The following is a 57,671-nucleotide window of genomic DNA, read 5'->3' on the forward strand; positions in this document are numbered from 1 at the left end:
GGTCCGTTAGGTTGGTAGTGCCGGCTTGAATCTCGGCAACTAAGTCACCTTTTGTGACGTTGTGACAAGAACAGATGATGGCGCTGTCTGGCATCTCTCCATCCAGCATTCCGGTATCAAATAGCAGGTTCGCCGCGTGGTCTGGCAAGACTGTTTTGTTCAAATAACACTGTAAGAGCGCATCGTAATCGCTGTTATCACCGACGAGAATCGCACCAAGTAATTGGGTGCCGCTCGCATCAACCACCAGCTTTTTGTAGATGCCTGCGACCGCATCTTGCAACACCATTTCTTGAGCACCTTCGGTTTGCATTTGTGCATCGCCGATAGACGCCACATCCACCCCAAGTAGCTTGAGCTTGGTGCTCATGTCTGCGCCTTTAAAACCTTCGCTTGGCATACCAGTCAAGACATCGGCAGTGGTTCTCGCCATAGTGTAACCGGGTGCGACCAAACCAAAGATCTTCTGCTCCCAAAGGGCACATTCGCCAATCGCGTAAATGTTCTCATCGCTGGTTTGGCATTGGTTGTTAATCACAATACCGCCTCGCTCGCCTACTTCCAGCTCAGCCATTTTTGCCAGCTCATCTTGAGGGCGAATACCTGCGGAAAAGACAATCACATCCACTTCGAGAGGATCTTTGTCTTTAAACACCATGCGATGCTTAGCCGTTTCACCATCGCAGATTCGTTCCGTACCCGTTGAGGTATGAACGGTTAGCCCTAGTGCTTCAATCTTCTCTTTTAGCACCAAGCCTGCACCATCATCTAATTGCACGGGCATCAGGCGAGGCGCAAACTCAATGACGTGAGTTTCTAACCCCAATAGTTTGAGTGCGTTTGCCGCTTCTAAACCCAACAAGCCGCCGCCAATCACTGCGCCTGTTCTTGCGCCTTCACATGCCTTTTTGATTTGTGAAAGGTCATCAAGCGTGCGGTAGACAAACACGTTGTCTCGGTCTTTACCTTCAATTGGAGGCACAAACGGGTAAGAACCGGTCGCGAGCACGAGTTGGTCGTAACCCAGCACATCTTCACCATCAAGCAGAATACGCTTTTGCTCTCTGTCGATGCCTGTTACTTGGCTGCCAAGTACGAGTTGGATGCCATGCATGTCGTACCATTCTTGGTTACTCAGCATCAAATCATCATGAGATTTACCCGCAAATAAAGAGGACAACTGTACACGGTCATACGCGATAAAACGCTCTGCACCAATCACGGTAATTCGGTGCTCCAAATGCGCGTTTTTCTGCACTAATTGCTCGACGAGGTGTTGCCCGACCATACCGTTGCCAACCACAACGATGTGGCTTAATGCGTTCTTTACTGGAATCGTTAAAGGACTGTTCATCGCTACCTCCTTATGCCGTTTGCGCTGCGGTTTTGGGTTTGTCTTCTTTCGAAGCAGGAATCTCGACTTTGGATTGCTTCTCATAAAGGAACTTCAACACGGCTTGTCGACACTTCTGATACTGCGCATCATCCGCCAGTGCGACACGCTCACGAGGGCGAGGTAGATTCACTTCTAACACTTCACCAATGGTTGCTGCCGGTCCGTTGGTCATCATCACGATTTTGTCGGATAGCAGCACCGCTTCATCCACATCGTGAGTAATCATGATCACGGTGTTGTTTAGCTCGGCTTGAATCTTCATCAGTGCATCCTGCAAATGCGCACGGGTTAACGCATCCAACGCGCCAAATGGTTCATCCATCAGCAAAACCTTCGGTTGAAGTGCCAGTGCTCTCGCAATGCCGACTCGCTGCTTCATACCGCCCGAGATTTCATCCGGCTTTTTGTGCGCGGCATGCTGCATTTGAATCAACTCCAAGTAGTGATTCACTTGTTCCTGAATCCACGCTTTGCCCTTTTTGCCGGCAATTTGTTTTACAGCTAGCTCAACGTTTTGATACACGGTTAACCAAGGCAATAATGAATGGTTTTGGAACACCACTGCGCGGTCAGGTCCCGGTCCAGCTACTTCTCGCCCATCGACTATTACGCCGCCGTCTGTTGACATGTGCAGCCCTGCGACTAAGTTCAATACCGTTGATTTACCACAGCCAGAGTGACCAATTAGGGATACAAACTCGCCTTTATTGATTTGTAAATCGACGTTCTTAAGCGCGATGAACTCGCCATCTGGCGTTGGGAATCGCATCCCTAAACGCGTTAGATCTAATAATGCTTTTTCCATGATCTTTTCCCTTATCTCAACGCTTGTTGTTTATTCCAAGACAGCCACTTTTGAAGTTGCAACATGCCTCTATCGAGCATCAAACCGATAAAACCAATGGTGATGACAGCCACCATGATGCGCCCCAATGACGCTGAACTGCCGTTCTGGAACTCATCCCAAACAAATTTGCCTAACCCTGGGTTCTGCGCAAGCATTTCTGCCGCAATCAATACCATCCAAGCGATACCTAAAGAGAGACGTAAACCTGTGAAGATCATTGGAATGGCAGAAGGTAAAACGATGGTGCGTATATGCTGCCACCACGAAAGTTGGAGCACTTTGCTCACGTTGATTAAGTCTTTATCAACGCTCGTTACACCCACAGCGGTATTAATCAGCGTCGGCCATAAGCTACATAGCGCTACTGTGATCAGAGAGTTAATGAACGACTTAGCAAACATCGGTTCATCACTCACATAAGTGGCACTTACCACCATGGTAACGATAGGCAGCCAAGCTAAAGGTGAAACAGGCTTAAGCAATTGAATGATTGGGTTGAACGCTTGATACAGCCCTTGATTCAGACCAAGCACGATGCCAAGTGGAATCGCAATGACAGTCGCCAACAGAAAGCCGGCAGTTACAGTCACTAAGCTTGTTATGATTTGGTCGAAGTACGTCGGCTTACCTGTGTAGGGACGAATCTTCACTGCCGCGTCTGGATTCTTCGCTAACTTCGCAGCATTGCGCTTTTCCTGACGCTCGATAAACGCTTGTTCCTTTTCTCGCTCTTGCCAATGGTCATCGACAAGATTGCTGAACTGCTGAAAAGTTTGCACAGGTCCCGGTAGCGTACCTAATGAAGTTTGCACTTCTCTCGCTGCTAAGTGCCACATTGCCAAAAAGATCAGCAAGCCAATGACGGGCAAAAGCACCAACCGACTTCGGTTCACTACCTGCTTAGCAGGAAACAGGGAAATGACATTACTAGACATACTCACTCCTAAGAAATTTACATCCTTGTTGCCACAAGCGAATCCCCTCGCCTGTGGCGTTTATCGTTATGGTTAAACCTTGTCTTTTCCTTTAAGCCCGATAGAGAACTTCTCTAGATATTTATTTGGCTCGCGACCGTCATAAACGATGTTGTCGATAAAGTGTGTTTGTGGCGCACGAAAACCATCTTCAGCACTGAAATCTGGGAAGTCTTTTTTGCTCAACACACCATCTTCAATTAGCGCTTGAGCCGCTTGTTGGTAAATGTCCGGACGGTAAACCTCTTTTGCGACATCCATGTACCAATCATCGGACTTCTCGCTTGAGATCTGTCCCCAGCGACGCATTTGAGTCAGGTACCAAATCGCATCGCTGTAATACGGATACGTGGCGTTATGACGGAAGAACACGTTGAAGTCTGGCACGTCTCGTTTATCGCCTTTCTCGTATTCAAATGTGCCGGTCATTGAGTTGGCGATAACTTCGGCATCCGCTCCAACGTACTCGCTTTTTGATAGCATCTTCACTGCTTCTTGGCGGTTGGCATTGTCGTTTTCATCCAACCAATGTGCCGCTCGAATCAAGGCTTTCACTACGCGAATATGCGTGTTTGGATACTTCTCAGCCCAAGCTTTGGAAACACCAAACACTTTCTCTGGGTTGTTCTTCCAGATCTCGTAATCGGTCACGACTGGCGTACCAATACCTTTGAATACGGCTTGTTGGTTCCATGGTTCGCCTACGCAGTACCCTTTGATCGTGCCCGCTTCCATTGTTGCTGGCATTTGTGGTGGCGGTGTAACACTCAAAAGAACGTCAGCATCCAACTGGCCACTGTTATCGCCTGAGTCTGGTGCGTAAAAACCTGGATGAATCCCACCTGCCGCTAACCAGTATCGCAACTCATAGTTGTGCGTCGATACAGGGAACACCATCCCCATGTTGAACGGTTTGCCTTTATCCAGATAGCTGTCGACCACAGGCTTCAGTGCATCCGCTTTGATTGGGTGAACTGGCTTGCCATCTGGTTGCTTTGGAATGTATTGCTTCATCTGCTCCCAAGTATCATTGGAAACCGTGATTGCGTTGCCGTTCAAATCCATACTGAACGCAGTAATCACTTCTGCTTTTGTGCCAACACCAATCGTTGCGCCCAATGGCTGACCAGCAAGCATGTGCGCGCCAGCAAGCTCACCATCGATGACTCGGTCTAAAAGCACCTTCCAGTTTGCTTGCGCTTCTAAAGTGACGTACAAGCCTTCGTCTTCAAAAAAGCCTTTCTCATAAGCAACCGCCAGCGGTGCCATATCGGTTAACTTAATAAAACCAAACTTCAGGTCTTCAATTTCTGGCTCACCCAACTCAGCCTTTACGCTGACCGTGGTGAATACCGATAACGAAATTGCTGACACTTTCAGCATCGAACTCCATTTCATTGGTTTGCTCCCATAAAAAAAGCGCCACTACTCCGAAGAGCAGTAGCGCCGTTGCTAAGTCTACAATTACCGCCGTTGATAATTGAGATAAGCGATTCAACAATAAACCCAATTCTTCTAATCCAATTACTGTGCCAACTTATTTTTCACAGTAAATACAATAGATTAGTATATCTTGCCGTTTGTTATTCCCTGTTATTGCTTGCTGATAGTGCAACACGCACCACGTTAGAAAACGCACTATAACCCCAAAGTAGTAGAACGACTAATCAAGCACCTCCAAAGTAGTTATCAAATTCTTGGCAACTTGTGCGAGCGTTTGGCTCGATTGCATGGCTGAATTTCTTAGCGCTTTATAAGCCTGTCCTTCATCAACGCTGTGCATCTTCATCAGCAGACCTTTCGCTTTTTCCACCAGCTTGCGCTCTTCAATCTTATTGGTCAGTAATTCAATTTCCGATTGCATACTTTCGAATTTCGCTCTCACTAATGTCGCATGTTCAATCCAAGGTTGAAGTGCAAACTCACTATCGTGCGGCATAAGAACATAGTCCATTTTTTCTGATAAACGATTGATATCATTGGATGATAATTGCTTTAAGACGATAAGAAGTGGTGCCGATTTTCTGCGGCAGAAATCGACGATCAAACGCAGTTCCGCGGTTGGTTGCTGCCATCCAACCACAACGCTTGCTGACGGTTCTCGTTGCATTAACGTTTCTAGTTGTGCCAATTGGCAACCCATGATGTTGTCGTAATCTTTGCTCAATAAGCCGGACAATCGAGCCTGCTCTTGGAGGCTATCACAGCATACTATGATGGGTGTTTTTGACGTTGATTGAGTCATGCACATTCCTTGTTTATATCTCACTCACTAAGAGAAACATAACAAGGAATGTGCCAACTAAAGTAGAAGCCTTTTAACTAGAAGCGAGATGTTCTTTGAAGAAGCCGAGTGTGCGTTCCCAAGCGAGCGCCGCTTCTTCCGGTGCGTAGCGTGCTGTTGAGTCGTTATGGAAGCCGTGGTTGACGTTCTCATACATTAACGCCTGATATTGCGCATCGTTCGCGATTAATTGCTGCTCATAGGCAGGCCATGTGTCGTTGACGCGCTTATCGAGCCCTGCGAAGTGAATCATCAACGGCCCTTTGACCTGCTTTTGAATCTCTTGCGCCGCTGGTGTTCCGTAGAAAGGCACACCTGCGTCCAGCTCTTCTGGCATTACCGCTGCAAGCATATTGACGATGTATCCACCGAAGCAGAACCCAACCGCGCCCAATTTACCGTTTCCACCCTCGTATTGTTTTAGGAAGTTAGCGGCTGCAATAAAGTCTTGTTCGATCTTGGCTCTGTCCATCTCTTTCTGCATTGCGCGACCTTCATCGTCGTTCCCCGGATACCCGCCGAGTGGATAAAGCGCGTCTGGAGCGAAAGCAATAAAGCCGTCCTTTGCAAGTCGTCTTGCGACGTCTTTGATATAAGGGTTCAGGCCTCGATTTTCATGAATCACCAACACGGTCGGCGATTTCAAGGTCTTCTTCTGTGGCATCACCAAATAACCACGCCCTTCTCCATGCCCATTTGGAGATGGAAAGGTTTCGTAAGTTGCTTTGATGTCAGGATCGTTAAATGAAACTTGTTCTGCGAGTGCGTAATTCGGGGTTAGCGCGTCGACCAGTGCTGTCATGCTAAAGCCAAGCACCGCAAGGCCACCCAGCCTATTTAGAAACTCACGGCGCGAGATTTTTCCGTGGGCGTATTCGTCGTACCAATCGAAGGCTTCTTGCGGGATCGGATGAGAAGCCTTTTCACTAGGAGTGGTATACTTTAGAACCATTATCCCTGTCCTCTGTGTCTTACCATATGGGATTTTCTCATTCTCAAAAGCGAAGCGAGAAACGAACGCGATTGAGGCTAAAACTGCGGTTTCACCACTCTGATACGGAGCAAGGTGGTGAAACACATCATTGGCGAGCTAAGATCTTTTACCTTCTTCAAACAATAGATAATGGATTCAGATTCAACAACTTTGCGCCGTTGGTTTTACATTAATTGACAATAGTACGTTATTGCTGGCCGCAATAGGCTTGCCAGTAAGAAAAGGCACGTTCGAATGCTTTTTCTCTGTCGTGCATTTGTGCAAACAAGACCACTGTCATGGTAGCAAGAACCGTATTTGCCATTTGGTTCATGTCGTCTTCTGACGTCCCAAATGGGCAGTTCGCAGGCATTGGCACCTCAGACAGCATTTGCTCCGTCCAGTAATGCGATGTCACGCCGCTTGTTTGGCTTAACCATACGGTTTGGCTTACTTTCGGGTTGTATTCGGACTCACCCGATTGTCCTTTGAATGACACAACGGCATGAGCGGTTTTGCCAATCTCGAATTCGACTTCAGCATGAAGTTGTTGAAACCCGGGATGAAAGCTACCACGAATACCAACCGTCGCCTGCCCCGGATTCAATGCTCGAACCACGGTATTAATCGGCGTTCTAAGCCCATAACGATTCTTCCAACCGATCATGGTTTCTGCTTGGGGTGCAAACGAACTCAGCGGCAGATACACAATGTTTTGTGTTTCTAAGACACGTTTTGCGTCTTCGGCTGATTCCGCTTTCTTGATAGCAAACTTGTCGAGGTAATCTTCGGCATGCAAACGACCAGATTGACGGTCATGATAGCCGTGCATCAGCACTTTGTGGCCATTATCGGCGAGGATCTTCGCTGCCAACAGGTGCCAAGGCTGCCCTGCCGCTTCACGTTTGCCTGCATAACATGGCCAGTCAATGTCTGCACCAATAGCAGGCATGCGGGATTGGAATGCTTTCACAAAGCCAGCGATTTCTTGTTGAGTCTCGTTCTGTACGCGGATCAGCATCAATAACATCGCCATCTGATCATCATCGCACTCACCGTTTAGGTATTCATCCATAACTCGAAACGCTTGGTCAAAGTTCAGTGGTTTTCTACCACGTTCGCCACGACCGACTGTTCTAATACATTCCAAAATGCTGCTCATATTCCCTCGTATTCCGTCACTGACTGTACGGTTTCTATTAGTTGTTCGCGCAGTTTGACAACTTCTCCCATCACAATCAATGCTGGGCTCACGCCTTTAAGTGTAATCGATAAATCATTGAGCTGATTGAGTTGTGTAACATGCACTTGTTGTTGAGGGCTGCAACCATGAGTGATGATCGCGACTGGAAAATCTTCTCTCAAACCAGAGCCTATTAAACCCGTTTGTATTTGCGATGACTTTTCTAACCCCATATAGAAGACTAACGTTTGTCCGCTTTGCATCAGTTGGCTCCACGCTTCAAATGCGCCTGTTACCACTTGCCCCGTCACAAAGGTAACGCTACGAGCAACGCCACGATGAGTCAGCGGAATCAAGCTGTTTGCTGAACATCCAATCGCAGCGGTAATGCCGGGAATGACTTCGTACGCGATTGAGTGTTTGACGAGTGCTAACGCCTCTTCGCCTCCACGGCCAAATACGAATGGATCTCCCCCTTTTAAGCGCACAACTCGCTTTCCTTGTTGAGCGAGCGATACCATCAAATCACAAATTTCTTCCTGACCAATGCTAGGTTGTCCGCATCGTTTGCCCACGTAAATCCAATCGGCTTGTGGCGAAGCCAACTCCAAAATATCTTTGTTCACCAAACGGTCGTACAGCAGAACCTCTGCCGACATAATCGCTTTCACAGCCTTTACCGTTAACAATTCAGGATCGTGCGGCCCTGCTCCGACAATCGAGACAAAACCTTTGTGGTTCGCGTCGAGGTCTATTGAATGGTCTTCTAAAAGTTGGTTCAGTTTGCTTGCTTGGTCATGCTTAGAAAAGCGAGACGAGCGTTCTTGTTTCTGACTCGCTTGTCCTTTCTTAAACCAAGACTTTTGATAAGGCGCTTCCATGTGCTTATCCTCTTTGTGACTTACTTTATTTGAATAGCCAGACTTTGCTGGTTCGCTTGCTGTTTGCCCTTTTGATGCTGATGGCTGTCGACCATTTGTTTGATTTGAGAAACGCACGAACCACAGTTAGTGCCGCATTTGAGTTTGTTTTGAAGTTGAGTCAGTGAAGTGCAGTCTTGTTTCTCCATCGCGTCATGTATTTGTTTATCAGTGACACGGAAACAACTACAAACCAGTTTGGCACTGCTTTGCGATTGAGTGATGGTAAGCAGTTGCGATAGCTCCATCGGTTTGCCAATCAAGCCGGTAAAGTTGGTGTAGTCGGTTTGAATCGGTTCACTAGACACCACCAAAACAGAGCGAATGATACGAACGTCTCCAACAAGGTCGTAATCCACTGCTAGCCAACCTTGGGCAATATCTATCGTAATTCTGCGGCTCTTTTCCGTTCGACAAAAACTCTGCTTCTTTGGTCGCTTATCGTGTGCAAAGCGCCAAATACCCAAATTGCTTTCTGCTTGAAATGCGCTGTAAAGAAATTTACCGGAATCAAACTGTGTACCGATGAACATACCGTAGGTTTTTACCGCCGCATCTTGCACTTCAACATAAGATGACTTAAACGCAGGTTGCCCAGAAATAGGGTCTTTTGCGCTGTTTATTATCGCGTTAACACTGCTTTCACCGCCATATCGACCTGCCCAGTGCATTGACATAAACAGCTCCTGAAAACCCAAACCTTCATCAATGGCAACTTTGGCATAAATACTGGTGTTTGAAGTAGGCTGGAACAGCTTGGTGAGCTGTCCTGCTTTTAAGCGATTTTGAGTGGCAGAGAGCGTGTTCATGTACACGGTTGGTTCTAACTCAGAGGCGGCAAGGTGGGCGATATGCCCTGTGCGCGTCATGGTATGCCATTGGTCACGTTGCCTGCCCGTATTGAGCCACCAGCCTTTTGTTCTTTCTAAGCGCGTTGGAGATTCACTGGTCACGACAAAACGCGCTTTTCCATCTGGGTGTGAATAGACGCCATCAGCAAAAGGGCGCTCTCCTCCCCATTGTGTCGGTACCCACTCTTCGTATTCTTGCTCGGTTAAGTTGGCGTATTGAGAAAGATCTAGCTTCAATGGCGAATCTGCATTCATGCCTGTCATCGCGGCATATTCCCTGAATACCGCCCGCTCAGAAGTAAACGCAAAGCCATTTTGTGTCTTTTCCAATGCACACAAAGCTTGTCCAACTTGGCTTATCGCCCACCAATCTGATTTTGCTTCACCCGGAGGCGTTTGAAACTGGCGCTGCCTTGAAAGTCGACGCTCAGAGTTGGTCACCATGCCTTGCTTCTCACCCCAACCAGCGGCGGGCAGCAACAGATCCGCAAAATGCGCTACATCCGAATCCGCTGTGATATCGGAAACAATCACAAACGGACAAATCTCTAGTGCACGTTTTACCAATTGGTTATCTGGTAAAGAGACAACGGGATTGGTTGCCATGATCCACAGAACTTTAATCTCACCACGTTCTACCGCCTCAAACAGCTCAACGGCTTTTAAACCGGGCTGAGTGGCAATTTCTGGCGAATCCCAAAACACCTGCACTTGCTTGATAGACTCTGCGTCAAAAGCACGATGAACCGCTAACTGATTGGCCAATCCACCGACTTCTCGCCCACCCATCGCATTCGGCTGACCTGTAATAGAAAATGGCCCACAACCTGACTTGGCAATTTTACCTGACGCCAAATGCGCATTAATAATGGCATTGCCTTTATCGACACCATTTTCGGCTTGGTTAACCCCTTGGCAAAACAACGTGATTGCGGTTGGGCTTTGTGCAAACCATTGGAAGAATGTCGTGAGTTTTTCTTCTGAAATCCCAATGGAAGACGTTAGATTAGTGACATCGTAACGCAAGTCAGACACTTCTTCTGCAAGCGCATCAAACCCGTCGGTATAGGAGTTTATGTATTCAGAATCAATACATTGCTGCTCGATAAGAAACTTGAGCAGCCCATTAAAAAGTGACACATCCCCATCGTTTTTAATCGGTAGATGCAAATCCGCTTGCTGCGCTGTGACTGTTTCACGCGGGTCAATGACCACCAGCTTGAGGTTAGGATTGTTCTCTCTCGCTTGTTGAATACGTCGAAATAAAACAGGATGCGTCCAAGCGGTATTAGCACCGCAAATTATCAATAGCTCAGTCTTATCAATATCGTCGTAATTGACGGGAACGACATCTTCACCAAATGCTCGTACATGAGCCGCAACCGCCGAAGACATACACAAACGCGAGTTAGTATCGATGTTTGCGCTGCCAACATAGCCTTTCATGAGTTTGTTGGCGACGTAATAGTCTTCCGTCAACAACTGCCCTGACACATACATCGCGACGGAATCCGATCCAAACTCTGCTTTCGCTTGATGAATCTTTTCTGCAATCAGATCCGTGGCTTGTTGCCATTGCACTTCTTGCCCTTGAGGTCGCAGCTTGGTGACAAGCTTTGGATACAGCAAGCGCGAAGGCATATTCAAGCTCTCTGCCAACGCGACGCCCTTTACGCACAGTGATCCCGCATTTGCAGGATGACACGCATCCCCAACGATTCCTTTCGCATTGACCTCGACACCACATCCAACACCACAATAGGGACAAGTGGTTTTTTTGCATCCTTGCGACATAACACCTCCAGTGCGATTCAGCCCAACTTACTAGCAAAAAAAAGCCTCTCCCGAATCGAGAGAGGCAGCAATGCCTTTAACGCTGTTAGTACATTTTCAAAAAGTAATACCCTATACCGCTCTCGCCTGCTATTGAGAGCGGTGCATCGAGTTATCGATGAACGTTTATGTAAAGCAAGTGAGGTGCCAAGATTAAAAACCATTACTATACAAAAGGTTAGCTTAAAACCAATTATAGCAACGTAATGCTACGCACTGATTGTGTGCAAATTTCGGTCATTATCGTGCAGTATTACTTTACTAATTCCATGACTAACCTGGATTCTTCGTCACCAAAATAATGCGCTTCTTCTTCTAACGTTTTAAAGCCAAGGGAGAGGTATAAAGACAATGCAGGTTGGTTCTTAGGATCGACAGTCAATTTCACGCTTGAGCCTAACGTCAACGGCGCAATAACGTTTTCAAGGAGGGAACGCGCAATACCTTTACCTCTATGTTGAATATCGACGGCCAATGACATGATCCAATATTGATGTGCATTTGTGCTAGTCGTTAGCAATATATACCCTGCGACCTGCTCTCCCTCTTTTGCTACCAGTAAGGTCTCTCCCCAACAATCAAAAGCTTGCCGAAAGAAAAATTGAGGATAGGCGTGTTCTCCAAATAAAGTATTTTCGAGCTTATATATGGCAAATAAGTCCTCTTTTTGCGCAGACAAGATGTCCATTCAATGACTCCTTCTTAACATGAATGGCAGCAGTATACCTAAATCTCATCTAAATGACGGGACACAAACATCTCAATTAAGTGCTTAAGAAATGTAATATTCTTCCTGAAAATTAGGCCTAACTCACTTAGAACATACATCCGTGATTAAGTTTTAACCGCAAAATCAAAAACCACACAAGATGAAAATTTCAACACATACAACCATTAAACGCATTAAATTTAAGAACTTTATTCTGGTTTATTGAAAAATTCATAGTTGGATAATTTACAACCACCCCAAATTCACAGCATTATTCACCAAGCTTCGCGTGTGATAATAAACACTAAAACCTTTACCATTTTCAGCATTATTATTTTTATAAAAGCGAGTTTTAAAGTGAAAGAATCTCGAAATGCCTTAAATTCTAGTGAAATAAACACAACCACAGCTTGGTCAAAACATGATACACATTGGGTTCTTAGCCTATTTGGAACAGCCGTTGGCGCAGGCATCCTGTTTCTGCCAATTAACCTTGGGATTGGTGGTTTTTGGCCTTTAGTCGCGATGGCAGTACTTGCTTTTCCAATGACCTATCTTGCGCACCGTGGCTTAGCTCGTTTTGTACTATCTTCTAAGATCAAAAACGCAGACTTCACTGATGTAGTGGAAGAGCACTTCGGCGCAAAAGCAGGCCGTTCTATTTCACTGCTGTATTTTCTTTCGATCTTCCCGATCCTGTTGATATATGGTGTTGGAATAACAAACACAGTAGATAGCTTCATGGTAAATCAGGCTGATATGGCTTCTTTACCTAGACCTTTGCTTTCTGGCGTACTAGTGTTTGCACTAATTGCTATTATGATGGCGGGTGAAAAAGTAATGCTACGGGCCTTTGCCATTATGGTGTTCCCACTTGTTGCCATTCTTGCCTTTCTATCATTTTACTTAATACCGAACTGGACCATGCCTGTCATGGATGTGCCAGAAGCGTCAGCTTTTGCTAGCACTATGTGGTTAGCAGTTCCTGTAGTGATTTTCTCGTTTAGTCACGCAGCTGCAATTTCAAGCTTTGCAAATGTACAACGTCGCCATTACGGTAAGCAGGCAGATGCCAAATCCGAAGTTATTCTTCGCCGCACTAGCATCATGCTGATTGCCTTTGTTCTTATTTTTGTATTTTCCTGTGTGCTAACACTGTCACCTGAACAATTGGCTCAAGCAAAAGAACAAAACGTATCTGTATTGTCTTACTTAGCGAACGCAACCGATAATCCATTTATTGCAACACTTGGTCCTTTAGTAGCGTTTGTTGCTATCACTTCATCTTTCCTTGGGCATTTTTTAGGTGCGCGTGAAAGCTTAAATGGTTTAATTAACAAGCATTTTAACCTATCTGAGAAGCGTGTTGATCGTATCAGCGTGGCAGCACTGTTCTTCTCAATCTGGGCGGCGGCGATCATGAACCCAAGTATTCTTGGTATGATGGAAGCATTGTCAGGGCCTGTTATTGCAATGATCTTATTTATTATGCCAATGTTAGCGGTGTATAAAATCGAGGCGATGAAACAATATCGAGGAAACGTCTCTACTTACTTTGTTCTAGCAGCAGGCATTGTGGCGGTAAGTGCATTGATTTTTAGCTTCTTCAGCTAATAACTAAAGACTATCTTGGATTTTCAGGGGAATACCTTACACAAGGTTAAGGTGATTCCCTGAATTTTCTTACTCTTTAAAAGGTAATCATCGTTACCCTTGACTCTTAAATAAGAGCGAAAACACCCGCAATCATAAGTACTGAAGCGATGCAGGTACGGCCGATAATGCCGAAGTGCGAAGGTTGAATCATTTCATTATGCATAGTTAATCTCCTATTTATTATAAAAGCCATTTTTTATTGGCTTAATAACACTATGTCTAGTATCCAGTTTTTTAACAACCCATACAAACATTAAATATTTATGACAGAAACGTAATTTTTTACACTTCGCCCTGATTTTGAGCGATGAATCCGCGGCTTAAATCATTAGATTGAGTCCGCCGAATATGCTCGCCTACCCGTCATCGTTACCTTGTCTATACCATCGCCTAATCATTGCATAAGTTTTCAATAGATTTTGTTTTATAAATCATAATATTATAGAGATCCTTCTCGTATCTCACTCCTAAAACACTTTGCCACTGGGAATCCATCCGCACTTAACCAACAAGAAATGGTAGACTTAACTGGTATTCGGTTAAGAGATCACATTTTATTAATACGCTCATGCACTTCTCAATTAAAACACTGGCTTGCGCACTTTGTACTGCACTTGGACTTTTCTTGCATCCCACCAACGTACTGGCGAGTACCGAAAAGCAAGCTTATCTGGAAGAACACATTTCAGCAGAAAGCAAGCCCATGTTAAAACTCTACTTTCGCTCGATGGGTAAGCCGCGATCAATTCAAAAAGATGAGTTAAATGCGCCACAGAATGCATCAGCGGAGTCTCTTGCTCTGTATTACTTTGCACGAAAGTACCTTAAGCGTTACGAAGGCGTTCCATTACCGAAAGATATGCCCGATTTAATCGAATTCGGTAAAAAGCACCATTTGGAATGGGTCGTCGCTGAAGCACAGCTCAATAAGGCTGTAACAATGATTGAGCAAGACGATAACTGGAACGCAGAATTGTTACTCCATGACGTTGTTTCTACAGCCCGTGATCTTGGTTATCTAGCATTAGAAGGCCGTGCTTACCGCTGGTTAGGCAATCTAGAAGTATCTCGAAATCAACTACGCAGTGGCCTAAAATATTATCGCAATGCCTATGAGTTATTAGAAAAAACAGTATTTGAAATACAAGTCGCGATGACACTGAACAACATTGGGACGGTCTACATCGATGCATCAGATTGGGCTCGGGCCAACAGTTACCTAACGCAAGCTCTCGACACTTACCTAGAGAGCGAATATCAATACGATAATAGCTTTTTTATGGGGGTTATCTACGCAAACCTTAGCATCGTTCACTCGAGCCTCGGAGATAACAAAAAAGCGGAATATTATTTCAATGAAGCCATTCGACTTTCAATGCAAACGGGGTCGGACACAGTCAAGCACCACTCTTTATCCAGCTTTTCACAAATGTTGAGCTCGGTAGGAAAAATTGATGATGCATTAATGGTCGCACAGCGTTGCGTAGACCTGCCCATTCCAAAAAATCTAGAAATGCTAAAAACGTCTTGTTACGAGGCATTTGCAGAGGCTTACCTCGCAAACAAACAATACGATAAAGCTATTACAACAGCACTTAACGTTCTAGAACAAACCAAATCAACCAGTGAATTAGAGCTGCGTCAGCGTATTGATATGCTTTCGGTACTGGTAAACGCTCATCAAATTCTTAATGACTATGAAGCGGCTTTTCATTATTTAACCCAATTAAGAGAGCTAGAGGCTGAGTTTTCTCATCATATTCATGGTGAAGAGATGATTAACATTAAGTTTGACCTCGAAGCTAAGTTAGCCCAGAAAGAACTCAAATTGCTAGAAACAAAAAATGCGCTACAAGCCTCTGAACTGCGTTCACAGCGCTATCGAGAAATGTTCTACTTTATCGCTATTGCGGCAATTGGAGTCGTTGGTTTTCGTTACGTACTGCGCGTTAGACGTATTAATAAAGCACTCACTCAAGAAAATACTACCGATCCATTAACTCAATTGCATAACCGTCGCTATCTTCACATTTGGTTGGACAAAATGGCTCGTAGAAGCCCAGATAGAACATTTGCCTTAGCCGTTTTAGATGTCGATCATTTCAAAACCTTTAATGATCAATATGGACACGATATTGGCGATAAAATGCTGACTCATATTGCCACGCTATTTAACGAATCCACCCGCTCTGGTGACCTACTCATTCGTTGGGGTGGAGAAGAGTTTGTCCTATTATTCGAAGTACAGCGAGCCGAAGATTGCACTAAGTTTTTGGAGCGATTGAGATATACTGTTGAAAACACGCCATTGGTGGTTGACTCTAAACCATTAAGCGCGACAATTTCCCTTGGAGCAGTGGACAAACTGTCGGCACAAACAATTAAACAAGAATGGGATCAGTGGTTTTTCTTGGCAGACCAAGCTTTGTATGATGCGAAGCAAGCTGGTAGAAACCAGTTCATCATTCATCCTACATCATAAAAAAGCACACATGAAAAAAAATCTAATCATTATTACTTTTGCGCCTCTATTTCTTATGGCGTGTAGTAATCAGCAAGCATCTCAACTGGGAATGCGCAGCAGCAGTGTCAATGTATATGCCCAGCAAATGAGTAACACTCAACTATGTGAAACTCTCTACTACAACCGTGCAACTAACCAAACCAAAGTGGCGATTGGTGCTGAGTTCAATCGACGTGGATTAAACAAAAAGTGGTGTGATAAAGAATTCGATAAGTTGTACATTAAAAAGTGGATTGATAACGTGCTGCCTAAGGAAAAAGCCGAACCCAAGAAACCAATCGCAACTATTCAACCCGCTTCAACTAAATAACCCACCATCTTGAAGCAGACGGTACACTCGTATTTTCTGCTTTTCATTTTTCATTTTTCATTTTTCATGCATGTTCGATGCGACATATAAAAACCTCATGGTTTCAGTAAATTAACAAAGACTTATGTTGTCCATCGAACTTTTAATGTAAACAAGTTGTAAATGGTTTTCGTCCTTATTCTTTGTCGTTAGCTTTGTTTGTTCCTGTTAGCGGAATATGAAACAGGAACTAAAAAATTCCAAACAAAGACATGAGGTCAAAAATGGAAATACGCATTAATCGCCTATTTGCAGCTATGTTGGCAGTAGGCATTGCACCTGCCGTCTCGGCGTTTGATCCACTCTATTCTGAACAATGGCACTTAGACAACACGGGGCAAACTGCGTTTGCGGCTAATCCTGCTGTTGCTGGGAACGACTTAAACACTAAGCTCACTCAGGCAATGGGGATTGCAGGTGTTGGTGTGAAAGTTGCCGTTATTGATTCTGGAGTGCAGATCGATCACCCCGACCTTGCAGGTAATATAGTTACAGGTAGCAGAAACTTCGTCGAAGACTCTTCATTCCCACCAAGTTATCCGGTTGATACTAATGGTCATGGCACTGCTGTAGCCGGTTTGATTAGCGCCGTCGGCAACAACGGTGAAGGCGGACGCGGTGTCGCTTCTCACTCTTCCCTCATCGGTTTTAACTGGTTAGCCAACCAGACATTAGAAGGCTGGTTAATCTCCCATGGCATGGACCCAGCAACACGCGATGTTCGCGTATTTAACCAAAGTTACGGTTTCAGCCCTATAAACCCGATTACTTTTGATGAAAGCGACCCTCAGCTAAAACTTGAAATGGACGTGATGAAAAACGTCAGCAACAGTAACGCCTGGGGTCGAGGTGCTGTATTTGTAAAGTCAGCAGGTAATGGTTACCGCTATTTCAATGCAGGGCGATTCTTCGTATTGCCAAGTAACTTCTTTGCTGGTGGAGACAATCAAGGCTTACCGATGCACAACTCTGCTCAGTCTTATGATAACGCCAATTACTTCAATTTAGTCACTAGTGCACTACGAGCGGATGGTACGCGAGCGAGTTACTCATCGGTGGGTTCGAACGTGTGGGTTGCAGCACCAGCAGGTGAATATGGGCAAGATTTCCCTGCTATGGTCACCACTGATTTAATGGGTTGTGAAGAAGGGCAAAATACCAGTGAAGGCCTTGGCATTAATGGGTTACACGGCGGAACGGAGCTCGATCCGAACTGTAACTATACCAGTACGATGAACGGAACCTCATCGGCTGCGCCAAACACATCGGGTGCCATCGCGGCAATCATGTCAACCAACCACGCACTTTCTGCTCGTGATGTACGTGCTTTACTAGCGGAGACAGCAAAAGTAACGGATAAAGCGCATCCAGGCGTACAGCTTGAATTTACTAACCATAAAGGTGAACAGGTTAGCTACGAGGCCATTGCCCCTTGGCAGAAAAACGCAGCAGGCGTAGATTTCCATACTTTTTATGGCTTCGGTGCTGTAGATTTAGATGAAGCGATGCAACGTGCCCGGATGACGAATCGTGTTTTACCAGCTCAAGTCATTACGCCATGGGTTAATAACGCTACAGAAGTAAGTGTACCCGATGCAAGTCTAGTTGGTGGTTCTTCAAGTATCGCCATTGCCGATGAGCTGACAGTAGAATCCGTTCAAGTGACATTGACATTGGACCACGCTCGTCTGCCCGACTTAGCTATCGAGCTCATTTCGCCATCAGGGACTCGTTCCGTTTTGCAAACACCGCGCAATGGTCTTGTTGGTCAATCTCTTGATCCAACGATTACAGGCTACAAAGATCAATTAATGTTGTCTAACCAATTTTATGGCGAAGATGCAAAAGGCGAATGGACGTTGCGAGCAATAGATACGAACGGCGATGAAGTCTATTCTTACATTGCATATTTCAATTCTTCCACCATCTATGACGTTCCGATGGCAAACAACGCTCAGCCCGGTGTTATTAAGAACTGGTCGATGCGCATATTTGGACACTAAGGAGTCAATAACATGAAATACAAATCATTTTCTATGCTGGCTCTCGTTATCATGACGTCGAGTGTATACGCTGAGCAACAGCTCTCTCAACAACCTGCACCAGAACTGTTTGTGCCATCAGAAGCGGTTGAGATTAATGGCCAAGATTATCGAAAAGTGCAAACTGGCACTGTTAGAACCCTATCTGAAGACGTAAAACTTCAAGCGGGTGATGAGGTGTTTAAGAATGCGTTTAGTAACGTATCCAAAGCCACTGGACTGGTTTATATCACCGTAAACAATCCTAACGAAGCGAAAGCAGTCGCCAAAGAGTTAAAATTAGAAGTTATCTTCGCAGAAGGGGAATCAGCGGTGTTAAAAGCATCTCAAGATCAAGATCTGCTAAGTATTAGCGACTACCTAAACGCAGACAGCCGGGTAAAAGCGTCTAAAATTGAACTAAACAGCGGTAAATACCGTGCACAATAATTCTCTAACAAGAGAAGTTGGCCTGTAAAACCATGCCTCAGCGATTGCTGAGGCATTTTTTTGGGTAGGAACAGATACGCTATTATTCTTTAGTAACATTTCGCATAACTAGTATGATACCTAAACACCCTACTCGCCTGCGCCTGTCATTTCTTAAACAAAATAATTTCCGTTCTTAGCTCTTCTTCCGTGGTTTCCTTCGGACTATTCAGATAGCGTTCGATTCCTAAAGGACTGGTTTTGACTTTCATACCACTCTGACGAACCAAGTTCATCGCTAAAGCCCATGCATTTCCCAAAAACTGATATTCACCTCGGTGTTCAACGACAAATGTTTCACTCTCAGGAATGGTACCGGTAACCGCCCCTTGAGGCGCTGGTACTGAGTTATGAAGAGGAAAGCAAGTGATAAACTCGAATGTACCTTTCTGCATATCCATCGACTGGTAATAACAAAACAATTCACCATTCACGGATAGGGTTTCGTCACTAATTAACTGTTCTAGTTGCTGAACATGCTTCTCAATTACCGAACCTAATTCCTGCAAGCTAGCCACACCCTTGATCCCAATATAATGAATTTGAGGCAACGTTCGGTTCCCAATTTCGACTAAGTCTGAATGCACTCTTCCGGTTTCAAGCTTACTTTTAAGCATGCGTAACCCACGTTGATAATCCATCTCTATCATCGACTTAAACATACTTTTCAGAAAGAACAGATACCAAGGGACGCGAGATTGCATTTGCCATTCGACTAAACAGCCATTTTGTGACGGCGTCACGATTAGAGTCACCTTTCCATGGCTCTTGATTGGACGAAAGAAATGCAGCTCCATATCTAATCGATGCTCTTGAGTACTTTCCAGTACAATCGCGCCAGTCCCAATACGCTGACCATTCCATTGATAACCAGCTCCAACGTGGCCCTGATTATCACTGAATGTCAGCTCGCAGCTTGGTTCAAGAATGATCCATGGTGACCAGCTGGGCCAGTGTTTGAAGTTCTTGAGATAGCCAATAATTTCACTTTGATTCTTATTAATTTCAATACTTCGGCTGACCTGATAAGAGAGCATAACGGTTCCTCGAGTTTCCGCTTCACTAACTTCAGTCTAATTCAAATTCCAGTTTTTTCTTGTTTGACTGCGGGTTAGATGCGTACGACAAGAAAAAGCCAGAGCGTTAAGTCTCACTTGAATCAATACGCACAAAGCTAAGAGCAGAACTCCACTTTTGCACTAAATCGAACACCATCATCGTCCAGTACTAACGCCCACCCCATCCGTTCACATATTCGTTGTACGATAACAAGCCCACAACCATAACCAGCGTTGTACGTCTCGTTGCCATCGTGACGATTTAGGATCTTAAGCGCATGACCTTTCAACTCAATTTCAATATCTCCCACACTATAGCTAAAGGCGTTTTTAATCAGATTGTTGATTACAATGGTCACAAAACTCTCCGGTGCCTTCACTACACCACTATGTTGTTCGTGCAAAGCGTAGTTCGAATCTTGCTTGGCAAATAAAGGAGCCAGCTCTTCCAGTTGTTTTTGTAAACAAGTAAGAAGCTGATGCTCTCCGTAATGCTGAGGCTCTATTTTCTCTTTACCAAGTAAGAGAAACGCTTCTGTCAGTACACGCATCTCGTCACAAGCTGACTGCATCCTCGTGATGGCTTTTTGCGCAACTCGAGGTTGATCAGGAAGACGCGTCAGAATGTCTGTTGAGCCTTTAATCACCATGATTGGCGTTCTCAACTCATGCGATGCAAAACGGCTAAATTCTTGTTCTCGTTTGAAGTAGCCCGCGATATCGTTCTTATTATCCAGCAAAGTCTGCTCTATCTGGCGTGTTTCGCTGAACTTAGTTTCAACTTGGAAAGCGGGTTGATCCGGTGACATTTGGCTAATTTTGTCTTCAATTTGCGCTAATGGCCGAGACAATATTCGCACCATGTAAATGCCATACCCAACCATGACAAATGAAAACAAACCACCGAGCAGCAGCGTAAACTGATGCAGCGAGCTTTCGTATTCGTCCAAGTAATCATCTGAGTCATCTTGAAATACAATGTACATAAGCCCCTTCCCTGAGGGATGGTTCAATACAACAAAGTGTTTATCTTCTTCACCAAGCAGGTATTCGTAAAAACCAGGTGAAGTAAAAGAGAGCAACCAATCCGGTGTCGGAGCTTCACTCCAATATGAGTTGAACTCCAATACGTTTGGCAATGGCGCATCCCAGCCCTGTTTCTCGAAATTCTCACTATAAAGCGCAGCTTCAGTATCGAGCCAGTGATGTAAACTCAGCACTTCCAGTTTGTTTTCTGCCACATAAATCAGCGACCAAAAAAGAGTAAACATCACAAACGTCATGACCCCAAAACCCCAACGGATCTTGCGATAAATGCTTGGATATTCGTTATGCTTTAAGTCGGTAACCTTGTCCATGAATAGTCTCTAATCGTGATTCTTCAAAACCTTTGTCTAGCGCGGTTCTTAAACCGTAAATATGGCTACGAAGTGCATCACTTCCAGGTGGTTCGTCTCCCCACACACTATCGATCACTTCTGCGCGCGAGACCGCTGCTGGAGCACGTTGGAGGAGCAATTTTAAAATTTTAGTTTGAATTCGACTCAGCTTAATTTCTTTGTTTTTTCTCGTTACTTTTCCTGTACGCGCATCTAAACAAATATCTGCAAATTTGAGCGTTCCGATATCTTGTCTTGGACCACGATTAGCCAAAGCATGAACACGCAAACTGAGCTCTTCCATCGCAAATGGCTTCATTAAATAATCATCTCCCCCCGCTTTAAAAGCCGCGATTTTGTCATCTAGCGTATCTTTTGCCGTTAGGAAGAGAATTGGCGTTCCACATAACTTATCTTGTCGAAGCTTCTGTACCGTACTGATGCCATCGAGCTTCGGCATCATGATATCCATGATGATTACATCGTAATGATTTTCCTCGATTAACTTAATCGCAGCCTCTCCATGAAACGCACAATCGATAATCATGCCTTCGAGCTCAAGATAGTCTGCAATCGTCTCCGAGACGTTATGGTTGTCATCTACAATTAAAATTTTCATAAAATCAAATTTCTTCACGATCTCTTCACGATATGCCCAATAAGATACAGGCAATTTCCTAAACTCGCTCGTAAATTGAGGCTAATACAATGAAAAAACTCGCTCTTATTTCTGTAGTAGGTTTGGCATTGTCTGGTTGTGGTGGTTCAGGTGGTGGCACCAATAGCGATAGCACACCAACTCAACCAGCAGTGAAACCAAGTGTAGCGATTGGCTCTGTTGAAGCGGTCAACGCTGAAGAAAGCACGTTAACCGTCAATGGACATACGTATCGTGTGTCTGAGGTGGTTTATGACGACACACAAGTGCAATTGGCCGATGTAAAACCCAAAATGGTGGTTCGCGTGGGTTCAGATATTCGGCAAGCTTCGGGCAATGGCGTCCGAGTCACACTTGAACCAACCATTACTGGACGTGTGACAGCGATTGATCATGTGAAGAAAAAATTCACGGTAAACGGCATAGAGCTGCAGTTTGACGGTTTAAGTGATGATATAGAGATCAACGACTGGGTGATGGTGTCATCCTTACCGACTGCGGATGCGGGTTATCGAGTGTTGTCTGTGGTCGAGCTCGACGTAGATAACGATTACCCAGCACTTGGAAGCTACTACGAACTGGAAGGTCGCATTACTAGTACCGATGAAAATGCTGGAACATTTAAGTTAGGTGGAAAAGTAACGGTGACATATAACAACGTTAACCAGCTTAGCATTGGTCAATGGATTGAAGCCGAAGGTGAAATGCAAAACGGCATCTTCATGGCAAATGAGGTAGAAGTTGAAGACTACGACGATCTAAAAAATGACAGCGATGTGGAAGGTATCGTGACTTGGGTTGCCAAGGATTATAGTGAGTTCTCTCTAAACTACCGAGGAGCCTTCTTCATTGATAACGCAACACGCTTTGAGGATGGTAGCAAAGCTAATCTAGAACAAGGTCAAGAAGTAGAAGTGACCTCTGTGATGAAAAATGGCAAACGCACAGCTACCGTCATCGAATTTGAGCGGTCGGAGTTTGACAATGACAACCAATGGCGGGGTAAAGAGTTTGAATGTGAAGGCTATGTATCAAACTACGATGCTGATTCAAGAGTGTTTGAAATTGAGCATTGTGAGAATGATGCTGATCAAGTACTAAGTAACACCACCGTTGTGATTGATGCACAAACACGCTTCCAAGGCATTGAAGAACTTAACCTAAATGGTGCTCGTGTCGAAGTCGAAGGTGTGATCATTAACGAGCAAAATATTGCCCGTGAAGTGGAGTTAGACGTTTACGACTACTAATCCCTTCTACGCTTAAGAAAAAGTGTCACTTCGGTGGCACTTTTTCTTTTCACCTTACTTTGCTTCCCAAGCTCAAACCAACAAGTTCTCAGCCAAAGCCTTTTCTCTCCGTTACACTTTACCTATGTTTCACAACATTGGTGACGAATATGAAAAAACGCAACCTCATTTTGTTAATCTTGTTTTTTGGTTCAGCCACGAGCTTAGCTAGCGTTATGGATCCTGACTGCGATGCAGAAAAGGCAGCTAAAGCCGCTGCGACAAAAGCCGTGGTTGGTGTTGGGGGTCGCTGTACGCCTAAAGAGGCACTGAAAGATACCGCAGTTGATGCAGGAAAAGACAAATTGCCAGATGAAGGGGTGGCGGGTAAAGCTGTTGATGCAATGACACCGGAAAAAGAGAAGAAAACGGTGAAAGACGTAACCAAAAAGCTCAATAACGATTGATACCTACATCATAGATGTTTGAGCGTAGAAAACATTTTCCTAGAATAAAGTGGCGATTTACCAGTTGTTTGAAGCACACGTCTAATCTTGGTTTTTCATATTCAAAAACCTGCATTTGACCACACACTATTTTTACTACACAAGTTCAAAAATTAGTAATAATTCCTCCTAACTTTGAGACTTTGAGCCTAACGAGAAATGTAACAACTTGCATACAAGTCACTTGGCTATATTGTACACATACTATATATCGAAGAAAGGAGGTTTAACGATGGTTAGAGGTTATAGTGAACAGACTCTAAAAGCCGAACCTGTAGTTCAATTGGCGGTACTGACAGGCTTAGATGCCGATTTGAACTTCATCAGAAACAACAGAGAAAAGGTTTTGCCTATAATCACAGGTGTCATTTTGTATCGACAGCTCAATAGACGCGACCAAAGAAAAGTCCTTGAGCAGGCACAGGCTTTAGGGAATTCGAAATTTTTCGGTAAGATTCAAATGCTGGTAGCGCAAAGTATTGCCAAGCCAATGTGGAACCCTTGGAGCCTATCAGATGGTGAGCTGCGCCAGTATTTTAATACTCATAAAGCAGTTGCAAATTTCCTTTCTACATGGTTTATCACCATCGATATTAAACTTGAGGTCGGCTTTATGGCAGCTGTTATATACGCACTATCAAAAGGTCAAGGGGCTGCATTGATTAAAGAAATGGCTTCAGTGCACATCGCTGAAGAGACTTTCAAAAAACTCAGCCTCTCATCAACTGCACAACAAGCTGGCGCGAGAGCATTTTTTGTAGCTGTTATTCTCGCTAGTGTACTCAAAGGCTTTAACGAGGCAGATGCGCTAGCTGCAAAGAAAGAGTTGTTACGACGTAACATGCTTGGAATAGAGGATTTGTAAGCTATGTTTTGGATACTGGGTCTTTTAGTTTCCTTGTTTATCATGTACTCGGATTACGCGCATTACTTCTATACCAAGCGACATGGAAAGAAATCTAGGGTTTCTCGCTTATTTAGCTTGTTGATCACGGTAACGCTTCCTATGATTGCGACTACCGAGATTTTGAACGATCTTAATGTAGAGAAAACCAGCTACCAAGTGTGTGTAGTTTTAGTCTCAGCTTTAGTTGGCCTTCTGGTCTGCTTGTCGGAACAGTATCGTTTTAAGTCAGAAAGAGATTAGTGGTATCGGGTTGTCCAGCTATCACCAAAGGCATCAAATTGGTGCCTATTTTATTATTGGTTTATTAATAACTGATCTGGCGAGTAAGGCCGGTTCGAATATCTTCTAACGTTCACCCTCGAGCACGAGACCGCTATCATGACTTCTTTAATGAAAAAAAGAGAGCCTTTTGACTCGGGGATTTAGAGCTCTTGGACGTCTGAATGCGCATAGTTCATACCCTCTATTGAGACGTCGGAATTATTCGCTGTACCGTGATAGAAAATTATTTATGTATTGAAACACATATACCTTGCTCGTGAATATCTAGCCGTCTCGGACATCTCAAATCTAACCTCAACTTATATCCAAATGAATTTGTAGTTTGTATCACCAACTGCTCATAGTTTATTTAACAATTAACAACGAGTTCATGGGGAGCTAATACAAAAAAGAGCGCCGATTGACGCTCTTTCCGAACTTTAATAGATAACCAATTATGCGGTCTCTGCTTCACCTATCCAATGATAATGGTGGTTAGCTTTTTTCCCCACTAAACCGAGCTCTGCCAATTCTTCAAATACCTTGTCTACCTCTTCCGCAGACAGCCTAAACTGTTTAGCAACGGCTTTTTTGGTGCACGTAATTTGATGCGTTTTAAGTGCATCGCTAACTTGCTCTAACAAGGTTTTCGGTTCCTTTGGTTCTTCTGGCTCCGGCGCTGCTGGTATTTCTTGCTCTACTTCCTCTTTTATATGAGGAAGATAACCCGCAGGCGCTGGGTCTATATCGCGAACTGTTTTCAATATCATGCCCTCATTTCTGCGATAGAAATATCGGAACCGTTGCTCTTCACCAATCAAGCCAACAAAAAATGCAGCAAAGAAGTCCAAAAGAATCGAAAGAAATACAACCAAGCCAAGCTGAGCTTGCTGAGAGGTGGTACCAAATGCGTTAGCTAGACTATCAATTAAACCAATCACTGAGCCTTGCGTCACCGGCGGTAAACTATCACGCTCCATAGCCAAGCGTTGCTGCTCTTCACGTAAGGTTTTGTTTTGCTCCTGGATGCGAGTTACACCAGTCGCGATACGTTCCATCTCGATGTATTTCTGCGCTGCCATATTGTTGAGCTCAATCTGCTTATCGATTGCCGCAATCTGACGATTAAACGCTTCCACTTTCGCCTGCTCTACCGAAATATGACTTTGTGCACTATTGGTTGCACTATTAATCCCACCAATACTACCGCCAATGGAAATCGCAGCTAAGACTAAATAAAACACGAGAGCGGTTGCTGCTCCTGTGTAGTTGCGATGGGCTCGGCGCTCACCGTATTCATACCAAGCGTAAAATTTACCTGCTTCAAAAACGATCGCTAAACCACCAAATAAGGTTTGCATCATCGGGTTTTCGTCGATAGACAAAAACAGCAATAGAGAAAAAATAGTCGATGCTAAAATCGCAGCACCGGTGAATGCATATACACTCACCATGGCAAATCGACCTTTAGGGTATCGATATCCAATCTGTTGTTCGTATTTCATTTGAGAAATTTCTTAAGATTAATCGCCCCTCCGACTAAGCAGGACGGACGTTTCTGACATGTACAAAGGAGCGCAGAATACCGTATCCTTTATTAAATTACTGTCATAATTCCGTTAATGGAAAACAAGTGAAGATTCGGTGTGCATTTTGAATCGATATCAGCCAAATCTAGCACGTAAAAACACCACCACGACACCCACTAACCGAAGCTTCAGTGACATATAAGAGAGATTAATTCGGTATCTTCAGAAGCGACTAAGCAAGACTGACAAGTTGAATTGGAGGTTGTGAATGTCAGCCGAATCAAGACATTAAAGCGTTAAAAATAGGCAACAAAACAAATAATGCACACTTGCATCACCTTTTAGTAAACTGATAATTACATTGTTTGGTTAATTTGTTAGTATCCCGCGCCGAAGAAGATAAGCACTCAATTGTATGGAAAACACTCTAATACAGCACAAACACCATCGCTTGCACGCTATTGCGGTTATTATCGCGGTGTTGTTTCAGTTGTATTTAGCGTCCACAGCCGCTCTTAATCCTACACAAGTTCACAGCACAACTTGGCTCAACAAAGTCCAAAGTGAAAAGGTTTTACTGTGTACCGCAGATGGTTTCAAATGGGTGGATATCAATACGTTGATTGAGGCTAACGCTCAATCTTCTTCTAAGCTCATCCAAGATCTTAACTTACACGACGGCTTCCAGTTTGAATGCCCGCTTCTTCAAGCTGTTCAATTCTTTCTTTTAGTTGCGATTGGGCTTTACCTGACAACCATCCATTGGCTGCGCCGAGTAAAGTATGCACTGACGACTTATCACTTTTCAAAATGCGATAAGCTCGTTTACAAACACATCGCGCCTAAGCACTCTCCGCCGAGTGTTTTTCCTGCCTAACAGGCATCTAATCATTGACAACTTTATTCAAAAATAACGATGACTCTGTTTGTTGTCCATTCAGAGAAGCTATTAATTCAAAAGGAAAAACACATGCTTAAATCATTAAAAACCGCCGCTATCGCGCTTATTGCTGTCATCGCTAGCCCACTGAGTTTAGCGCACGATTATGAAGCAGGAAAAATTCATATCGACCATCCATGGAGCCGCGAAGCGCCACCAAACGCACCTGTTATCGGTGGTTTTTTTCAATTAACCAACCACGGTGACAGTGAAGATGCATTGATCGCAGCAGAAAGCCCAATCGCAGGGCATGTCGAAATTCACACGCATAAGAAAGAAGATGGTGTGATGAAAATGATTAAGATTGACGAAGTGCGCGTTCCAGCCAATGACTCAGTGTTGTTTAAGCCAGGCAGCTTCCATTTAATGATTTTTAACCCAACACAAACTCTTAAAGAAGGCGACCGCTTCCCTATGACGTTAACATTCAAAAACGCGGGTAAAGTGGAAGTAGAAATGGCGGTTGAAAAACAAGGTCACATGGAAAAACACATGCACCATTAATGACGTAAACAAAAGTGCCCGCTGATTTAGCGGGCATTTTTATCTCAGCTTAGTCAAAATCATTATTCCGGTAGATCCTAACTCGACTCTTCAGAATAATGGTGATGAATAACGCTCGGCGAAACGGGGTCACATATCATAACAGCGTGCTCGGGCAAGAGATTCTAAATCACGCTCGTCCCTCGCTATTCAGAATGACCTTGAAAGACTTAAGATCCTAAAAAGGTTCCCTACCCGCTTAAAACTCAACCTCTCGACAAAGTTCTCCAACCATCACTTGGCAAGCCTAAATGAAATCATAAGTTTGGCAACAAAGACCCACGGTTAATCAGCTTTCTTTCTACTTGAAACAAACCTCAGCCCAACGAGCTAAGCCGGCAGTTACTGAGCCAAAATAGTTTCCACTGACAACCGGAATACTTGGCAGTACGGTTTGCACCGCATCGCGCAAGATTGGCGAGCGTGCCGAACCTCCAGTCATAAAGATAGCATCGGGTTTAACTCCAGCTTGCTCTACCGCTTCTGTCACCAACGCCGTCATTTTATTCTTTGGCGACTGGATCGCTTCGATCATTTCGTCACGTCGTACATCAACTTCAATCGTTTCTGATAGTAAGTTGATGCCAGTTCGGTAAGAAGCTTGTTCTGAAAGTGCCACTTTTGCCTCTTCGGCACGGCGAACAATGTTGTAGCCTAAAGACTCATGATACACCTCTAGCAAACGAGCAAGTTTTTCTGGCTCTTGAGCCTGCTTTTGAAGCAACTTTAACGCTGATAGGTTCTCTCGCGAATAGAAGTCACTCTGCGCTTCTACATTATTGATTGCTATCGGGTTCCAGAATTGGGTAGTCGGCATCACAATGCCTGACTCCATTTTACTTCCCATGCCAAAAGGGAACATGAGCTGCTTAAATGCTAGCGCGATATCAAGATCATTCCCGCCGACACGCTGGCCACTGTGAGCTAACAAGCTTGCGGTCCTATCTGCTTTGCCGCGCCAAGACGGTCCCATTTGGATCAACGAACAGTCCGTTGTACCACCGCCAATATCGACTACTAGAATGATTTTATCTTCGCTGAGTGTCGCTTCATACTCTAGGCCCGCCGCGACAGGCTCAAACTGAAACTCCACATTTTGGAAGCCCGCACGTTTCGCTGCCCGCAACAAAATGCGTTCAGCCTGAATGTTAGCCGTTTCACCGCCACGCCCATGAAAGTTAATTGGTCTGCCGATCACAGCATCGGTAATACTTTGCTGCGCATCGTTTTCGGCTTGAGACTTAATATTGTCCATCATCGCGCAGACAAGGTCTTCGAAGAAAGCCAATTGCACATCACGCAAGCCAGATGCACTAAGAAAAGACTTCGGCGATTTCACATAATAGATATCGCGAGGATCTTCCAAATAGAGATTAAGTGCAGCCTGACCAAACGCGATGTCGTCGGATTCTAAGTCAATACTTTCTTCTCGGTTTAAATTGATTGCCCGGCGTAAAACCTGCTCACCAACTTGATCTAATGGTTTAATATCTCGATGGCGAAATAAATGCTCGGATACCGATTCACGAGTCGGTGCAGCAAGGGTGGAAGGAATAAAAGGGCTGTTTCCTTCTAGATTAAGCAGTACTGGATCACCCGATTCCATTTTAGCCACTGAACAGTTTGCAGTACCATAGTCAAAGCCGATAAACATTGTTTCTCCCACTGTCCCACTGATTAGTGGCCTTTTGACCGTTAAAAAGCTGGCAATGCTAACTTAATGGCATAAGAATTACTATCCCAAAATCAAGTGTAATTTAACGTGGAAAATCTATCTAAGGTACACTACTTTCTCTTTTTGCAGATGGCACAACAACCGCTACCAGTAAAGCTAACAACAGGAACACGGGGCTAAGCATTAATCCATGCCAGATTGAATACCCATCATGGAACAGCCAGAATATACCAAGCGTCAGTAGGTACGAAAAGTAGCTGCAAAACACCAAGCTAATCGCGACAAAGCGCTTTTGATTAATAATAAGAATCCGCACTAGATACTGGCTAAGAATACCAGAGCAGCGCATGGCAAGTTGCCAATTAATGATAAAGAAAGCAAGCGCAATAAACCCAGCTACGACCAGTGCATCATGCGTACTTAAAATGAAGTAGCTACCAAATCGGCTTATGATGACCGGATAATCGCCTTCGTATATCGTTGACCAAGATATTGCGTTCGCTGCTGCTACGTAATTGGCAAAATAAGCAATGGCGTAGAAAGTTGTTTGAGAACTGAACGGCTGAAATACATCCGTACAAAATCCTCGCCACTCTTCTTTGTTGGCGGTAGGCCCAACCCAGTCACGTTTTTTTTGGGCGGTACGCCCGGCAAACTCAGGCCCGTTGCGAAACAACAGCCAAAATATATAGAGTGCAAGTATAACCAAGAGTATTGAAAACATACCCTTCCCCCTCAGAAATTATCGGCGCCACTGCCAATGGCGTTGGGGTCGTAAACTGCACTTCCCTGCTATACCTATTTGATTTATCAAAGACTTATTATTTTATTACCACCAAAATTCATTCAACGGCATACTATACAGCGACATTTTCACGCTTTGTGTGAAGTTCGAAAGCCTACTTTTAGGTTTAGCACAAAAATAGCTACAGCAAAGCGTAAGAGAGGGATTCCGCACCCATCAATGAAGATGAGGCGTTAAGCAGAAGCTGTGACCGCAATGAGAAGAGAAGGATTCAAAGCGGCCATGCATGGGCAAGAGGAGCAACTATTTCTCTAACTTTTCTTCAAATACACCAATCTCTCTGCCCAACCAAATCGCGTGTTCTGTGTGATCGAGCAACTCTTCTTCGCTTACTGGGTGAATAAGCACAGAAAAATCGCCTCGAATCGTATCAAGCCACGCCAAGAACTCTTCACTCAATGATTCTAGGTGAATTTCAAACATCGGCATCTTGTGTGGGCCAACTAACCTTCCAACTAATGGAAACACACGCAGCACATCTTGACGCTCTTGACGGATGATCTCGTTCAAGGCTTGCGCTTTATCTTGTTCTCTTAGGGGAAAATAAACATGAGCGTGGTACATAACTTCTCCATAATCACTTCCACTTGAGCACCACCTACTTTGGATAAGCTCAAGGACTGCCGAGGGTATACATTTGTAATGCCGTCACCCTACCTTGATTCCACTCAGTTGGGAAGAAGTTATGCATTCTCATAAGGTCGAGGCTTCGAGCACAACAAAAATTTGCAATTCATCATATAGCAACTGTTTGAGTTGATTCATTAATAATGACTCACTTTGTCAAATTTTACAGCCAAATTTTGTTGCAAATATGTTTCATTAACCAGTAATTAAATTCGAGTTTAAAAATACCACCAACAAAATAGCAGCATATTACTCTGCAAAATCAGGGTGTAAGCAAAACTTTACTACTGAGCGAAAGTCAAAATGAAGCATAATTTAACAATTTGTTTACACTTATTGTATCTGGCTATACCACGATTTAGTTAGAGGGTTAGATACAGAAAAGCCTTTCTCTGTATCTTGCGGTGAAATATTCGCAGCGATGTTATCGACAAATAGTTTAAGGGACGAACAGATGCCTACCGCTATCGAAAGCACACGCAACCTTAGGTATGGCCTTTGCGCTGATATCAGAGTTTGAGTACCCATACAAACTCTGGTTTTGTATGAACAGCTGCAGTCCAAAAGACCCGCAGCGTCAAAAGGAGCTTGAGATGAACGTTCAGGCATTACCCATGCATCGGTTTATCGACCATCGTGGGGACCTAGTCGGCCAACTACCCAACTGGGCTGACACTGAAACATTGGTCGGGTTTTACCGAGATATGGTATTAACTCGCACTTACGACAACAAAGCAGTTGCCTTGCAACGCACCGGTAAGCTAGGGACCTATCCCTCACACTTAGGCGCGGAAGCCATAGGCATTGCGGTCGGCAGAGCACTTAAAGCCGATGATGTGTTTGTTCCTTACTACCGCGATATGCCTGCGATGTGGTGTCGTGGCATTGGCATGGAAAAGAACCTTCAATACTGGGGTGGCGATGAGCGCGGGAGTGATTTTGCTCCTGAAGGCAGTCCGGTTCCTAGCCGAGACCTTCCCTACTGTGTACCCATAGCGACGCAATGTACGCATGCTGTCGGGGTGGCTTCCGCGCTAAAAATTCAAGGTAACCATGAAGCTGCGCTAGTGATGTGCGGCGATGGTGGTACATCCAAAGGGGACTTTCTTGAGTCAATAAACTGCGCAGGTACTTGGAATATTCCACTTGTTTTCGTCGTAAACAATAACCAGTGGGCAATTTCAGTTCCGCGTAGTCTCCAATGTGCCGCCGATTTCTTATCAGAAAAAGCGCAAGGTGCAGGTATACCGGGTATTACTGTCGATGGTAACGATGTCGTCGCCGTTTATGATGCAACTAAAACCGCCCTTGAGAGAGCAAGAAAAGGGAAAGGTGCAACACTCATCGAAGCGGTGAGTTACCGACTGAGTGACCACACTACGGCCGATGATGCGACTCGTTATCGTAAAGAAGATGATGTTCAAACTGCATGGCAATACGAACCTATCGCACGTCTTAAAACGTACCTCCTTAATCAAGGCGCTTGGAGCGACGAACAAGAACAGCAATGGCTAGATTACTGTAAAGAGCAAGTAGAGTTAGCTGTTGAACGCTATCTGAGCTTACCGCCACAAGCACCAGAAACCGGTTTCGATTATTTGTATGAATCGCTACCTCAAGAGCTTCATGCACAAAGAGATGAACTCATCAACAAGGCAATGAGAATGCAGGGAGGCAGACATGGCTGAGCTAACGTTGGTTGAAGCAGTAAACCTTGCCCTGCACCACGAAATGCAACAAGACCCCAATGTTGTCGTACTAGGTGAAGACGTGGGCGATAATGGTGGTGTATTTCGTGCCACTGTTGGACTCAAGCAAGAGTTTGGTCTTAAACGAGTCATCGATACGCCACTCGCTGAAGCCTTAATCGGCGGGGTTGCGGTCGGTATGGCAACGCAAGGATTACGACCTGTCGCCGAATTTCAGTTTCAAGGTTTCGTTTTTCCTGCGATGGAGCACTTAATGTGCCACGCAGCTCGAATGCGTAACAGAACTCGCGGTCGGCTCACTTGTCCCGCGGTTTTTCGTGCGCCATTTGGCGGCGGTATCCACGCTCCGGAACACCACTCAGAAAGCGTGGAAGCGCTATTTGCTCACACTGCTGGATTTAAAGTGGTGATTCCTTCTTCTCCACAACGCGCATACGGCTTACTTCTCGCTGCAATTAGAAGCAATGATCCCGTCATGTTCTTCGAACCGAAGCGCATATATCGCACCGTTAAATCTGAAGTCGTTGATAACGGCGAAGCACTCCCACTCGACACCTGCTTCACCTTACGTAAGGGGCGAGATATCACGCTCGTTACTTGGGGCGCATGCGTCGTAGAGTCACTTCAGGCCGCGCAAACCTTGTCTAGTCAGGGAATTGAAGTCGAGGTGATTGATTTGGCGAGTATTAAGCCAATTGATACCGCGACGATTTTCAGCTCACTAGAAAAAACTGGGCGTTTACTCGTTGTTCATGAAGCGAGTAAAACTTGTGGTGTGGGCTCTGAGCTATTAGCTCGAACCGCTGAACACGCCATGTGCTTACTTAAAGCCCCACCTAAACGAGTAACTGGAATGGACACCATTATGCCTTATTACCGTAACGAAGATTATTTCATGGTTCAGAAAGAAGACATTGTGACCGCAGCGCGCGAACTCGTGGAGGATTGGAAATGAAGACGTTTAACTTACCCGATCTCGGCGAAGGCCTCGCTGAATCAGAAATTGTAAAATGGCACGTTAATGTCGGTGACATGGTTAAATTAGATCAAGTGATCTTAACCGTAGAGACAGCAAAAGCGACGGTAGACGTCCCTGCCCCCTATTCGGGCCGTGTGGTCAGCCGTCATGGTGAGGAAGGTGAAATCGTCAATATTGGTGCATTACTGCTAGAGATTGATGAAACAGGTGCCGGGAGAGAAGTAACGGCAGAGAAAAAAGCCACTGCTGACGCCGCAACCGTCGTCGGTAGCGTTTCTCACCAAGCGCATCATGTTAACGTTGATGATTTCTGGATTGGTGGCAACCACAACACGACAGAAAGTAACCTCGTTACCGCCCTGCCTTCGGCTCGCTTGTTGGCACAAAAACTTGGGGTAGATCTTAACCTTGTGTCAGGTAGTGGCCCGAACGGACTTATCGTAGATGCCGATATTTACGACGAAGCCGGAAAACAGCGTCCAGGCACCGAAGTTTTGAAAGGCGCTCGACGTACCATGGTATCGTCTATGACCGAATCGCACGAACATGTTGCTGCCGTAACCATTACGGAAGAAGCATTGTTGGAAGATTGGCTGCCAAACGAAGATATCAGTATCCGCCTTGTTCAAGCGATTGTTCATGCGTGTCAAGAAGAGCCCGCTTTAAACGCTTGGTTTGATGCCGAAACCATGACACGCTGTGTACACACAACGGTCAATGTAGGAATTGCAGTAGATAGCCGTCATGGATTGTACGTGCCAGTCTTGCGCCACGCAGATGAATACGAGCCACAAGATGTTCGTCGTTGGCTCGATCAAACCGTTGAAGGGATCAGAGAGAGAAAAATCGGTCGTGAGCAATTGCAGCACGCGACGATTACGCTTTCCAACTTCGGCGCGATTGCCGGTATTTACGCAACACCTGTCGTCACACCGCCACAAGTCGCTATTGTCGGCGCGGGCCGAATACTCGACCGAGTTGTGATAAGAAATGGTCAAGCAATTTCGGTGAAAGCAATGCCGCTATCCGTAACGTTTGATCATCGCGCTTGTACTGGTGGTGAAGCTGCAAGGTTTACGAAAGTACTTGCAGCGCACCTGCAACGTCCGAGCGAAAAGTAACTTATAAAAATCAAATGATAAAGGCTTCCAGTCCGGAAGCCTTTTGTTTTAGGAAGCAAGACTATATCTACAGCTTCTCTAACAGCTCAGGCATTACCACAAACAAATCGTCGACCAATCCATAATCTGCAATGTCAAAAATAGGCGCATCAGGATCGCTATTAATTGCAACAATCACCTTGGAATCTTTCATTCCCGCCAAATGCTGGATCGCGCCAGAAATTCCGACGGCAATGTATAACTCCGGTGCAACAATTTTGCCGGTTTGCCCGACTTGATGGTCATTAGACACATAGCCCGCATCGACCGCCGCTCGTGACGCCCCTACCGCTCCACCTAGCTTGTCAGCCAATTGTTCTACTAAAACAAACTTCTCTTTACTCCCGAATGCACGACCACCCGACACTACTACTCTAGCCGCTGGCAATTCTGGTCGCTCACTTTCTGGCGTTTGTTGCGAAACAAACTCACTAAGTTTATTGATAATCACCGTGTCGACTTGAGTAAGCTTAGGGACAACTGGCGTGTCAGATAGCTCTGCGGCATCAAAAGCCGTACTTCTTATGGTCATCACTTTATAGGGATCATTCGACGTGACTCTCGCCAATGCATTTCCAGCATAAATTGGACGAATCACCGTATCGATAGACTCGATTGTCATCACGTCAGAAAGTTGACCAACATTAAGCAACGCCGCCACACGAGGCATCACATTCTTACCAAATGTACTAGCAGGAGAAAGAATGTGTGAGTAGTTTTTGGCTACTTGTGAGATCAAAGGTGCGATATTTTCCGCTAATCCATGTTCATATCCCTTCGCATCAACCCAGATAATTTCTGCAACACCTTGAACACAATTCAACTCATCCAAAACTGATTGGCACTGATAACCAATAAGCAACACAGAAACAGGAAGCGATTTATCATCACCCTTAATCTCAAATGCCGCTTTAATTGCACACAGCGTCCCTACAGCCAACGATTGGTTGTCATGCTCTGCGAGCACAAGTGTTGCTAATGGTCGGTCTTCCATGGTCATGCCTCATATAACACGTCAGATCCATTACTTGAGCTTAGTCCACTTCACGTTAACGTCAACTGAGCTATAGTTTTCTGTATAGAAACCAAAACCTGTCACGCAGATGACGATAATAGAAAGGAAGCATAAAGATGGAACGAGAATGCATGGAGTTTGATGTCGTGATCGTGGGGGCCGGACCTGCAGGCTTAAGCGCCGCTTGTCGGCTAGCTCAACTCAGCCAAGACAGTGAAGGTGACGCACTTTCAATTTGCGTTGTAGAAAAAGGCTCAGAAGTGGGCGCACATATTTTATCTGGCGCTGTTTTTGAAACTAGTGCCTTAGATGAGCTTTTCCCCAATTGGAAAGAAATGGACGCCCCGCTAGCAGCCTCAGTTCAACGAGATGATTTCCTTTATCTTACTACTGAACAAAACCATATTCGCGTTCCCCACTTCCTTACACCGCGTCCAATGATAAATGGCGAGAATAATTACGTAATTAGCCTTGCCAACCTTTGCCGTTGGCTCGCTAACCAAGCAGAAAATCTTGGGGTGGAAGTTTTTCCGGGCTTTGCCGCTGCAAGCATCAATTATGATCAGACTGGCGCCGTGACAGGCATTAACACGAGCGATATGGGACTAGATAAGAACGGCCAGGCCAAACCTAACTTTGAACCAGGTATCGAGCTAAGGGCAAAATACACCCTTTTTGCTGAAGGTTGTCGCGGACATCTGGGTAAAGAACTTATTCAAAGGTTCGACCTAGACGCAGGAAAGCAACCACAGCACTACGCGCTTGGCCTAAAAGAGATATGGGAGTTACCCACTGACAGTAAGGATGTATCTGGCAGTGTTATCCACTCCGCTGGCTGGCCCTTGAGTGAAACAAATACCACAGGCGGCGGTTTTCTCTATCACATGGAGAACAACCAAATCGCCGTGGGGCTTATTGTCGACTTGAATTACAGCAATCCTTACTTGAGTCCGTTTGACGAATTTCAACGCTTTAAGCACCACCCTGCAATCGAGCAACATTTGAAAGGCGCCCAACGAATCGCTTATGGCGCCAGAGCCATTGCAAAAGGTGGGTTATCTTCTCTGCCGAAACAGCAATTCCCCGGCGGTCTATTGATTGGCTGTGATGCGGGCACCTTAAACGTCGCCAAGATCAAAGGCAGCCATACTGCGATGAAATCCGGTTTATTAGCCGCAGAAGCCATTGCTGAAGCATTCACACAATCCAATTCGGAACCGGATTACCAAACCAAGTTTGAAGATTCATGGCTGTATGAAGAACTTAGTGACACACGTAACTTTGGTGCGAACATTCACAAATTCGGCAGCGTACTCGGCGGCGCACTTTCAACCTTTGAACACAATCTGTGGCAGCCTCTGGTTAAGAAACCAATACCGTGGACAATCACTGATCCTTCGCACGATCATGAACAGCTGAAGCCAATTAACGAGTGCCAACCTATTCAATACTCGAAACCAGATGGTGTAATCAGCTTCGATAAACCCTCATCAGTATTTTTGTCTGGTACACAACACGAAGAAAATCAGCCTTGCCACTTGCAACTTGCCTATCCTCATATTCCGATTCAAGTCCATTTGAAGAAGTTTGATGAGCCGAGCCAACGTTACTGCCCTGCTGGCGTGTATGAAGTGGTAGAAGTAGAAAGCGAGCGAATGTTCCAAATCAATGCCGCAAACTGTGTGCATTGCAAAACCTGTGACATCAAAGATCCTTCGCAAAATATCACATGGAAAGCACCAGAAGGTGGCGGCGGGCCGAGCTATCAAAACATGTAGAAACGTTAGTATGTTTACGATCTAACAAATGGATAAACAAACCGATTGGCAGAGCCTTATTACTCCTGCCAATCGGCAAAATGATCAAGTAAAAAATCGATAGCCAATCGCGCTCTTAGTGGCAGAAAGTGACGATTCTGATAAACAATCCAGCTGCTGTTACCGCTTCCCCAATAGGGCTCTAGGATTGGCACCAAAAGACCGGACGAAATAGCATCGTTAAAGCTGCTCTTCGGTAAGTACGCCACGCCTAACCCTTCCGCACAGGCTTGCAAAACCGTGTGTGCGTTATTGCTCTTCCATCTGCCCTGCACTTTTACGCCATCTAACGGCTTGCCGTCTTTTTCAAACAACCAAACGTCTTTGTTGGCAATAATGCAGCTATGACGCTTGAGTTGCTCAGGGTGCGTTGGTAAACCATGTTCATCGAGATAACGCTGACTGGCTGCCGCTGCCATGGGACGATCCACCAACTTTCTCGCAACCAAGCCTGAATCACTCAACCTGCCGTAACGAATGGCAAAATCGAAACCATCTTCAATAAAGTTGACCATGCTGGTATTGAAGTTGATCTCTACCGTGAGATTAGGATGTTGCTTGGCAAACGCCATCAAGGCAGGCGCTACATGGTTCTCAGAAAACGCACCAGCGGCACTCACGCGTAACGTACCACTCAATTGAGTTTGCTGCGTGGTGAGCTGTTCATTGGCTTGCTGAAGCCCAATCACCAACTCTTTACACTGCTGATAATACGCTTGCCCTGCTTCCGTTAGACTCACCATTCTTGTCGAACGTGCTAACAAAGCGACACCTAATCGTTCTTCTAATCTTGTGACTTGGCGACTGACGTGACTGGTACTGCAACCTAACTGTTTTGCCGCTGCAGAAAACCCTAAGCTCTCAGCAACCGTAACAAACTCATTGATGCCTTCAAAACTGTCCATACTTACCTTTGCTATATGGCAATAATGTTTTGCCAATTAATCGTATTATCACTTATTTGTTTAGCAATTAGTATGAAGGTGTTCAACAAATACACGTAAGCCAAAAAGGAAACCATCATGAAGAAAGTACTCATCATTGTGACGAACCATGCGACCCTAGGTGAAACTGACCAAGCAAACGGAACTTACGCGCCAGAGCTCACTCATGCCCTTAGCGAACTGCTGGGTGCAGGCTTCGATTACGACATTGCCTCTATCAAAGGCGGGCAAGCACCACTGTACGGAACCGACATCGAAAGCGATGCAGTGAACGAGAAAATCTTGGCGGATGATGATTTCCAGAACCGCATCAACAACACGATTCCAGTGTCACAAATCAACGGTGACAACTATGATGCGATCTTCTATCCGGGTGGCTTTGGTCTTCTTTCAGACCTAGCGAGCAACGAAGATTTTGCCAAGATTTCTGCAACACACTATGAAGATGGCGGTATTGTGGCAGCAGTTTGTCATGGTCCAGGCGCTCTTCTCCCTATCACGCTTAGCAATGGCGAAAAGCTGCTTGCGTCTAAATCAGTAACAGGCTTCACTCGTGAAGAAGAGATCGACTTCGGCACCATCAACGACATCCCATTCCTATTGGAAGAGTCTCTTGCTCGTGGCGCAGCGCGCTACTCTAAAGTGCAACCATGGCAAGAGTTTGTAATTGTGGATGATCGTGTCATCACAGGTCAAAACCCAACGAGCGCACACGGCGTAGGCAGAGCGATTGTTGAACACCTAGCTTAAACGCGCCGGAAAGTACAACCATCCTAGAAGAGGAAAGCGTGCTTTGTCATGCTTTCCCTTGCTACAGGCGATCGCAAGATGCGCTTATACTTCTACTCCTGCTTCATCTTCTTCTACGATATCCGTTTCTTGGTTCGCCTCTTCCAACCATTGCTGTAAAGATTCACTTGCTAGCACCTTTTGTTGGTAAGCTTTGGCACCTTCCGATAACTCGATGCCGTAAGTTTGGAAACGCAATGCCACAGGTGCATACATAGCATCCGCTATCGACCATTCTCCAAATAGCCAACCGTTTGGATGCAGTTCTGCTTGCTCTGCCCAAATGGCGTCAATACGAGCAATATCTTTAAGCGCACCCTTCGTTAAGTCGACTTTTCTGTGTGCGCGGATGTTCATTGGGAGTTCGTTTCTTAAATCAAAGAAACCCGAATGCATTTCTGATGCGATGGCGCGTGCTTTAGCCCGTTCTGCGGAGTTGCTTGGCCAAGCTTTACTTTGTAAATATTGCTCGTTAACGTATTCCAAAATCGCTAATGAATCCCACACGGTTGCGTCACCATCCACTAAGGTAGGGACTTTCGCGGTTGGTGTAATATCTTCCAAGGTCTTATAAAAATCTTCTGTGAATAATTTGAGCTTGGTGACTTTCACATCCAGTTTGAATTGAGAAAAGATCAGCCATGCGCGAAGTGACCAGCTTGAGTAGTTTTGATTAGCAATAAACAGTTTCATGACGCCTCCATGCGGTTCGTGTTTTGAGTACCCATTCACAATATCTGATTGTATTTAAGGGGACTAACGGATAGTTTTGATGGAACACTTCAACAAAAACGATGGATGAGTTTTAGATATGGATATCGATGCGTTACGCAGCTTTCTGGCTTTTGTAGAAACGGGCAGTTTCACTCGTGCAGCCAAGCAGATTAATCGCACCCAATCAGCGTTCAGTGCACAAATGCGTAAGCTAGAAGACGAACTCAGCGTCAGCTTGTTTGAAAAAGAAGGCCGTAACCTCGTATTGAGTGAAGCGGGACTGGCACTGCGCTCTCACGCCGAGCAATTGGTCAGCTTGCACAATCAAGCACTGAAACAAGTGAGGCGCTATGAAAACAAGCGCCCTCTTCGCTTAGGTTGCCCAGAGGATTACAACGACAATATCTTGCCTAAAGTCATCCGCGTATTACAGCAATCTGAGCCCACGTGTTCGATTCAAGTCTTTAGTGAGCCAAGCATCACCTTGAGAGAAAAACTCGATGAAGGAAAGCTAGACGCCGCTATTGTGACAAGAGCACCGGACAGTGAGGAAGGTTACTGGCTAGCAAGCGACAAAGGCGTGTGGATTGCTCATCCTGATTTTGACATTGAGAACGCCCAACCTCTCCCTCTCGCCCTATTCCAAACCGACTGTAAATACCATGCGGCAGCAGTAGACGGATTAACCAAACGTGGCACTCCTTATCAACTACTGGCATGTTGCAATACGGCTTCTGCACAACGAGCAATTGTACGTTCAGGCATGGCTATCGGTGCGATGGGCAGTATTAGCGTTAGCGAGGATCTTAAGATCTTAGACGATATGCCATCGCTACCTTCCGTGGATATCGTTTTGGTCACGGGCGTCGAGCCTCATCCGATACTGGATAAAGAATGCTTGGCGCAATTGGTTGAGTTAATGGCTTAACCGGATTAGCTAGCCAATCACAAAGTTAAATTGGCCAGTTAATCGCCCGTCGGTTCGTATGGTTTCAAACTGTAGATAATCTCGGGCTTTGCCACCCCACCATTCATCACCAGTATTGCCTTTTAAGTACAACTGAGTGGTCAGAAGCTCTTGGTTATCCCGCCACAACTTAACGTGAATGTGCGGTGGACGAGAAGCATAAGGTACAGGGTACAAGGTCTGAAACAAGTAGTGACCATCCGATTGAGTTAAAACTGCACCAAAGCCAGCAAAGTGCGCATCAAACTTATCGTTATTTGGTTGCTTAGGATGATCGTAAATCCCCCGCCCATCGCATTGCCAGATTTCTACTTTGATGCCTGAAACTGGGTTTCCCGATGTATCTACTACTCTGCCTTGCAACACGATAGGTTCACCGACCAAGCCTTCTGATTGCAGAATCAAGTTTTGACGAAGAGGAATATCCACTACTGGATAAAATGGCCCTTCTGTTTGTGCTGGCGTCGGCCGCATTGGTGTCGTCGCTTTTAAAGAGGGTGCGAACAACAATGTCCACAGCGCTAAAAAGTGTCTTCTTTCCATGGTGCCACCAATACAATTGCATTGAATTAAGTTTGGTGGAACTTGAGGGATTTGCCATAACGAATATGAAAAATGTCCCTGCAAGAGAGTCATTTGCAAAGGCACTGTGGAACGAGATGATGAGTGTTGATTGAAGGATTATGCGGCTTCGAACGCCAATGCTTTCTTCTCTACCTGACGGAAAATAAGAGTTAGCACACCATTTACCGTTAAATAAAATGCGCCTGCAATACCAAATACCGTCAACGTGTCGTAGGTTTGTGCGTTAATGCGTTGCGCGTAGCCCATCAGATCCATGATCGTAATCGTGCTTGCTAGTGACGTGCCTTTGAAGACCAAAATCACTTCGTTCGAGTAAGCAGGAACAGCACGACGAATAGCGTATGGTAGCAGCACTTTCAGCGTTGCGGTTTTGTTCATACCCAGAGCACGACACGCTTGCCATTGACCGGAAGGAATCGCGTTAAACGCCCCTTTGAACAACTGAGTACTGTACGCCGCGGTATTCAACGCTAACGCCAACATCGCACAGAACCAAGGTTGGCTTAACCATGTCCAGAATACGCTTTCTCTCACAGCATCAAACTGACCCGGACCGTAGTACACCAAGAAGATCTGTACCAACAAAGGCGTACCAGTGAACAAGGTGATGATGCCACGACTTACCCAATGCAAACCCGGAGTACGCAGGATCAGAGTCAGCGTCATCATCAGAGCTAAAAGACAGCCCACAACCAAGGAAGCGGCAGTCAATTGGAGGCTAGTGCCTAAGCCATCCAGCATTTGCCAAACGTGTTGTTCGTTCATGCGGTAGCCTCCTGTCCCATACTCATACCTTGAATTGAGAACTTCTTATCAATCAGTTTTACGGCACGTTGCGTAATCAAAGTAATGCCTAAGTAAATCGCCGCAGCGGTTGCGTACCATGTAAACGCTTCATGCGTCGCTGCAGATGTTAGCTGCGCTTGTTTCAACAAATCCGTCACGCCAATCAGTGATACAAGCGCGGTGTCTTTCAGCAGAACCAACCATTGGTTAGTTAAACCTGGTAGTGCGTGTCTTACTGCTTGTGGCAAAACAATGCGAACAAAAGCGTGTGCTTGACTGATACCAAGTGCACTTGCTGCTTCTCTCTGCCCTCTTCCAACCGCTTTTAATGCGCCACGTAGAGTTTGAGAAGCGTAAGAAGCGAAGATCAATGACAACGCCACCACGCCAGACAAGAACGGGCTAACTTCAATAAAGTCGCCGGTGATTAAAAACAGAACCTGCGTCGAACCAAAATAGATGAACAACACGACAAGGATTTCTGGCAAGCCACGTACAATCGTCACAAACGCCGTCATTGGCCATTTAACGAAAACGCGGCGAGACATTTCACCACTGGCGAATACCACTGCCAGAATCAAACCGACTAAAAGGCTTGTGAAGGCTAGCTGGACAGTCATCCAACTAGCTTGAACAAGCGATAAAGAGTAACCCGTTAGTGCCATATTACTTACCGAAGTACTTGTTGTAGATTACGTCGTATTCGCCGTTCGCTTTCACTGTTTTCAGTGCCGTGTTCAGCTTGTTCACTAGCTCGTCGTTACCTTTGTTTACTGCGATACCGAAACCGTTACCGAAGTATTTAGGGTTAGTGACGTGCTCGCCCACGTACGCTAGGTTATCTTCTTTCTTGAACCATTCTGCTACGACAGCTGTGTCACCGAATACAGAATCAATACGGCCATTTTTCATATCGATGAATGCGTCTTGGTAGCTTGAGTAAGGAACCGCCGTTACACCTGGCATTTGTTCAATTAGGTAGCTTTGGTGTGTTGAACCGTTTTGAACACCAACACGCTTACCTTCTAGTGCTTTTTGATCAGCCACTTTTTCTTTGATAGAAACAAACGCTGCTGAGTTGTCATAGTATGCATTCGTGAAATTCACTTGCTCCAAACGCGCCTCAGTAATGTCCATTGCAGAGATTGCCGCATCGTAGCGCTTGAATTTTAATGCAGGGATCAGGCTGTCAAAAGATTGGTTGTGGAAGGTGCATTTTGCTTCCATTTCTTTACATAGTGCGTTCGCCAGATCCACATCAAAACCTTGGATTTGGTTGTTTTCATCCATGTATTCGAATGGGGCGTACGTCGCTTCCATCGCAAATTTGATCTCTTCTTGTGCTGCTGCGTTTGCTGCCATAGTTGCAGAAGAAAGGCCGATTAGTGAAGCTAGTAGAATCTTTTTCATTGCAATACTCCGTGTGTACTTAGTGGGCTGACACTCGCAATGACAGCCGAGCTTATCTGTTAAATAGACTGAACTTTAAAAACGTGATTTAGTGATTTAAGTAGTCAGCAAACTGGGCGGTTTGCGGGTTAGAAAACGAATCATTTGTGCCGTGCTCAACGATGTGTCCTTTTTCTAAATACAGTACGTGACTAGCGATTTTCTTGGCGAAATCCACTTCGTGCGTCACAACTACTTGTGTAATTCCGGTTTCGCTTAAATTTTTAATAATCTTAACGACTTGGTTAGTAATTTCCGGATCAAGCGCAGCGGTCGGTTCATCAAAAAGCAAGACTTCCGGTTTCATCATCAATGCACGAGCAATCGCCACACGTTGTTGCTGACCACCAGAAAGTTGCATCGGCCATGCATCCGCTTTGTCTGCCAAATGCAGCGTCGCAAGAATTTGCATTGCCAGCTTCTTCGCTTCTTCTTTATCCATGCCAGCGACTTTTACCGGAGCCTCAATCAGGTTCTCCATCACTGTCATGTGTGGCCATAGGTTGTACTGTTGGAACACCATGCCCACTTTACGACGAAGCGCTAAACCTTGCTTCTCTTTGATTTCAGTTGAAAAGTCGAATGCGTCATTAGCGATGTTTAACTGGCCGTTATCCGCCCCTTCAAGAAGGTTAAGAACACGCAGTAGAGAGCTCTTCCCTGCACCACTTGGACCAAGTAACACCAGTGTTTCGCCGCTTTCACACTTAAAGCTGACATCGTGAAGCACTTGTGTCTCACCGTATGATTTATTGATTCCGCTTACCTGAATAGTCATGCTGACATACCGCATTAATTGTCACTTGGCATTTATATTACTCAAAAGGATTTTTTATGCAATAAAAATGTATAAAAATTAATTTTGTTAAATTTTTGTATGATAAGCAATCAATACAACAGAGAATATGACTGGTTTAATCAGTTGGTTTTAACTGAAATTGTTGATGAAAATCCAACAATATGATGGCAATCGAAACAAGGTTAAAATTCTGGTTACTTTTGTGCTTGTGTAGACGGAATTTTGAGTCTTTGAACGTACTACACCCGACGCAGACCTTCTCATTTTTGCCGGGCTTCCCCCCTCGATTTCCGGTAAAGCCTTCTATCGGCGGGTTCCTGATTAGGACTTTGTGAATAGACTATAATTTCTCTTTGTATTCTGGCCCTTAATTCGAGTCATCTAAGTATGAGTGAGATAACCCCATGTTGAAGTCGCATTGTTTTTCTCTCATGGCACTTGCTTCTCTGAGCTTACTTTCTATACCCAGCGTTTGGAGTAGAACAGCAATCGTGTTACCTGGATTGCATGAACAGGGTATTAATCTTCAAGATAAGCCTATCTCTGCTGCGGCTACACGTGAATGGGAACTGGATTATGCTGATATCTTATTCGGTGCTTACGAAAGTAAAAGTCATAATGAGCGTGTACAAGCACTTGGTTACATGTACAACCAAAAGCTGGAACTTAACTCAGGTTGGCTGGAAAACGATATACGTAACCAAGCAGAACTGAATGGAATTGACTACGAAGATTTCTTTCTCCACTTTTCTGAAGACACTATCCTAGCTGAAGTCGACTCAAGCCATGGCGAGAATACTCTGCTCAATCGAAAACCGATGATTGTTGGTTATACGGCTAGTGCTGACCACGCCGGTTTTTGGCTATATCAACCACCGCCATGGGATGCTGATGTATTCGGTCAGGCGAATAATGGTGGTGCCCTCTATGTTTATCACTCAGAGAAGTTCGACCGCTTAACCCTTACGTTTTCCCAGTTTGCTCAAGGTGGCAACTTCATAATTGAATACCCTTCTGCTATCGACTCGTTTGGTCAGGTATCGGAGTGGAAGCCCTTTGATATTAAGAAAGATAGAACACAGGGCATGACCAAAGACCAAACAGTAAACTGGTCTGTTCCTTCGGATTGGGTTCGCGCTACAACGCATGATGGTAGCGGAAAAACTTATGGTGGCGGTCAGTACTTTGGCTCCACCTTTTTACGCGACGGCGGCCGCCTTTACTTTGCGAAAATTACTTGGCATGACGACAACATAGAAAACCGCCCACGTCTCGAAAACATTCGACTCAAAAATAGCTTCCCTGCCGTCAACATCTCAGGAGCACCAACGGAGACACCTGAAGGTCAAACCATTCAACGCTGGCGTAAAATTCGTGGCTTCGACAAATCTGCAGATCGAAACCAAGACAATTATCTTTCTTGGAATGAATACAAAAACCGTTCGAATAAGAATGCAACGGCACGATTTCGTTGGGAGTCACGGGTTATTCCATTTGGTCGTATGTGGAATCAAACCTCTTCTTGGGCATTGACCAATCTCGGCAATCCCGTTTTTACCAATACAATGCGCCACTATTACCAAGCTGAATGGGCGAAACAAGGTTTAAATGGTGCGTACAACGACGACACGAATAAGTTACTCGGTGCAAATCAGTTCTACATATATTCCGGAGGCACAGTGGGTGAGCTTGGTTTGGTGGCGGGTAGCCAAGCTGCTGACGATGCGTACAAAGCGCAATTCTCGGCGTTCTTGAATAAACTGGCAACGCAGGATGAAGATGCGTTAATTGGCCTCAACATAGGTACGGCAAACTTATTCGGTCGTAATGGGCAAAACCACTTGGTTGACGCTGGCTCCTTGTACTTGCGCGAGCACTACCTTTTCCCTTCTACCGGCTTTAGTGGCTATGCTGGGTTAGCTAAGTTTTGGGATAACTCTGCACTCGCCAAAGCTGGCCAGAAAGTGATTTATCAAGCGACAACGCGTTATGGTCGCGTTCAATACTTTGGGAACACAGAAGACAATTGGAAACAGGACCAATACTCTGCACTAGCAGTGTTCTACTTAAACTATCACCCTGAGCGCAGTTACTTTAATCAGTGGAACAATGGCTACTTATATGGAAGTAATAACACAACAAGTGACAACTTCTGGAAGGCAGGCGTACCAAAGAATATTGCTTATCAACCTAGCACCTTGCTTGCCGTTGATTTGGGAGAGCCTGCCAATCAAATACCAGAGGGGTATCAGGCGACTCCGGTAATGATGTCCACCAGCACGCCCTATCCTGCCGATTACACGGTGATTGGAGATGCTTCTATGAGCAAAGTGGCTCATCCTGACTTGCCCAATGGCGCTATCGATTTGTTACCAACCCATACGTACTTTGCGTATCACTCAGACGATACGGTGGTGGTGCATGGTCCTACGGAGATGGTGTTATCCCGCGAATTCACTAAAGGCCGAGTGCTGTATCGGACTGATTTTTTTGGCAAAAATATCGATTACTTCTCCTCACCGAGGATAACTATCGCACTTCCAGAGCCTATGCGACCTGTAGATCAAGACGGTAACATCGGCGACTATGTTTCTCATATTGAGATTGGCGGCTACGAAGGAGTGTTCTTGCTGTATTAACTCCCTTTAAACCCTTCTCACCAAACACTTCATAAATCGCCGTTTTTATGCTTAACGTCACTGAAAAAAACTTGTTCACTGAATCTTTATAAACCGATGTATATACTGAAGTAAATGACAACGACAAGGAAATTCAGTCACATGAAGACGACACCTTCAATGCTCTCTGTTCTGCTGCTATCAGCATTATCTACTCATGCAAATGCGGACGAATGCGGAAAAATAACCATCGCAGACATGAATTGGAATTCGGCCAGCTTAATGGCGCACATCGACCAATTTGTCTTAAATGAAGGCTACCAGTGCGATGCGGAATTGATCCCTGGTGATAGCGTTCCTACAGGCACCTCTATGATTGAAAAGGGACAGCCTGACGTTGCGCCAGAGTTATGGACAAACGGTATTAAAGAAGCACTTGATAAAGGGATTGCGGATAAACGCTTGCGCATCGCTAGTGAATCGCTTGTCAATGGTGGTGAAGAAGGTTTTTGGGTTCCCGCCTATCTGGTAAAACAGTATCCAGAACTCGCGACGATAGAAGGCGTCATCAAGCACGCCAAACTATTTGAACACCCAGAAGATGATGACAAGTTCGCGTTCTATAGCTGCCCTGCTGGTTGGACATGCCAAATCACCTCCGGTCACTTGTTTAATGCATTAGGGTTAAGTGAGCACGGCTTTGAGATGGTTGACCCAGGATCTGGCGCAGCATTAGCTGGCACCATCGCCAAAGCCTATGATCGCAAAATGCCTTGGTTTGGTTACTACTGGTCACCGACCCCCGTATTGGGCAAGTATGATATGGTCAAAGTGGATTTTGGTAGCGGAACAGATTTAGAAGAGTATCGCAACTGTACCACTCAGCCTGATTGCGCTTCACCAAAAGTAACAATGTACCCACCTTCTCCAGTTCGTACAGTAACAACGGAGGCGTTTGCGAGCAAAGAACCCCAAGCATTCGCGTACTTGCAGAAACGCGGATTTACCAACGAGCAAATGAGTGAAATGCTGGCCTGGATGGAAGATAACTACGCGGACGGTGAAGAAGCGATGTTTTACTTCTTTAATACCTACCCTGACTTATGGAAAGGCTGGGTATCTGAAGACGTCGCGGTGAGAATCGAAAAAGCGCTTTGATGATTAATACTTCGAGTGCCACAAATTATTTAACCTCCCATACCGTTTGAATAAACGGCATGGGAGACTAATCAACGACTCGTTAATACATGGTGTGACCATTCAATGTTTCTTTAGGGATCTCTTGCAGAGCGTCCCAATGTTCAACAATCTTCCCATTATGATCAAAACGAAAGAAATCCATTGTCACGTATTCAATATCATTAGGCCATGTTTGGTGAGTGTGTAGTGCCACCAAATTCCCTTCAGCAATAGCTCGCACAAACCTAATATCTTTATCGGGATACTCGTTTTGCATCCGCTCAAAATACTCGATAAAAGCCTCGGGGCCATTTCCAACTAATGGATTGTGCTGGATGTACTCATCACCTACGTAGTCTTCAACTGCCTTTCTTGGATTACCTCTATAGGCGGTTTCGTAAAACGCAATGGCATTTCTTTTATTCTCTTGCAGATCCACTTTTCTTACCTGTGTTGATCCATCTTGCGGATAACGGTAATCATAGTCTTTGAACTTCAGAAGTGACCAAACTTCGCGCACAAAAAAGGCCGCTAAACAGCAGCCTTCATCACTTCTACTTGGAATCATCGCCTTTCATCGCTTAAACCACACCGCCAGCACCGAGCATAGAACGCTCACTGTTCTCCACCAGCAACGCGGTTGCGGTTTGTTTCAGTGTTTCCCATTCTTGGTCTTCGACAAAGATACCATTTTGCCAAGAAGCTTGTTGCGTGCGGCTTAACTCATCACCTTCAATGTGGGTGGTATACCCTTGTGCACTTTTCTCGATATCGAAATCGTTCACGGAGAGCTCGATAACCATACTATGCAAATCCGTATCATGCCCATCAAACTGATCCGAGAAAAAGACTTCTGGCGCGATTCGTCCACGATTTAACACATAAAGCGTTCGCTTGGGACTAGAGCCATTGACCCATTGTGCGCGACACGCGATGCCTTTCGCAGAGAGCTTCAACAACTCACTGAAACCCAACCAACGGTTATGGCACTGTTTCAACGTAATGGTAATCGACTTACGGTTAATCATTTTCTCAAGTGCGAAATCCAACACAGCGGGTAAATGACACGCCACACTGCCGTTGTGCAAATCCATCTCGATACTCGCTGACGTGCTGTTGGTCACCGATACGGCGCAGTCTGAATCTAGCCCAAGAAATAGACTGGCGTTATTAAAATGGCGAACTCCATGTAAGCCAACCATTTGCAAGTCCGCCACCATGTTCGCAATGACATCCGCCTCACCACAGTGACGGCGCATGCCAAGAAATGCCTTATTAACCGCGGCCACCAATTCGTTGTGAGAGACGATCATAATGCAAATCCTCCACTGATTTTTTGATTATCACTTTGCTCAATTTCGTCACGTGGCGGCATGCTAGGGAAAATCCATGTGTCTGTCAATTTAGGGTCGTGAATTTCATCCAACAGCGGCGCGCCTTGGAGAAAAGTTACTCTAACCCAACGATCCGAGCGCGGATCAAACTTAGTCGCGCCAAAGATCGCCAATTTACAGCGCAATAAGTGCATTGGTAACGCATCTTTACGCAGCACGTTCATTTGAATATCCCCCATCGCACGGCTACCTAACGTCCATACGCGACGTGTGATCGAACGATAAGCCGGTTTTTGCAATAGAAACTCTGCTACGGACATTTCTACATCACAGTCAAGCAAGGCCTGGTACAAGCGATTCACTTGTCTGCCGATATCAAGCGGCAGTTCTTTTTCTTCTCCAGCCTCTTCCCCGCGAACACCAAGCCTTGGCTCTTCTTTGTCTTGTGAGCGATACCAGAACCAGTAGTTGTTCTCGGCTAGTGAGTAATCCGCATCAATCGCCCAGCGGTACTTGCTTTGCAACACTTCCAGTAAATCTTGGATCTTTTTCCCGCCCGGAATAGATAACGTTTCATCCGTATTCATTTGGCTAGCAAATTCATCCACTAAAGATGGGTAGAGTTCGATCAAGCAAGAGGTGAGGATTTCTTGGGCTTCCACACTCATTGTTTTCTTATGCTCGACCAAACTCGCCCAATTCGGATGTGATGCCATTAACGTTGTTAGCTTCGATAGCAGTTGTTTGATGTCTGCTATCGCTTGATGATTGAGCCTGTCTTGATGTTCATTGATGGTGATGACTTGCTCTAAATGACGCTGTGCTTTTTGCAGCAATCCTTGCAAAGGAGCATGGAATGAAGCTTCACATGGCATCGCAAAGACTCGCGCTACCGCACGTTCACGAGAGGTCATCCATTGGTCAACAATACACGGATGATTAATCAAGTATGGAGCCATGCCTAAGCCAGTAGCATTGCCGACACCAAGGTAGCGCTGCAAGCCACGATGCAAAGCCACCGCGTTGTCGCCACCTTGTTGAAGTGCCAGATAGTGCACCCAATCTAGGCTGAATTCACGCAACATATATACTGCACACATTTGCGCACTAAAAGACTGGCTGAAATCTGAGTTGTTCTCTAACAGTTTGAAATCGGCGATACCAAACTTTCCGTTACCATAAACAGCTGTGGTACGCAGGATATAACCCACTTCCGCTAACTCTTTCGGCTCAGGCTGCTCGCCTTGAGAAAGCGCGCTAACAATGTGCTCAAACACGCGCACACTTTTGTTTGCGCGAGCAAGAACAAGTACGTTGTTTGGATTACGTCCCGCTTCTTGCAGCGGTACATTTTCTCGCAATCTTTCCAACAAAGTAACATCAACATCGCCTTGAACCAGTGCAAATGTGACGTCCCACTTTTCAGCAATTACGCGATCATTACGCTCGTCGTCGGCAATTTCATCACAGAATACCACCAAATGATAAACGTACTCTGGCGTGGTCAATTTGTAAATCACATGACCATAACCACGAGGACAAAGCTGCCACTCATGCTTGGTTACTTGCCAGTTTTGGCTTGCCATATTACGAATCAGACTGCGAACAAAGCTGATTCGGTTTTGGTGCATTGCGCCAAGCCTTTCGGCTGCCATGACAATCGCTGCATCGCGCATAGTTGCTTCCGTATAAGTAGAACGATGTGCATCCATTTTGCTCACCACCTATTTGTTATTGTAAGAATACTAGGGTTTGTGCGGATGCAGGAGGAAAACACCGCACAAGCTCCACGTTGTTTGAATTAGATAATTGTTATAGCCCTTGCTCTTTCGCCATTTTGATTGCGATTTGCGGCGCATTCCAAAGCGACGGTAACAGAATCAACGAAACCGGAACCGCGGTAATCACAATGAAAGATTGCAGTGCAGAAATGCCGCCAGAGCCAAGGGAAATTAGGATCAATGCCGTCACACCCATCATTACGCCCCAGAAGGTACGGATGATCGCATTCGGCTCCGTTTCACCACTGATCACGACACTGATTGTGTAGGTCATTGAGTCGCCCGTCGTGACGATGAAGATCGTGGTTAAAATCAGAAATAGAATTGAAGTCAGCATTGGCATTGGTAGTTGCTGAGTCACTGCAAGCAAAGCACCTGGCAAGTTAAAGCCCTCAAACGCCGCACTCACGCTACCCGGTTCAGCAATTTCAAACGCAAGGCCTGAGCCGCCCACAATCGTGAACCAAAAACAGGTGGTTAACGGAGCCACAATACTGATGGTGGAAATAACTTGGCGAATAGTTCGACCACGGGAAATACGCGCAATAAAGATTGCCATCATCGGACCATAACCCAGGAACCAGCCCCAGAAAAATACTGTCCACCAACTTAGCCAACCTTCGTCACCGCGATAAGTCGCCATTGGGATAAAGTTATCCAACATGCTTCCTACACCTTGAATGTATCCGTTAAAGATAAAATTCGTCGGACCGAAAAACAGGATGTAAACCATCAATGCCATTGCCAGAATCACGTTGTAACGACTAAGCAGTTGCATGCCTCGGCTTAATCCACTGAGTGCTGACAAGGTGTAAAGCGCAATCGCAAACAAGATGATGATAAGCTGAGTGGTAAAGCCATCAGGGATATCAAACAACGCATTTAACGCGTAGCTAACCTGCAAGCCTAGAAACCCAATTGGCCCGATGGTGCCTGCGGCTACCGCGATAATGCAGCACGCGTCAATCAATGCACCGAGTTGGCCTTTAAGTGCTCGTTCGCCCAAGACTGGGTAAAGCAAAATACGGGGTTTTAGCGGTAAACCTTTGTCGTAATGTAGGTGCATCACCACGATCGAAGTTAAGCTACCTACAATCGCCCAAGCTAGAAAGCCCCAGTGCATAAAGGATTGCGACAACGCATTCACCGCACCTTGCTGCGGGTTATCTTGCGCGCCGTACAAAGGAGGTGGGCTAACATAATGCGCGATAGGCTCAGCCGCGGCCCAGAAAACGCCACCACCAGCCAATAAGGTACAGAAAATAATCGCCATCCAGCGGAAAGAATCCATTTCTGGTTTTGCAATCCCGCCCAACATCACCTTGCCTGTTCGCCCTGCAGCCAAGCCAAGACCAATAAGAAAAGTGAGAAGCAGCAGTAACTGCCAGTATGGACCAAACACCTGAACTGCCCAGCCAAAGCCAGCGTTAACGATCGTAGATAACAGCTCGCCGTCATAAAGTGCAATAGCAACGAACAACGCGATGAAACCACCGCTATACCAAAAGGCCGGGTTATTCAGTCCTAATTTGTTCGTCGTGTTTTCTGTTGTTGATGTGTTGTGTTTTGCTTTCGACTTGCCCGATGACACGCTCATCGTGGAAGCTTTCATGCTATTGGTTAAATCAGACATACTCTGGCTCCAGAGGTTCTTTGCAGCAGCCAAAGACTGGCTACAAATGTGAGTTTTACGCCTGCCGTATTGTTATTATGTGGGCAGGCGGTTCCTACTTTGGGGAATGCTATGAAATAGGCTCTAATCCTTCTTTAAGGAAGTTGAACCAGTTTTCACCCAATATTTTTCCAGCCTCAGATTCACTGAATCCGTGACCCATTAATCCGTTGTAGATGTTCTCCATCCCTGCGCTGCCGCAGAACCATGGCAGCGCATCTGGCCATCCCGAGTTACTTGCAGAACCTTCGCCGTAATCCATCGCTTTTGACCAACGCCCGTTGCGCATCCACTCCAACACTTGTTGCGGCTGATTTAGGCACAAATCGCTACCGATACCTAAATGGTCAACGCCAAACATGTCTGCGGTTTTCGCAACCATCTGGCAGAAATCATCCAGCGTGCACTGGCTGCCATTTGGCAAATGGAATGGATATAAACTGAATCCAATCAAACCACCGCGCTCCGTCAGTGCTTTGATCACGGTGTTGGACTTGTTGCGCAGTGCGTCATGCGCAAATGTCGGGTTAGCATGGCTGATACAAATTGGACGCGAAGAGAGCTCGATAGCTTCCAACGTCGAACGCTCCGCGCTGTGGGACATATCAATGATCATCCCGACTCGGTTCATCTCTTCAATCGCTTGTTTACCAAAGCGAGTTACGCCGGAATCGTTTTGTTCGTAACAACCTGTCGCCAGTAAGCTTTGGTTGTTGTAGGTCAGTTGCATGATCAGCAGACCTTGGCGGCGCATCACTTCAATCAGGCCAATTTCATCATCGATAGGTGAGCAATTTTGCGCGCCGAAGAAGATGCCGACTTTACCTTCTGCTTTGGCTTTTTCTACATCTGCCATTGAATAAATAGGCATGATGAGGTCCGCATTTTGCTCGAAGCGCAAGTTCCATTCAGCAAAACGCGTTAAGGTTTCGCGCGCAGTTTCGTGGTAGACGATGGTGGCATGAACGGCGGTAATGCCACTCGCCTTAAGCGTTTGGAAATACTCTCGATCCCAATTGCAGTACTGCAATCCGTCAATCACAATCCGTTGTTGGTACATAACCACTCCTTAAACAATTTCTTAGCCTTTTCGTGCGGGCAACTGACACCATCAGTTACCCTGTCGATCTTAGTAAGGACGCTGATAAGCGGTTTTCACTACGGTGTAGAACTCTTTGGCGTACTGACCTTGCTCACGAGGACCAAAGCTAGATTCTTTACGGCCACCAAATGGAACGTGATAATCTGTACCCGCAGTTGGCAAGTTAACCATGACGCAGCCCGTTTGGACTTGCTGTTTGAAGATCGCGCTATTACGCAAGCTTTGCGTGATAATGCCGCCTGTCAGGCCAAAGCGCGTATCGTTCGCGACTGCAATTGCCTCATCCAGATCAGAAACGCGAATCACGCTCGCCATTGGCGCAAAGACTTCTTCTTGGTTCACTTCCCAGCCATTCTGTGTATTTAAAAACAGAGTTGGTGACATGTAGTAACCGTCATGCTCTAGGCTCAGACGCTCACCACCGAAAGCCAGCTCCGCGCCTGCTTGGCGTGCGTTTTCGATCCACTCAAAGTTCGCATTCAGCTGGTTACCATCAACCACAGGGCCCATGAACACGCCCTCTTCCAGTGCGTGACCCACTTTAAGTTCGCTCATGCGTTGGATTAGCGCTTCAACATACGCGTCGTGAATTCCGTCCATAACCACAAGACGAGAAGACGCGGTGCACTTTTGACCTGCACCCGAGAATGAGCCTGCGATTGTCGCTTCAACGGCAATTTGAATGTCTGCATCATCTGCCACTACGAGCGCATTTTTGCTACCCATCTCTAGCTGACAACGCACAAAATTTGGTGCCGTTGCCGCTGCAACTTTACGGCCTGTGTCCACAGAACCAGTGAAGCTCACGCCGTTCACATCCTTCGAATTGATAAGGGTATTACCGACTTGCGAACCGCTACCCAAAACGAGGTTAAACGTGCCGGCAGGTAAACCTTGGCGATGGATAATCTCTGTCAGCGCAACGGCACTTGCTGGGGTTAGGTTGGCAGGCTTCCAGACGACGCTGTTGCCAAACGCAAGTGCTGGCGCGATTTTCCAAGCCGCTGTTGCTGTTGGAAAGTTCCAAGGAGAGATAATGGCGATAACGCCGACGGCTTCACGAGTAACTTCAACGGAGACACCTGGACGGACGGAAGCAGCGTTATCGCCAATTTGACGCAGAACCTCAGCAGCAAAGTATTGGAAGAATTGGCCAGCACGGTATATCTCACCTCGACCTTCAGCAAATGGCTTACCTTCTTCACGCGAAAGTAAGGTGCCCAATTCGTCACATCGTGCAATGAGCTCATCACCAATCGCTTGTAGCACTGCTTGCTTGCGCTCGATTGGTGTTTTTTCCCACTCTGGCTGCGCTGATTTAGCCGCTTGAATCGCTTGCTCTACTTGCGACACACTCGCTTGTGCGAAATCGCCAATGTTTTCGCTGATATCAGAAGGGTTAATATTGGCGATGGTGTCCATGCCCGATTGCCATTCACCTGCTATATAGAGGGATTTTTCTGCTTGAACATTGTTAATAAAAGTCATGGTTCTTTCCTTGTTCTTCCGATTTGTGATGGCAAGCCACCCACTCACTGATCTCTAATTGTTCTTATTGGATTTATTCTGGTTGGCTTGCCGACGCGTAGACAACAAACTCCACCAACATCTCTTCTCGCGCTAACCCTGCAACCACCATGGCGGCGCGATTTGGGTACGGCGCTTCAAAATATTCCGCGTACACTTGGTTAACGGTCTTTAAGTATTCTCTGTCGGTCACATAAATCAGGACCTGCAACACCGAGTCCAAAGACTCCCCTGCACACTCCAGGGTGTGAATGAGATTGTTAAAGGTTTGACGTGTTTGTGCTTCGATACCGCCTTCCACAACCGCGCCTGTGTCATCAATAGGAATTTGAGCCGTATACAGGGTTCCGTTGTTGACTATCGCCCATTCAAGCGGCGCTTTAGAAGCAAATAGACTGGTTTTAACTGGGTGTTTTTTAGTAGGAGTATTCACGTGCCTTTCAACCTTTGTAACAGCTTTGTTTCAATATGGTTAAATGATGCACATTGACAGGCGATAAATCTAACGGTAAATTTTTGACATTTGATAAATTAAACTTATCACTCTGTTTAAAATAACGTAAATAAAGGGATTAAGAGGCATTAGGGATGAGTATTAAGCTTCAACAATTAATGCATTTTGTGATGGTAGTCGAGGAAGGAGGCTTTCGAGCCGCTTCACATCGTGCAAATCGTTCTCAGGCGGCACTGTCAACATCGATAAAAGAGCTTGAAAAAATTCTAGGGCAAACGCTGTTTGAACCCGGAAACAAAACCAAATTGACCCCGTTTGGTGAAATTTGTCTGCCCAAGGTGGTTCAGTTTCTCAATATCTACAGTGCGCTGGACAACGATCTCAAAGCTGCCGCGGCCGGACAGCAAGGGAGAGTGCGAATTGCGAGCGTTCCTTCTGTTGCAGCGAAACTCATCCCTAGCGTGTTGGGTGCCTTTTGCGAGCAGTATCCAAATGTAGAAGTAAGCTTGATCGATGATAACGCGGCGGGCGTCGAGGCTCGCTTACTCTCCGGTGAAGTCGACTTGGCGCTCGGTAACCCCTCTCACCTCGATGAGGGCGGCATTGACTTTACGCCGCTGTTAGCCGATCCAATAGGCGTGGTGTGTTTAAAGGACAACCCTATTGCAAGTCATCCAGAAGGAATCGAGTGGCAAACTTTGTTGGAACAACCCTTTATCCGTAACGGCACTTGTACACTTCTCGATCCAACCCCAGCAAGAGCTCTGAGTCAGCAAGCGCTCTATTCGGTCGAAAATATTACTTCACTGTTTTCTGTCTTAGAACTTGGGATTGGTGTCACGACCCTACCGAAGCTTGCTTTCCCAACCAATGAAACACGCTTGGTTTGGATTCCGCTTATCGATCCACCACTTGAAAGGCAAATTGGTATATTTACGTTAACCGATCGCACGATCTCGCCTCAAGCTAAAGCATTTCACGATCTTTGTGTGCATTATTTAAACTATCAAAAAGAAGATAAATAATGGTTCGATTAACATGCGGATAATTAAAAGCCTCCATATTCAGAGTGGAGGCTAATTTGTATTTGTGTATTCGCTTCGTTCTATTTTTTGCGACGATTTCGGTTCTTATACACCACGCAAAAGTTACCACGCTTGGTACG

54 protein-coding genes (2 of these 54 cut by a window edge) are annotated in these 57,671 nt (G+C 45.5%); 20 read left to right on the top strand and 34 right to left on the bottom strand.

Annotated elements, in window-relative coordinates; all coding sequences use genetic code 11:
* From nirB to R7Z41_RS15650, 10 genes are all read right to left on the bottom strand, one after another.
* Positions 1–1,354 carry the 5' portion of a nitrite reductase large subunit NirB gene (nirB, locus tag R7Z41_RS15605; RefSeq protein WP_053053059.1) on the bottom strand. It extends 1,166 nt beyond the left edge of the window, so 1,354 of the gene's 2,520 nt are visible here — the first part of the coding sequence; its start codon is at positions 1,352–1,354; its stop codon lies beyond the left edge, outside the window.
* A 10-nt stretch (positions 1,355–1,364) separates the two neighbouring features.
* A complete protein-coding gene (locus R7Z41_RS15610) occupies positions 1,365–2,201 on the bottom strand; it encodes an ABC transporter ATP-binding protein (protein ID WP_206969292.1) in 837 nt (278 codons plus the stop codon).
* Between the two features lie 11 nt (positions 2,202–2,212).
* Positions 2,213–3,178: an ABC transporter permease gene (locus R7Z41_RS15615; RefSeq protein WP_318136377.1), complete on the bottom strand. Its 966-nt coding sequence runs from the start codon at positions 3,176–3,178 to the stop codon at positions 2,213–2,215.
* 72 nt (positions 3,179–3,250) lie between these two features.
* Positions 3,251–4,615: a CmpA/NrtA family ABC transporter substrate-binding protein gene (locus tag R7Z41_RS15620; protein WP_005375887.1), complete on the bottom strand. Its 1,365-nt coding sequence runs from the start codon at positions 4,613–4,615 to the stop codon at positions 3,251–3,253.
* A 265-nt stretch (positions 4,616–4,880) separates the two neighbouring features.
* Complete coding sequence (locus R7Z41_RS15625; RefSeq protein WP_033906998.1) at positions 4,881–5,462, bottom strand: ANTAR domain-containing response regulator; 582 nt, start codon at positions 5,460–5,462, stop codon at positions 4,881–4,883.
* Positions 5,463–5,535: 73 nt separating this feature from the next.
* Entirely contained in the window at positions 5,536–6,453 is a 918-nt protein-coding gene (locus R7Z41_RS15630; RefSeq protein ID WP_206969289.1) for a dienelactone hydrolase family protein, read from the bottom strand.
* A 229-nt stretch (positions 6,454–6,682) separates the two neighbouring features.
* Positions 6,683–7,636: a glycosyl transferase family protein gene (locus R7Z41_RS15635; protein WP_132936408.1), complete on the bottom strand. Its 954-nt coding sequence runs from the start codon at positions 7,634–7,636 to the stop codon at positions 6,683–6,685.
* Positions 7,633–8,538, bottom strand: coding sequence for a uroporphyrinogen-III C-methyltransferase (gene cobA, locus R7Z41_RS15640; RefSeq protein WP_206969288.1), 906 nt, complete (start codon positions 8,536–8,538; stop codon positions 7,633–7,635). The genes R7Z41_RS15635 and cobA overlap by 4 nt, the downstream gene beginning before the upstream one ends.
* 20 nt (positions 8,539–8,558) lie before the next feature.
* The gene (locus tag R7Z41_RS15645) at positions 8,559–11,222 is read right to left on the bottom strand and encodes a nitrate reductase (protein WP_206969287.1); all 2,664 of its coding nucleotides are present in this window, start codon (positions 11,220–11,222) and stop codon (positions 8,559–8,561) included.
* Between the two features lie 292 nt (positions 11,223–11,514).
* Positions 11,515–11,949 carry a GNAT family N-acetyltransferase gene (locus tag R7Z41_RS15650; RefSeq protein WP_054574324.1) on the bottom strand — a complete coding sequence of 145 codons (435 nt, stop codon included), beginning with the start codon at positions 11,947–11,949 and terminating at the stop codon, positions 11,515–11,517.
* 378 nt (positions 11,950–12,327) lie between these two features.
* Between R7Z41_RS15650 and R7Z41_RS15655 the strand changes: the two genes are divergently transcribed.
* From R7Z41_RS15655 to R7Z41_RS15675, 5 genes are all read left to right on the top strand, one after another.
* Complete coding sequence (locus R7Z41_RS15655; RefSeq protein WP_206969281.1) at positions 12,328–13,584, top strand: aromatic amino acid transport family protein; 1,257 nt, start codon at positions 12,328–12,330, stop codon at positions 13,582–13,584.
* Positions 13,585–14,194: 610 nt separating this feature from the next.
* Entirely contained in the window at positions 14,195–16,108 is a 1,914-nt protein-coding gene (locus R7Z41_RS15660) for a tetratricopeptide repeat-containing diguanylate cyclase (RefSeq protein WP_025767692.1), read from the top strand.
* A gap of 10 nt (positions 16,109–16,118) precedes the next feature.
* Positions 16,119–16,460, top strand: coding sequence for a hypothetical protein (locus R7Z41_RS15665; protein ID WP_025767691.1), 342 nt, complete (start codon positions 16,119–16,121; stop codon positions 16,458–16,460).
* A 263-nt stretch (positions 16,461–16,723) separates the two neighbouring features.
* Positions 16,724–18,502: a S8 family peptidase gene (locus tag R7Z41_RS15670; protein ID WP_167415988.1), complete on the top strand. Its 1,779-nt coding sequence runs from the start codon at positions 16,724–16,726 to the stop codon at positions 18,500–18,502.
* Between the two features lie 12 nt (positions 18,503–18,514).
* Positions 18,515–18,970, top strand: coding sequence for a hypothetical protein (locus R7Z41_RS15675; protein WP_025767689.1), 456 nt, complete (start codon positions 18,515–18,517; stop codon positions 18,968–18,970).
* Between the two features lie 146 nt (positions 18,971–19,116).
* On the opposite strand, the gene R7Z41_RS15680 is transcribed toward R7Z41_RS15675, so the two are convergent.
* The 3 genes from R7Z41_RS15680 to R7Z41_RS15690 form a co-directional block, all read right to left on the bottom strand.
* Positions 19,117–20,046: an SRPBCC family protein gene (locus R7Z41_RS15680; RefSeq protein ID WP_005375849.1), complete on the bottom strand. Its 930-nt coding sequence runs from the start codon at positions 20,044–20,046 to the stop codon at positions 19,117–19,119.
* 137 nt (positions 20,047–20,183) lie between these two features.
* Positions 20,184–21,425, bottom strand: a complete 1,242-nt coding sequence (locus tag R7Z41_RS15685) for a sensor histidine kinase (RefSeq protein WP_017634216.1) — start codon at positions 21,423–21,425, stop codon at positions 20,184–20,186.
* The gene (locus R7Z41_RS15690) at positions 21,397–22,065 is read right to left on the bottom strand and encodes a response regulator transcription factor (protein WP_047101150.1); all 669 of its coding nucleotides are present in this window, start codon (positions 22,063–22,065) and stop codon (positions 21,397–21,399) included. Before R7Z41_RS15690 ends, R7Z41_RS15685 begins: the two co-directional genes overlap by 29 nt.
* Positions 22,066–22,154: 89 nt before the next feature.
* On the opposite strand from R7Z41_RS15690, the gene R7Z41_RS15695 reads away from it, so the two are divergent.
* The 4 genes from R7Z41_RS15695 to R7Z41_RS15710 all read left to right on the top strand — a co-directional run bounded on the left by R7Z41_RS15695 (position 22,155) and on the right by R7Z41_RS15710 (position 24,986).
* Positions 22,155–23,354, top strand: coding sequence for a DUF5666 domain-containing protein (locus R7Z41_RS15695; RefSeq protein ID WP_225477809.1), 1,200 nt, complete (start codon positions 22,155–22,157; stop codon positions 23,352–23,354).
* Between the two features lie 149 nt (positions 23,355–23,503).
* The gene (locus R7Z41_RS15700) at positions 23,504–23,800 is read left to right on the top strand and encodes a hypothetical protein (protein ID WP_115386687.1); all 297 of its coding nucleotides are present in this window, start codon (positions 23,504–23,506) and stop codon (positions 23,798–23,800) included.
* Between the two features lie 271 nt (positions 23,801–24,071).
* Complete coding sequence (locus tag R7Z41_RS15705; RefSeq protein ID WP_225473152.1) at positions 24,072–24,704, top strand: hypothetical protein; 633 nt, start codon at positions 24,072–24,074, stop codon at positions 24,702–24,704.
* Positions 24,705–24,707: 3 nt separating this feature from the next.
* A complete protein-coding gene (locus tag R7Z41_RS15710) occupies positions 24,708–24,986 on the top strand; it encodes a hypothetical protein (RefSeq protein WP_080996836.1) in 279 nt (92 codons plus the stop codon).
* 476 nt (positions 24,987–25,462) lie between these two features.
* Here R7Z41_RS15710 and R7Z41_RS15715 read toward each other — a convergent pair whose 3' ends face one another.
* On the bottom strand, positions 25,463–26,512 hold the full coding sequence (locus tag R7Z41_RS15715) for a Preprotein translocase subunit SecY (protein WP_115386688.1): 1,050 nt from the start codon (positions 26,510–26,512) through the stop codon (positions 25,463–25,465).
* A 439-nt stretch (positions 26,513–26,951) separates the two neighbouring features.
* On the opposite strand from R7Z41_RS15715, the gene R7Z41_RS15720 reads away from it, so the two are divergent.
* Both R7Z41_RS15720 and R7Z41_RS15725 read left to right on the top strand, forming a co-directional pair.
* Positions 26,952–27,413 (top strand): hypothetical protein, encoded by a 462-nt coding sequence (locus R7Z41_RS15720; RefSeq protein WP_005388493.1) that lies wholly within the window; start codon positions 26,952–26,954, stop codon positions 27,411–27,413.
* Positions 27,414–27,506: 93 nt separating this feature from the next.
* A complete protein-coding gene (locus tag R7Z41_RS15725; protein ID WP_005375841.1) occupies positions 27,507–27,980 on the top strand; it encodes a copper chaperone PCu(A)C in 474 nt (157 codons plus the stop codon).
* A gap of 340 nt (positions 27,981–28,320) precedes the next feature.
* Here the strand turns inward: R7Z41_RS15725 and yegD are convergent, their stop codons facing one another.
* From yegD to R7Z41_RS15745, 4 genes are all read right to left on the bottom strand, one after another.
* The gene (gene yegD / locus R7Z41_RS15730) at positions 28,321–29,673 is read right to left on the bottom strand and encodes a molecular chaperone (protein ID WP_225477807.1); all 1,353 of its coding nucleotides are present in this window, start codon (positions 29,671–29,673) and stop codon (positions 28,321–28,323) included.
* Between the two features lie 121 nt (positions 29,674–29,794).
* On the bottom strand, positions 29,795–30,418 hold the full coding sequence (locus R7Z41_RS15735; protein ID WP_005375837.1) for a hypothetical protein: 624 nt from the start codon (positions 30,416–30,418) through the stop codon (positions 29,795–29,797).
* A 324-nt stretch (positions 30,419–30,742) separates the two neighbouring features.
* Positions 30,743–31,063, bottom strand: a complete 321-nt coding sequence (locus R7Z41_RS15740; protein WP_115386690.1) for a DOPA 4,5-dioxygenase family protein — start codon at positions 31,061–31,063, stop codon at positions 30,743–30,745.
* A 396-nt stretch (positions 31,064–31,459) separates the two neighbouring features.
* Complete coding sequence (locus tag R7Z41_RS15745) at positions 31,460–31,654, bottom strand: hypothetical protein (protein ID WP_147289583.1); 195 nt, start codon at positions 31,652–31,654, stop codon at positions 31,460–31,462.
* Between the two features lie 65 nt (positions 31,655–31,719).
* Between R7Z41_RS15745 and pdhA the strand changes: the two genes are divergently transcribed.
* Genes pdhA through R7Z41_RS15760 form a run of 3 tightly spaced genes read left to right on the top strand, consistent with a single transcriptional unit; the run spans position 31,720 to position 34,935 of the window.
* A complete protein-coding gene (pdhA, locus tag R7Z41_RS15750) occupies positions 31,720–32,814 on the top strand; it encodes a pyruvate dehydrogenase (acetyl-transferring) E1 component subunit alpha (protein ID WP_025998586.1) in 1,095 nt (364 codons plus the stop codon).
* The gene (locus tag R7Z41_RS15755) at positions 32,807–33,790 is read left to right on the top strand and encodes an alpha-ketoacid dehydrogenase subunit beta (RefSeq protein ID WP_042521051.1); all 984 of its coding nucleotides are present in this window, start codon (positions 32,807–32,809) and stop codon (positions 33,788–33,790) included. Before pdhA ends, R7Z41_RS15755 begins: the two co-directional genes overlap by 8 nt.
* Complete coding sequence (locus R7Z41_RS15760) at positions 33,787–34,935, top strand: dihydrolipoamide acetyltransferase family protein (protein ID WP_225477805.1); 1,149 nt, start codon at positions 33,787–33,789, stop codon at positions 34,933–34,935. The genes R7Z41_RS15755 and R7Z41_RS15760 overlap by 4 nt, the downstream gene beginning before the upstream one ends.
* Positions 34,936–35,002: 67 nt before the next feature.
* Here R7Z41_RS15760 and R7Z41_RS15765 read toward each other — a convergent pair whose 3' ends face one another.
* Entirely contained in the window at positions 35,003–35,968 is a 966-nt protein-coding gene (locus R7Z41_RS15765) for an electron transfer flavoprotein subunit alpha/FixB family protein (RefSeq protein ID WP_225477803.1), read from the bottom strand.
* A gap of 137 nt (positions 35,969–36,105) precedes the next feature.
* Here R7Z41_RS15765 and R7Z41_RS15770 point away from each other — a divergent pair, with 137 nt between their 5' ends.
* Positions 36,106–37,767: an electron transfer flavoprotein-ubiquinone oxidoreductase gene (locus R7Z41_RS15770; protein WP_225477801.1), complete on the top strand. Its 1,662-nt coding sequence runs from the start codon at positions 36,106–36,108 to the stop codon at positions 37,765–37,767.
* Between the two features lie 59 nt (positions 37,768–37,826).
* Here R7Z41_RS15770 and R7Z41_RS15775 read toward each other — a convergent pair whose 3' ends face one another.
* Positions 37,827–38,711 carry a LysR family transcriptional regulator gene (locus R7Z41_RS15775; protein ID WP_199436870.1) on the bottom strand — a complete coding sequence of 295 codons (885 nt, stop codon included), beginning with the start codon at positions 38,709–38,711 and terminating at the stop codon, positions 37,827–37,829.
* 117 nt (positions 38,712–38,828) lie between these two features.
* Here R7Z41_RS15775 and R7Z41_RS15780 point away from each other — a divergent pair, with 117 nt between their 5' ends.
* Positions 38,829–39,500, top strand: coding sequence for a type 1 glutamine amidotransferase domain-containing protein (locus tag R7Z41_RS15780; protein ID WP_225477799.1), 672 nt, complete (start codon positions 38,829–38,831; stop codon positions 39,498–39,500).
* 84 nt (positions 39,501–39,584) lie between these two features.
* Here R7Z41_RS15780 and R7Z41_RS15785 read toward each other — a convergent pair whose 3' ends face one another.
* Positions 39,585–40,232, bottom strand: a complete 648-nt coding sequence (locus R7Z41_RS15785) for a glutathione S-transferase family protein (RefSeq protein ID WP_225477797.1) — start codon at positions 40,230–40,232, stop codon at positions 39,585–39,587.
* A 118-nt stretch (positions 40,233–40,350) separates the two neighbouring features.
* Between R7Z41_RS15785 and R7Z41_RS15790 the strand changes: the two genes are divergently transcribed.
* Positions 40,351–41,181 carry a LysR family transcriptional regulator gene (locus tag R7Z41_RS15790; RefSeq protein ID WP_042521063.1) on the top strand — a complete coding sequence of 277 codons (831 nt, stop codon included), beginning with the start codon at positions 40,351–40,353 and terminating at the stop codon, positions 41,179–41,181.
* Positions 41,182–41,190: 9 nt separating this feature from the next.
* Here the strand turns inward: R7Z41_RS15790 and R7Z41_RS15795 are convergent, their stop codons facing one another.
* The 5 genes from R7Z41_RS15795 to artP form a co-directional block, all read right to left on the bottom strand.
* Positions 41,191–41,763 (bottom strand): protocatechuate 3,4-dioxygenase, encoded by a 573-nt coding sequence (locus R7Z41_RS15795; protein WP_225477796.1) that lies wholly within the window; start codon positions 41,761–41,763, stop codon positions 41,191–41,193.
* A 138-nt stretch (positions 41,764–41,901) separates the two neighbouring features.
* Positions 41,902–42,570, bottom strand: a complete 669-nt coding sequence (artM, locus tag R7Z41_RS15800) for an arginine ABC transporter permease ArtM (RefSeq protein WP_005388569.1) — start codon at positions 42,568–42,570, stop codon at positions 41,902–41,904.
* A complete protein-coding gene (gene artQ, locus R7Z41_RS15805; protein WP_005388570.1) occupies positions 42,567–43,256 on the bottom strand; it encodes an arginine ABC transporter permease ArtQ in 690 nt (229 codons plus the stop codon). The genes artM and artQ overlap by 4 nt, the downstream gene beginning before the upstream one ends.
* A 1-nt stretch (position 43,257) precedes the next feature.
* The gene (locus R7Z41_RS15810) at positions 43,258–44,001 is read right to left on the bottom strand and encodes an arginine ABC transporter substrate-binding protein (RefSeq protein ID WP_017634244.1); all 744 of its coding nucleotides are present in this window, start codon (positions 43,999–44,001) and stop codon (positions 43,258–43,260) included.
* A gap of 88 nt (positions 44,002–44,089) precedes the next feature.
* Positions 44,090–44,818 carry an arginine ABC transporter ATP-binding protein ArtP gene (gene artP / locus R7Z41_RS15815; protein WP_318128759.1) on the bottom strand — a complete coding sequence of 243 codons (729 nt, stop codon included), beginning with the start codon at positions 44,816–44,818 and terminating at the stop codon, positions 44,090–44,092.
* 425 nt (positions 44,819–45,243) lie between these two features.
* Here artP and R7Z41_RS15820 point away from each other — a divergent pair, with 425 nt between their 5' ends.
* On the top strand, positions 45,244–47,478 hold the full coding sequence (locus R7Z41_RS15820; protein WP_225477793.1) for a hypothetical protein: 2,235 nt from the start codon (positions 45,244–45,246) through the stop codon (positions 47,476–47,478).
* Positions 47,479–47,619: 141 nt separating this feature from the next.
* Complete coding sequence (locus R7Z41_RS15825; RefSeq protein WP_005375798.1) at positions 47,620–48,615, top strand: ABC transporter substrate-binding protein; 996 nt, start codon at positions 47,620–47,622, stop codon at positions 48,613–48,615.
* 82 nt (positions 48,616–48,697) lie between these two features.
* Here R7Z41_RS15825 and R7Z41_RS15830 read toward each other — a convergent pair whose 3' ends face one another.
* From R7Z41_RS15830 to R7Z41_RS15860, 7 genes are all read right to left on the bottom strand, one after another.
* Positions 48,698–49,075 carry a nuclear transport factor 2 family protein gene (locus R7Z41_RS15830; RefSeq protein ID WP_176311659.1) on the bottom strand — a complete coding sequence of 126 codons (378 nt, stop codon included), beginning with the start codon at positions 49,073–49,075 and terminating at the stop codon, positions 48,698–48,700.
* A gap of 142 nt (positions 49,076–49,217) precedes the next feature.
* Positions 49,218–49,949, bottom strand: coding sequence for a DUF3726 domain-containing protein (locus R7Z41_RS15835; protein WP_137282554.1), 732 nt, complete (start codon positions 49,947–49,949; stop codon positions 49,218–49,220).
* Positions 49,946–51,682 (bottom strand): hypothetical protein, encoded by a 1,737-nt coding sequence (locus R7Z41_RS15840; protein ID WP_225477789.1) that lies wholly within the window; start codon positions 51,680–51,682, stop codon positions 49,946–49,948. Before R7Z41_RS15840 ends, R7Z41_RS15835 begins: the two co-directional genes overlap by 4 nt.
* 100 nt (positions 51,683–51,782) lie before the next feature.
* The gene (locus R7Z41_RS15845) at positions 51,783–53,384 is read right to left on the bottom strand and encodes a BCCT family transporter (protein WP_104976558.1); all 1,602 of its coding nucleotides are present in this window, start codon (positions 53,382–53,384) and stop codon (positions 51,783–51,785) included.
* Positions 53,385–53,493: 109 nt separating this feature from the next.
* The gene (locus R7Z41_RS15850) at positions 53,494–54,483 is read right to left on the bottom strand and encodes a membrane dipeptidase (RefSeq protein WP_053303711.1); all 990 of its coding nucleotides are present in this window, start codon (positions 54,481–54,483) and stop codon (positions 53,494–53,496) included.
* 69 nt (positions 54,484–54,552) lie between these two features.
* Positions 54,553–56,013, bottom strand: coding sequence for an aldehyde dehydrogenase family protein (locus R7Z41_RS15855; protein ID WP_005375790.1), 1,461 nt, complete (start codon positions 56,011–56,013; stop codon positions 54,553–54,555).
* A gap of 73 nt (positions 56,014–56,086) precedes the next feature.
* Positions 56,087–56,485, bottom strand: a complete 399-nt coding sequence (locus R7Z41_RS15860) for a RidA family protein (protein ID WP_005375789.1) — start codon at positions 56,483–56,485, stop codon at positions 56,087–56,089.
* Positions 56,486–56,640: 155 nt separating this feature from the next.
* On the opposite strand from R7Z41_RS15860, the gene R7Z41_RS15865 reads away from it, so the two are divergent.
* On the top strand, positions 56,641–57,531 hold the full coding sequence (locus tag R7Z41_RS15865) for a LysR family transcriptional regulator (protein ID WP_005375788.1): 891 nt from the start codon (positions 56,641–56,643) through the stop codon (positions 57,529–57,531).
* 80 nt (positions 57,532–57,611) lie between these two features.
* Here the strand turns inward: R7Z41_RS15865 and R7Z41_RS15870 are convergent, their stop codons facing one another.
* Positions 57,612–57,671, bottom strand: partial view of an NADH:flavin oxidoreductase gene (locus tag R7Z41_RS15870; RefSeq protein ID WP_213896784.1) — the 3' portion only. Its footprint extends 1,047 nt past the window's final position; 60 of the gene's 1,107 nt are visible here — the last part of the coding sequence; its start codon lies beyond the right edge, outside the window — the gene reads right to left on this strand; it ends in the stop codon at positions 57,612–57,614.

This window comes from Vibrio sp. 1457 (genome assembly GCF_033340195.1).
Taxonomy (GTDB): domain Bacteria; phylum Pseudomonadota; class Gammaproteobacteria; order Enterobacterales; family Vibrionaceae; genus Vibrio; species Vibrio alginolyticus.

What these genes read in the sequence shown, in the direction of transcription:
- R7Z41_RS15610 (WP_206969292.1), bottom strand. Translation starts at nt 2,201, where the DNA reads ATGGAAAAAGCATTATTAGATCTAACGCGTTTAGGGATGCGATTCCCA.
- R7Z41_RS15615 (WP_318136377.1), bottom strand. Translation starts at nt 3,178, where the DNA reads ATGTCTAGTAATGTCATTTCCCTGTTTCCTGCTAAGCAGGTAGTGAAC.
- R7Z41_RS15620 (WP_005375887.1), bottom strand. Translation starts at nt 4,615, where the DNA reads ATGAAATGGAGTTCGATGCTGAAAGTGTCAGCAATTTCGTTATCGGTA.
- R7Z41_RS15625 (WP_033906998.1), bottom strand. Translation starts at nt 5,462, where the DNA reads ATGACTCAATCAACGTCAAAAACACCCATCATAGTATGCTGTGATAGC.
- R7Z41_RS15630 (WP_206969289.1), bottom strand. Translation starts at nt 6,453, where the DNA reads ATGGTTCTAAAGTATACCACTCCTAGTGAAAAGGCTTCTCATCCGATC.
- R7Z41_RS15635 (WP_132936408.1), bottom strand. Translation starts at nt 7,636, where the DNA reads ATGAGCAGCATTTTGGAATGTATTAGAACAGTCGGTCGTGGCGAACGT.
- cobA (WP_206969288.1), bottom strand. Translation starts at nt 8,538, where the DNA reads ATGGAAGCGCCTTATCAAAAGTCTTGGTTTAAGAAAGGACAAGCGAGT.
- R7Z41_RS15645 (WP_206969287.1), bottom strand. Translation starts at nt 11,222, where the DNA reads ATGTCGCAAGGATGCAAAAAAACCACTTGTCCCTATTGTGGTGTTGGA.
- R7Z41_RS15650 (WP_054574324.1), bottom strand. Translation starts at nt 11,949, where the DNA reads ATGGACATCTTGTCTGCGCAAAAAGAGGACTTATTTGCCATATATAAG.
- R7Z41_RS15660 (WP_025767692.1), top strand. Translation starts at nt 14,195, where the DNA reads ATGCACTTCTCAATTAAAACACTGGCTTGCGCACTTTGTACTGCACTT.
- R7Z41_RS15665 (WP_025767691.1), top strand. Translation starts at nt 16,119, where the DNA reads ATGAAAAAAAATCTAATCATTATTACTTTTGCGCCTCTATTTCTTATG.
- R7Z41_RS15670 (WP_167415988.1), top strand. Translation starts at nt 16,724, where the DNA reads ATGGAAATACGCATTAATCGCCTATTTGCAGCTATGTTGGCAGTAGGC.
- R7Z41_RS15675 (WP_025767689.1), top strand. Translation starts at nt 18,515, where the DNA reads ATGAAATACAAATCATTTTCTATGCTGGCTCTCGTTATCATGACGTCG.
- R7Z41_RS15680 (WP_005375849.1), bottom strand. Translation starts at nt 20,046, where the DNA reads ATGCTCTCTTATCAGGTCAGCCGAAGTATTGAAATTAATAAGAATCAA.
- R7Z41_RS15685 (WP_017634216.1), bottom strand. Translation starts at nt 21,425, where the DNA reads ATGGACAAGGTTACCGACTTAAAGCATAACGAATATCCAAGCATTTAT.
- R7Z41_RS15690 (WP_047101150.1), bottom strand. Translation starts at nt 22,065, where the DNA reads ATGAAAATTTTAATTGTAGATGACAACCATAACGTCTCGGAGACGATT.
- R7Z41_RS15695 (WP_225477809.1), top strand. Translation starts at nt 22,155, where the DNA reads ATGAAAAAACTCGCTCTTATTTCTGTAGTAGGTTTGGCATTGTCTGGT.
- R7Z41_RS15700 (WP_115386687.1), top strand. Translation starts at nt 23,504, where the DNA reads ATGAAAAAACGCAACCTCATTTTGTTAATCTTGTTTTTTGGTTCAGCC.
- R7Z41_RS15705 (WP_225473152.1), top strand. Translation starts at nt 24,072, where the DNA reads ATGGTTAGAGGTTATAGTGAACAGACTCTAAAAGCCGAACCTGTAGTT.
- R7Z41_RS15710 (WP_080996836.1), top strand. Translation starts at nt 24,708, where the DNA reads ATGTTTTGGATACTGGGTCTTTTAGTTTCCTTGTTTATCATGTACTCG.
- R7Z41_RS15715 (WP_115386688.1), bottom strand. Translation starts at nt 26,512, where the DNA reads ATGAAATACGAACAACAGATTGGATATCGATACCCTAAAGGTCGATTT.
- R7Z41_RS15720 (WP_005388493.1), top strand. Translation starts at nt 26,952, where the DNA reads ATGGAAAACACTCTAATACAGCACAAACACCATCGCTTGCACGCTATT.
- R7Z41_RS15725 (WP_005375841.1), top strand. Translation starts at nt 27,507, where the DNA reads ATGCTTAAATCATTAAAAACCGCCGCTATCGCGCTTATTGCTGTCATC.
- yegD (WP_225477807.1), bottom strand. Translation starts at nt 29,673, where the DNA reads ATGTTTATCGGCTTTGACTATGGTACTGCAAACTGTTCAGTGGCTAAA.
- R7Z41_RS15735 (WP_005375837.1), bottom strand. Translation starts at nt 30,418, where the DNA reads ATGTTTTCAATACTCTTGGTTATACTTGCACTCTATATATTTTGGCTG.
- R7Z41_RS15740 (WP_115386690.1), bottom strand. Translation starts at nt 31,063, where the DNA reads ATGTACCACGCTCATGTTTATTTTCCCCTAAGAGAACAAGATAAAGCG.
- R7Z41_RS15745 (WP_147289583.1), bottom strand. Translation starts at nt 31,654, where the DNA reads ATGGGTACTCAAACTCTGATATCAGCGCAAAGGCCATACCTAAGGTTG.
- pdhA (WP_025998586.1), top strand. Translation starts at nt 31,720, where the DNA reads ATGAACGTTCAGGCATTACCCATGCATCGGTTTATCGACCATCGTGGG.
- R7Z41_RS15755 (WP_042521051.1), top strand. Translation starts at nt 32,807, where the DNA reads ATGGCTGAGCTAACGTTGGTTGAAGCAGTAAACCTTGCCCTGCACCAC.
- R7Z41_RS15760 (WP_225477805.1), top strand. Translation starts at nt 33,787, where the DNA reads ATGAAGACGTTTAACTTACCCGATCTCGGCGAAGGCCTCGCTGAATCA.
- R7Z41_RS15765 (WP_225477803.1), bottom strand. Translation starts at nt 35,968, where the DNA reads ATGGAAGACCGACCATTAGCAACACTTGTGCTCGCAGAGCATGACAAC.
- R7Z41_RS15770 (WP_225477801.1), top strand. Translation starts at nt 36,106, where the DNA reads ATGGAACGAGAATGCATGGAGTTTGATGTCGTGATCGTGGGGGCCGGA.
- R7Z41_RS15775 (WP_199436870.1), bottom strand. Translation starts at nt 38,711, where the DNA reads ATGGACAGTTTTGAAGGCATCAATGAGTTTGTTACGGTTGCTGAGAGC.
- R7Z41_RS15780 (WP_225477799.1), top strand. Translation starts at nt 38,829, where the DNA reads ATGAAGAAAGTACTCATCATTGTGACGAACCATGCGACCCTAGGTGAA.
- R7Z41_RS15785 (WP_225477797.1), bottom strand. Translation starts at nt 40,232, where the DNA reads ATGAAACTGTTTATTGCTAATCAAAACTACTCAAGCTGGTCACTTCGC.
- R7Z41_RS15790 (WP_042521063.1), top strand. Translation starts at nt 40,351, where the DNA reads ATGGATATCGATGCGTTACGCAGCTTTCTGGCTTTTGTAGAAACGGGC.
- R7Z41_RS15795 (WP_225477796.1), bottom strand. Translation starts at nt 41,763, where the DNA reads ATGGAAAGAAGACACTTTTTAGCGCTGTGGACATTGTTGTTCGCACCC.
- artM (WP_005388569.1), bottom strand. Translation starts at nt 42,570, where the DNA reads ATGAACGAACAACACGTTTGGCAAATGCTGGATGGCTTAGGCACTAGC.
- artQ (WP_005388570.1), bottom strand. Translation starts at nt 43,256, where the DNA reads ATGGCACTAACGGGTTACTCTTTATCGCTTGTTCAAGCTAGTTGGATG.
- R7Z41_RS15810 (WP_017634244.1), bottom strand. Translation starts at nt 44,001, where the DNA reads ATGAAAAAGATTCTACTAGCTTCACTAATCGGCCTTTCTTCTGCAACT.
- artP (WP_318128759.1), bottom strand. Translation starts at nt 44,818, where the DNA reads ATGACTATTCAGGTAAGCGGAATCAATAAATCATACGGTGAGACACAA.
- R7Z41_RS15820 (WP_225477793.1), top strand. Translation starts at nt 45,244, where the DNA reads ATGTTGAAGTCGCATTGTTTTTCTCTCATGGCACTTGCTTCTCTGAGC.
- R7Z41_RS15825 (WP_005375798.1), top strand. Translation starts at nt 47,620, where the DNA reads ATGAAGACGACACCTTCAATGCTCTCTGTTCTGCTGCTATCAGCATTA.
- R7Z41_RS15835 (WP_137282554.1), bottom strand. Translation starts at nt 49,949, where the DNA reads ATGATCGTCTCTCACAACGAATTGGTGGCCGCGGTTAATAAGGCATTT.
- R7Z41_RS15840 (WP_225477789.1), bottom strand. Translation starts at nt 51,682, where the DNA reads ATGGATGCACATCGTTCTACTTATACGGAAGCAACTATGCGCGATGCA.
- R7Z41_RS15845 (WP_104976558.1), bottom strand. Translation starts at nt 53,384, where the DNA reads ATGTCTGATTTAACCAATAGCATGAAAGCTTCCACGATGAGCGTGTCA.
- R7Z41_RS15850 (WP_053303711.1), bottom strand. Translation starts at nt 54,483, where the DNA reads ATGTACCAACAACGGATTGTGATTGACGGATTGCAGTACTGCAATTGG.
- R7Z41_RS15855 (WP_005375790.1), bottom strand. Translation starts at nt 56,013, where the DNA reads ATGACTTTTATTAACAATGTTCAAGCAGAAAAATCCCTCTATATAGCA.
- R7Z41_RS15865 (WP_005375788.1), top strand. Translation starts at nt 56,641, where the DNA reads ATGAGTATTAAGCTTCAACAATTAATGCATTTTGTGATGGTAGTCGAG.